Genomic DNA, 57,671 nt, shown 5'->3' on the forward strand with positions numbered 1-57,671 from the left:
TTTAGCAATATCAGTGAATTTTACTTTTTCGTTTAAAAAAGCATCAACAACAACCTCATTAGCGGCATTTAATACCGTTGTTGAAGCTTGTCCCCGTTGCGAGGCTTCGATGGCAAGTGCTAAACAAGGATAGCGCTGATAGTCTGGACGGATAAATTCTAGGGCTTGTATCTCAAAAAAATCTAATGCTTTCGCGCCCGATTGGGTGCGATGAGGATATGCCATGGAATAAGCGATAGGCGTTCTCATATCTGGCTCACCAATTTGTGCGATAATGCTACCATCACGATAGCGAACCATTGAATGGATCACCGATTGGGGATGAATAATGACTTCCATCTCTGCTTCCGAGGCATTAAAGAAATAACGAGCTTCGATATATTCCAAGCCTTTATTCATCATAGTGGCTGAATCAACCGAAATTTTACGCCCCATTGACCAGTTTGGATGTGCGCAAGCTTGGTCTGGAGTCATTGCATCTAGCTCATCTAAAGGCGTATAGCGAAACGGTCCACCGGAGCCTGTGAGTAAAATACTGGTGATGCCATGGGCTTCTAAAGATGCATGGCCTAAATTGTCTTGAATACCTGTAGGTAAACTTTGGTAGATAGCATTATGTTCACTATCAATAGGTAAAACCTTCGCACCATATTTAGCCACCGCATCAAAGAATAAACGACCACTCGTGATCAGGGATTCTTTATTGGCTAATAAAATTCTTTTCCCTTTTTCTATCGCAGCCAGTGTAGGCTTAAGCCCCGCCACCCCTGTAATAGCAGACATCACTTGATCGGCTTCATCCAATGCAGCAATTTCATTAACAGCATCAGAGCCTGATAATATTTCCGTTTTACACGATGTATTGGCTAATAATTGTTTCAGCTCACCGGCACTTTTTTCATCTGACATCACCGCATATTTAGGCTGAAAAGCGCGACATTGCTGCGCCATTTTAGTTGCATTTTTTCCAGCCACTAAAGCAAGCACCTGAAACTCATCAGGGTTATTTTCAATGACGGATAACGTACTTGTTCCGATAGACCCTGTTGAGCCTAATATAGTTATTTGTTTCATTATTAATCAATCAGTATATCAATAACATTTTCATTAAAAGGAATTATATCAGCATGACGAGATAAATGAGGGGAAAGATGATAACTTTAATAAATAATGTGATAAAAAGAAGATATTAGGCATTTATTTTCCAGTAAATGCTCAAAAATAATGCCACATTTCAGTGGCATTATCAGAAAAAGAATAAAAATTAGAATTCCATTAACTCAGCTTCTTTCAGCGTTAATGCTTCATCAATTTTTTTAATGAACATATCAGTTAATTTCTGAATTTCATCTTGTGAACGGCGTTCATCATCTTCACTAATTTCTTTATCTTTCAGTAATGCTTTGATTTTATCATTAGCATCACGACGGATATTACGAATAGAGACACGACCTTGTTCTGCATCTCCACGCACAACTTTGATTAAGTCTTTACGACGTTCTTCAGTTAACGGAGGCAGTGGAACACGGATGATCGCGCCTGCTGATGAAGGATTTAAGCCTAAATCTGATGCCATAATCGCTTTTTCAACAGCAGGTGCTAAAGTACGATCGAACACCGTAATTGCCAATGTGCGACCATCTTCTGCCACAACGTTAGCAACTTGATTTAATGGAGTTGGTGCGCCGTAGTATTCTACAACAATACCATCTAATAGGTTTGGAGACGCACGGCCAGTACGAACTTTATTAATTTGGCTTTTTAGTGCTTCAACGCTTTTGTCCATGCGTTCTTGAGCATCTTTTTTGATTTCATTAATCACGTTATAAACCCTTGGGAACTGGTTATCTTCCAGACGATATCAAATTATGATATCGACATAAATGAATTGGCGTACTTTAAGATGTTAACGCCAAATTATACCATTGTCTCTGTGTATTAAGCGTGAGAAATCAAAGTTCCTTCACTTTCACCCATTACAACCCGACGTAATGCACCCGGTTTATTCATATTGAATACGCGGATAGGTAAATTATGATCTCGGGCTAATGTGAATGCAGCAAGATCCATGACTTTCAATTCACGTTCTAATACATCCTGATAAGTCAGCTTTTCATATAATACCGCATCAGGATCTTTGGTTGGATCGGCTGAAAATACACCGTCAACTTTTGTCGCTTTCAATACAACGTCAGCTTCAATTTCAATACCACGTAAACACGCAGCTGAGTCAGTCGTAAAGAATGGGTTGCCTGTACCTGCCGAGAAGATAACAACTCGGCCATGGCGTAATAAGCTAATAGCCTCAGCCCAACTGTAGTTATCACAAACACCATTAAGTGGAAATGCTGACATTAATCGTGCATTGACATAAGCACGATGCAATGCATCACGCATTGCTAAGCCATTCATCACTGTGGCGAGCATTCCCATGTGGTCACCCACAACACGGTTCATACCTGCAGCTGCTAGACCAGCGCCACGGAACAAGTTACCACCGCCAATTACGACACCGACTTGTATGCCCAATTCAACGAGTTCTTTAATTTCCTGAGCCATGCGATCAAGTACGCTCGCATCGATACCAAAACCTTCTGCGCCTTGCAGGGCTTCGCCACTCAGCTTTAATAAGATTCGCTGATATACGGGTTTTGCATTGGTTGCCATGGTGTTCTGTCCTAAGCAGATTAGTTAATTGGAGGTTTTAGATAGCCTTACTCTTTTCAAAGAAAAGCAAACTGTCAGTGGAGATTGTAACAAAACAGAACCGCCTTAAGGCGGTTCTATTAACGCAAAGCGTTATTATTTGCTCATTGCCGCAACTTCTGCTGCGAAATCAGCTTCAACTTTCTCAATACCTTCACCAACTTCGAAACGAACGAAGTTAATGATTTCAGCATTGTTTTCTTTCAGCAGATCGCCAACAGTTTTGCTTGGATCCATAACGAAATGCTGACCAGTCAGAGAGATCTCACCGGTGAATTTGTTCATACGACCAGTAACCATTTTTTCTGCGATTTCGCGTGGTTTACCTGATTGCATTGCGATGTCCATCTGGATTTGGTGCTCATGCTCAACAACATCAGCAGGCACATCTTCAGGGCGAACATATTCTGGTTTGCTTGCAGCAACGTGCATAGCAATGTGTTTGATCAGTTCTTCGTTAGCGCCTTTAGCTGCAACTAAAACACCGATGCGAGCACCGTGCAGGTAAGTACCTAACTCTTCACCTTCTAAGATAGCAACGCGGCGAATGTTGATGTTTTCACCAATTTTTGCAACTAATGCAGTACGAGCGTCTTCGAATTTCGCTTTCAGTGCTTCGATATCGTCAGTTTTGTCTGCTAATACTGCAGCCATAACATCTTTACCAAATGCGATGAAGCCAGCATCTTTAGCAACGAAGTCTGTTTCACAGTTCAGTTCAACCAGCGCACCGAATTTACCATCAGCAGCAACTTCTGCAAGGATGATACCTTCAGCAGCAACGCGACCTGCTTTTTTAGCCGCTTTTGCTTGACCTGATTTACGCATGTTGTCGATAGCTAATTCGATATCACCGTTAGCTTCAACCAGCGCTTTTTTACATTCCATCATGCCTGCGCCAGTACGTTCACGCAGTTCTTTTACCAATGCAGCGGTAATTCCAGACATTTGTTTCTTCCTCGACTTTTCTATGGGCGAGCCATAGATGTTCTCATAGCAGATGTGTAAAGGGGGCCTATTGAGGCCCCCTAACCAATATATAGCAATACCTGGTTAAATAAGGGCTCTTACGAGCATGCCTTATTATTCAGCTTCGACTAAGCCTTCTTCAGCCTGAACAGCCAGATCTTGAGAACGACCTTCACGAACAGCTGTTGCTGCAGCGGTCAGATATAATTTAACCGCACGGATTGCATCATCATTACCAGGGATAATGTAGTCGATACCATCTGGATCAGAGTTAGTATCAACGATAGCAAATACTGGGATACCCAGGTTGTTTGCTTCTTTGATAGCAATGTGTTCGTGCTCAGCATCGATAACAAACAGAGCGTCAGGTAAACCGCCCATGTCTTTGATACCACCCAGGCTGTTTTCTAACTTACCAAGTTCACGAGAACGCATTAACGCTTCTTTCTTGGTCAGTTTGTCAAAAGTACCGTCCTGAGATTGAGATTCTAAATCTTTCAGACGTTTGATTGACTGACGAACAGTTTTCCAGTTAGTCAGCATACCGCCTAACCAGCGGTGGTTTACATAAAACTGGTCACAGCTTTCTGCTGCTTCTTTAACAGCTTCAACGGCAGAGCGCTTAGTACCAACAAACAGGATTTTGCCTTTACGAGAAGCAATTTTGTTCAGTTCAACCAGAGCTTCATTGAACATTGGAACAGTTTTTTCCAAGTTAATGATATGAACTTTGTTACGCGCACCAAAGATGAATGGTTTCATTTTTGGATTCCAGTAACGAGTTTGGTGACCGAAGTGAACACCGGCTTGCAGCATATCGCGCATTGAAACAGTTGCCATTTTAGACCTCTATAAGTTTAAATTTGGGGTTATTTCCTCCACAAATCCCATACGACCGACTCATCAGCTGTAAAGATTAAACCTTTACATAAGAGCACCCCGGCGTATGTGTCGATTTGTGTGTGTCATTAACACAATTGAATGTTTTCAGATTTACTGCTATTTCTTAAACCTCACGCGGTGAAGTCATAGCCAATAACAGAACTCCGGCGCGCTTTATACCATAAATAACCTCAAGAAACCACTATTAGTTACGGTTTCACTGCCAATATATCGGTTAACAACAGCAAATAAAAAAGCGCAATATGTAAAGACAACAAACAATATAAGGCGTAATGTGCCTGATTATTGGCGATATCAAACAGATTACTCCTATCCTCTTTGATTGGCACACCCACTTTCTGCTGATATCATAAATGGTAATTAGAATTATTTCTCACCATCATAATTCATAGACCTGCAATACCATGCAATAATGATTGTATTGTGGCTTTTAAATCTATTAATGAAGAACTCAAATGGCTATTGTAATCAAGACTGAAGAAGATATTCAAAAAATGCGCGTCGCGGGTCGTCTTGCGGCTGAAGTCCTTGAAGTTGTCGCACCCTATGTAAAACCCGGCGTAAGTACAGCGGAATTAGATCGTATTTGTCATCAACATATTGTTGATGTTCAGCAAGCTATCCCTGCTTGCTTAAACTATCATGGCTTCCCTAAATCAGTGTGTATTTCTGTTAATGATGTTATTTGCCATGGTATTCCTAGTGAAGACAAAATCTTAAAAGACGGCGATATTGTTAATATTGATGTTACTGTCATTAAAGAGGGTTTTCATGGCGATACGTCAAAAATGTTTATCGTCGGTAAACCGACTATTCAAGGTGAGCGTCTGTGTCGGATCACCCAAGAAAGTCTCTACCTTGCAATAAAAATGGTAAAACCAGGTATTCGCTTACGTGAATTAGGTAAGGCCATTCAAAAATTCGTTGAAGGGCATGATTTTTCTGTGGTACGCGAATATTGTGGACATGGTATTGGCGAAGGTTTCCACGAAGAGCCTCAAGTTTTACACTATGATGCTGATGACGGTGGTGTTGTGTTACAAAAAGGCATGGCATTTACTATCGAGCCGATGGTCAATACTGGAGATTACCGTATTCGTACCATGAAAGATGGTTGGACAGTAAAAACCAAAGATCGCGGTTGGTCTGCTCAATATGAGCATACTTTAGTGGTTACCGACAATGGTTGTGAAATCATGACACTGCGTAAAGAAGAAGAGCCATTTATTTCTGCCGTATTAGTCAACGAATAAATCGCACTCTTCTAAAATGTAAAAACGACATATTTTTTCGAGGTATGTCGTTTTTTTTATTTTCAACTTTGGTAAGAAAATAGAAATGCTAGTCAGGTTACCGTTTTAACATTACTCTTAATATAATCAGCATATATGAGTGAGATGATTAACTATGATAACCTCCAATACCTTTCAAACAGCACCACCGTCCCCTTCGTTGCTGACTGAAAATACGCTAGATAGTACTTTACTAAAACACTCTATTGAACAATTTCAGTCATGGTTAGCAGATGCTTTTCATCATGATGCTGATGTTGCTTTGTTACTACAAGCTCGTAGTCACTTTATCGACCAACTACTCACACAATTATGGCGTTATACTGAATTAGCGGATCACCCTGATCTCTGTATCATTGCCGTGGGGGGGTATGGTCGCCAAGAATTACACCCTCTTTCTGACATTGACTTGCTATTTTTAAGTCAACAGCCTCTTCCTCCCCAACTTGCCGAAAAAGTGAGTCAATTAATTACCTTGCTTTGGGATATCCGCTTAGAGATAGGTGTCAGTGTGAGAACGATGGAAGAGTGCCTTTTAGAAGGACTGTCTGATTTAACTATTGCCACCAATTTACTAGAAGCGCGTCTTGTTTGTGGTAATAACGCACTCTATCAACAATTAATTAAACATATTTTTAGCCAAGGCTTTTGGCCATCGCCTGATTTCTTTGCAGCTAAAATTGATGAGCAAGAACAACGTCACCAACGCTTTCATAGCACCAGTTATAATCTAGAGCCTGATATTAAAAGTAGTCCTGGGGGACTTCGTGATATTCACACCCTTATATGGGTCGCTCACCGTCATTTTGGCGCAACATCAATATCTGAAATGGTCAACTTTGGCTTTTTAACCCCTGCCGAAGGACAAGAATTACTCGAGTGCCAATATACCTTATGGAAGATCCGTTTTGCGCTACATTTAGTCCTCAATCGTTATGACAATAGGTTACTGTTTGATCGCCAATTAAGCGTTGCCCAACTTTTAAATTATCAAGGTGAAGGCAACCAACCTGTCGAAAAAATGATGAAGGATTACTATCGCGTTACTCGCCGTGTGAGTGAGCTAAACGATATGCTACTGCAACTCTTTGATGAAGCAATCCTCGCATTACAACCCAATGTTAAACCTCGCCCTCTTGACAAAGAATTTCAATTAAGAGGTACATTAATTGATGTTATAGACGATGAATGTTTTCTTAATGATCCTATTGCCATTATGCGGTTATTTTTACGTATGGCAGAGCATGCAGAGATAACCGGAATTTATTCGACCACACTACGCCATTTGCGTTATGCCCGTCGTCATTTAGTACAACCTTTATGTGAGTACCAACTAGCTAGACAAGTATTTATGCAAATCTTACGTCACCCTAGGGCGGTTTCGGGGGCATTTGTCCCAATGCATAAACATAGTGTATTAAGTGCTTATTTCCCACAATGGAACAATATTGTCGGTCAAATGCAGTTTGATCTATTCCATGCTTATACAGTTGATGAGCATACTATCCGTGTATTACAAAAACTTGAAAGTTTCGCTGATGATGCAAATCGAAACCGACATCCTCTTTGTGTCGATATCTACCCGAAACTACCTCAAATTGAGTTATTAAGACTTGCTGCTCTATTTCACGATATTGCTAAAGGGCGACATGGTGATCACTCTTTATTAGGTGCACAGGATGTTATTAGCTTTGCTCAACAACATGGACTAAATCAACGAGAAATCGCTTTAGTTGAATGGCTTGTAAGTCATCACTTACTTATGTCTGTAACGGCACAAAGACGTGATATTCAAGATCCCGATGTTATCTTCCAATTTGCCTCTGAAGTCAAAAATGAGAGCCGTTTACGCTATTTACTCTGTCTCACTGTTGCTGATATTTGTGCAACAAACAGTAGCTTATGGAATAGTTGGAAACAAAGCTTACTGCGTGAACTATTTCTCGCTACGGCCAATCAATTACGCCAAGGGATGCACTCTATTCCAGATTTACGGGAACGTATCCGTGATCACCGTCAGCAAGCACTAACTATTTTACAACAGCAACAGGTCGATGAAGAAAAACTGCAAGCGATTTGGGCTCGTTGTCATGCGGACTATTTTTTACGTCATACTCCAGAGCAAATTGCTTGGCATGCTCAGGCACTTATTGAGCACAATAGTGCTGAGCCTATGGTATTGATTAGCCAACAAACCGAGCATGGTGGTACAGAGATATTTATTTGGTGTGCTGACCGGCCTTCTCTATTTGCTTCTGTTGCAGGTGAGTTAGATAGACGTAATTTAAATATTCACAACGCACAAATTTTTACTAATCGCGACAATATGGCAATGGATACCTTTATCGTTTTAGAGCCTAATGGTAAACCACTGGCGATTGATCGCTATCATGCTATACGCCAAGCGCTTATTCGCGTTGTATCAGCCCCTTATAACGCCAATGCCAAAACCCGTGCTTTACCGGCTAAATTACGCCATTTTGAGGTACCCACTAAAATTAACTTTATCGCCTCTAACCATAATAAACGTACTTATATGGAGTTATTTGCACGTGATCGCCCAGGCTTATTAGCTATTATAGGTAAGGTTTTTGCCGATCTTTCTCTTTCGTTACATGGCGCAAGGATCACCACTATTGGCGAGCGTGTTGAGGATTTTTTTGTATTAACAGATAACGAAAATAATGCGTTAAACCAAAAAATGAAGGATGAAGTCGTAGAAAGGTTGACAAAAGCCCTCGTTTCAAAGGATAAAATATAGAAACCCACGACAATACATATAGGAAATACTATAGATGCAAGCATTACAATCTATTATTGATAACGCCTTTGAACAACGCGCTGAAATCACACCAGATAATGTTGAACCACAGGTACGCGATGCGATTAATAACGTTATCGCTCAACTAGACAGTGGAAAATTGCGAGTTGCTGAGAAAATTAATGGTCAGTGGGTTACTCATCAATGGCTAAAAAAAGCGGTTCTACTCTCTTTTCGTATCAGTCACAATCAAGTGATCGACGGTAGCGAAAGCCGTTATTTTGATAAAGTGCCAATGAAATTTGCAAATTACGATCAAGCTCGTTTTGAAAAAGAGGGATTTCGTGTTGTGCCACCTGCTGCCGTCAGACAAGGGGCCTATATTGCTCGTAATACGGTTCTAATGCCTTCTTATGTCAATATTGGTGCTTATGTTGATGAAGGAAGTATGGTGGATACATGGGCAACCGTTGGTTCATGTGCGCAAATTGGTAAAAATGTCCATTTATCCGGTGGCGTTGGGATCGGTGGCGTATTAGAACCTTTACAAGCTAACCCAACCATTATTGAAGATAACTGCTTTATTGGAGCACGTTCTGAAATTGTTGAAGGTGTGATTGTTGAAGAAGGCTCTGTCATTTCAATGGGTGTTTATATTGGACAAAGTACCAAAATTTATGACAGAGAAACTGGCGAGATCCATTACGGCCGTGTTCCTGCTGGTTCAGTGGTGGTTTCTGGTAATCTACCTTCAAAAGATGGTCGTTACAGTTTGTACTGTGCTGTGATTGTAAAAAAAGTCGATGCTAAAACACGTGGAAAAGTGGGTATTAATGAATTGTTAAGAACTATCGACTAATATAATAACAGCGGATAGAATGAATTCTGTTCGCTGTATCTCATTCATCTTTCTATCTGGTGCCAATATATGTACGATAATTTAAAAAATTTAGGGATCCAACATCCTGAAGATATTGATCGCTATACCCTACGTCAAGAAGCTAACAACGATATTTTAAAAATTTATTTTCGCAAAGATAAAGGTGAATTCTTTGCAAAAAGTGTAAAATTTAAATATCCACGCCAACGTAAAACAATTTCTGATACTCAATCAGGACAAGGTTTTAAAGAAGTCAATGAAATCAACACTAACTTACGTTATGTGATTGAAGAATTAGATCAAATTTGCCAGCAAGATCAAGTGGAAGTGGATTTGAAACATAAAATCCTCGATGATTTACGTCACCTTGAGCACGTTGTTGCCAATAAAATTGCTGAAATTGAAGCCGATTTAGAAAAATTGACTCGTCGTTAATTAATTGTCTCAATTTTATAATAAACACCGCTTATAACTATTCACAACTTAATAGTAAGCGGTGCTCTTTAATAAGATAGCCATGATCCATCAAATTATTGCTCAAGTAACCGATTAATTTAATTCAATAATGTAGCCCAGTTTTCCAGCCAATTTATAGCAAATACTTCTGGCTCGGCAATATCCATACTGTCTATTTTTAATATTTCACCAATACGCTTTGCTTGATGCTCTTGTAATAACGCTTCAAATTGCATACCTGCACCACAAAAATTATCGTAACTGCTATCACCTAACGCAATTAGGCCATAATGTAAATTAGGTTGATAACCAACATTATCTCGTAGCTCATAAAATAAAGGTGCTATTGTATCGGGTAAATCGCCTTGGCCGGTTGTAGAGCTTATCACCAGTACTGTTGAATATTTTTGCCAATCGGCAAGTGTACCTTCTTCATAGATATTAGCTTGATGTTTATGCTCAAGCAAAATGCGCTGCGCTTCTTCAGCAACCGCCAATGCATTGCCATAAACAGTACCAACAAAAATGCCGATTTTAGCCATAATGTCCCCTATTTCATTTATCTATAATCATAGTAAATCGCATACTATATTATTGATATACAATTTATGCTCTATATTTCTTCTCTCTTTCTCTCTACAATAAATGATCTATCTACAATAAATGATTTATAAATTTTATTCCATTCTGTGCGCTCTTTAGAGAATCGCCAAAAAATATCATTTCTAGGCATTGATTCATTTATTATTTTTGCTACTAATTTGCAAGTCCAGTCAGGTACATAATTATTTTTAAAATCTAGAGATTCAAGCAAAAGGAATAAATCCCTATCCAATATTTCTAATTTTTTAACAGCATTATCATTTATCTCTTTTTTTCTTAGGTATTTGTTTTTAAATAATAATTTATATAGTTTAAGGAAAAAACCTTTATTTTCCTTTAATGATTTATTATAAGAAGATAATTGAGAAAACATATCTTTTATATTATTAAAAAAAACCTTTTTAAAATTAAAATTAATCTCGTTAACTGTAGTAAAATTAGATTTATCTGCTTCCTTATAAAAAAAATATAACTGATTAGATTTAAAACCATCCATCTTTTTTATAATTTCATTAAGTTCTTCAATTGTTATTTTTATGTCACTTAACTCTATCTCAATATCTTTTTTAGATAAAAACTGACTATCTTTGTTAAAGACATTACATTTTTTTACCAAAGTTTCAATAGACATTTTGAATTGGTCAATGAGGTCGGAATTACAAGTACCATTATCAGTTTTAGAACTAATTAAATTAGATAGATTATCTATATACTCTACAGTTTTTAATAACCCTTGGCTAGAAGTAGCTAACAACTCATTCATTTTCTGTTTATCTTTATCAAGTTGTTCCATCAGGGCTGCTTTTTTTGATTTTTTGGTTTTTTTTGAGAGGTCTGTTTTTTCTGTTTTTTCAAAATTATTTTTATTATGAGAATCATCTTTTGTTATATCAGTATTCTCTGGTTCCTTAAAAATTTTATTCGAAATAGTAATTATATTTTGATATTTATTTACATTATTATATAATGTAAATTTAGGTTTACGCATAATTTTATTTGCAATATTTTCTATGTCATCAGAAATCTTTTTTTCTTTTTTAGAGATAAAACTATTAATTATAGTATTTTTATTACTAAATATTTTATTAAAAAGTGTACTAGAATCATCTTTATTCTTTAACAAAGAGGAAAATAATACATTTATATCATTAGCATCTTTTATTCCTGATACAATTACCTTATTATCAAGTATTTTTATTTTATCAGTTAATCTTTCTTTTTCAATAATATCTTTTAATTTCTTCAGCCTATCTTTTTTTTTATTTTTTTCAAGTATGTATTTTTCCAGAGCACATTTCAACTCTAATGTAAATTTAAGAAATAAAACTTCTTTATCTTTATTAACAATCATAAAGTCTCTATTACTATTGCTTATAAGTAAAGATAAATCTTTTATTCCTAAAGAAATATCATCTTTTCCCAAAGAGATGTTTTTTTTATTCCCTATAGAGAGCACAAAAGTTTTATATTCATCATCTTTTCCAAATAATTTCATTGTCATTTAATCTCTTAAACTCTGTTTATGTTCTAAAATAATTACATAATTAACACCTATATTATTTCAATAAAAAAACACTCTTAGCTGATGCATAAGAGTGTTTTCTAATTTAGTCAAAAATAATTTATTTTTCAGTTGTACCTATAGACCGAATATATTCATCCATTTCAGTTTTTAAATTATCAGACTTAGGGCCAAAAATGGCTTGAATACCGGATCCAACCACCACAACACCAGCCGCTCCCAGTCTTTTCAGCTCATCACGATCGACCTTATCAATCTCTTTTACACCAATACGCAAGCGTGTAATACAAGCATCTAAGCTACTGATATTATCTTTACCACCGAAAGCAGCGACTAAAGATTGTCCCATCGCACTTTTATCCGCTTGTTTCGCGTTTTTATCTTCTACTTCTCGCCCTGGGGTTTTCAGGTTTAGTTTCACGATTAAGAAACGGAAAATAGAGTAATAAGTTATCGCATAAAGTATGCCAATAATTGGGAATAGATACAGTTTACTGCTATTGCCACTCAATACGATAAAGTCGATTAAACCATGAGAAAAACTTGTACCGTCACGCATACCTAACAAGATACAAATAACAAATGCTAAACCGGCAAGAATGGCATGAATAACATAAAGAATAGGTGCTACGAACATAAATGAGAATTCAATTGGCTCTGTGATCCCTGTTAAAAAGGCAGTCAATGCCGCAGAAATCATGATCCCGCCAACTTTTACACGGTTTTCAGGACGTGCTGTATGCCAAATAGCAATGGCCGCCGCAGGTAGACCGAACATTTTAAATAGGAAGCCACCTGATAACATCCCCGCAGTTGGATCACCTGCCATATAACGTGGAATATCACCGTGGAACACTTGTCCTGCGCTATTTACATACTCACCCACTTGCATTTGGAATGGTACATTCCAGATATGATGCAGACCAAATGGCACTAACGCACGCTCAACAACACCATAAATACCAAATGCAACGGCTGGATTTTGATACGCAGCCCACTCAGAAAAACGTTGAATAGCAGTACCAATAGGAGGCCAAATAAAGGATAAAAGAATACCGACAAAAATCGCAATCAGACCAGAAATAATAGGTACAAAACGTTTACCTGCAAAGAAGCCTAAATATTCAGGAAGTTTAATACGATAAAAGCGGTTAAACATTGATGCGGCAATAATACCGGCAATGATCCCACCGAGTACCCCCGTATCAGTTAAACGTTGTATTTCAACACTATCAGGAGATAATCCTAAGACCCAAGGTGCCACCACCAGCATGGTTTTTGACATAATGCCATAGGCAACGACGGACGCAAGAGCTGAGACACCATCATTATTGGTAAAACCTAACGCCACACCAATAGCAAAAATCAGTGGCATATTAGAGAAAACCGATCCCCCCGCTTCTGCCATCACTTGAGAAACAGAGACAGGGATCCATGATAGTCCCGCAGACCCAACCCCTAGTAAGATACCGGCAATAGGTAGCACAGATACCGGTAACATTAAGGATTTTCCAATTTTTTGTAAAACAACAAATAGGTTTTTAAACATCAAGCAGACTCCCGAATATGGGTTGTATGTGTTATAAGTTTTTTATTTGTTTAAAGCTAAGGTAGGTTTATTCAATTAACTTATCTAATAATAAGCTCTATTTATTTTACATCATAAAATAAATCTATTATTGAATATATGATAGCTGTCACGTTTCAGTTCATATCTTTTATCAATAAAAGTAACTTTTTATATTACAACCAGTTATTGAGCAATAAATATTGCGCAAACTATCAAAACTTAAGTAAATAAGTCTTGATAGTCACGACAGGTAAGCAATATTCAAATATCAGAAAGTACAAAATGGTGAGCTAAATCCTCACCGAATTGCTCTAATTCGGGCTTTAGACCACGCCAGCCAAACTGATTAATCAGATGTTGCCATGGCAGATCCCACTTCGCTGTTAAGTTAAGTGGTTGTTGAGTGATCGGATGAATTAAGTTTAGCTGACTTGCGTGTAACATCAAACGATGTGATTGAAAATGATTTACGACCCCACGATTTTGTCGTAAATCGCCATGGGCTGTATCCCCAATAATAGGGTGACGAATATGAGACATATGACGGCGCAATTGATGCTTACGCCCCGTTTCAGGACGTAATTCCAATAAGCTAAAACGCGATGTTGGATAGCGCCCTATCGCCACTTCTTTTTCCACTTTTGCAAGTGGCACACAATGCGTAATACAGTGTTGAATTTTAGGAGGTTGAGAGGCAAATTTGTCAGCGATTTTGTCATGCTCTTCAACAAGTGGACTATCAATTATCATTGGCTCTTCAACATAGCCACGCACAACTGCATGATACACTTTCTCCATTTGATGTTGTTCAAAACAGACTGAAAGTGTTCTTGCAACCTCGGAAGAGAGCGCCATTAATAGCACTCCGGATGTGGGTCTATCTAAACGATGAACAGGAAAAACATGCTGACCAATTTGATCTCTTAATGTTTGCATCACAAACACGGTTTCATGCCTATCAAGCCAACTGCGGTGAACAAGCCAGCCCGCCGGTTTATTCACCGCCACAAGATATTCATCTTGATAAATAATATCTAGCATCATTGACCTTATTGCTTAAATAACGCATCAAGTTCACGAAGGTGATTGAGTAAATCCACATAATCACGCGTCTCATCGTCCTTAAATGCTTCTTCATAATAAGGTGCGATAGCAAAAGCCGTCGGCAATGCCATACCACTGTCAATAAGAGAAGATAAACGAGGGATCAGAACCCATTGCAACCATTCATGCGCCTCCATTGTATCAATACAAAAAGGCTCTGAGCTTGCAAAAGCCTCATCATTAGGCGCATCCAATTGCCATAACCCTATGTTTTTCATCTCTTCTTCAATTAATAACAGTCTTGCTAAAATGTGTTGTTCTGAGGTCATTGTTTATTCCTTACATAAAAACAGAATAAGCATAACATTGGGGCTGAAAGAGTGAAAAACAAATAGAAAATAAAGGGGCCGTAGCCCCTTTAGACAAGAAGATATGATTATCTAATATAATACCTGCATCCTAGCAGAACCGTTTTATTGTCATCTGTCATCCATGATGATGAAAGTCTATATCTTGTATTAATGGAAATATCCTATTTCCTACATCCTTGATTACTTTCTTTATCACGGTTACCAAATAATCCCTTAGTTGGCGGAGGTAGAATGCCAATAATTGGTTAGTGAAACAACCCACAAAACAAAGGTAATCAATAAAGAAAAACCATCACGAAAAACAATGTATGATTAATCCATTGAAATTATTTAACAAACAAAAAAATCATTACGCAACATTTGCATTTAGTAAGCTAAAGACACTCTTTTTGTAAGATATATCTCACAGAAAAAATAGCTAAATGATTACCTTACTTATCAAAAACAGGGGTTAATTTTGTTAAAAATAGTGATAAATTATCTGCAAGCACTTCCCTTTTCTTTTGACCAAAAGTTTCTAGTATTACTTCACCTGAAAGATTACATACAGAAATAATATCGTTTTCAGACGCTGTTGTACCGATAAACAAAGTCGGGGTGAGCTTCAATCGTTTTTGTGTCACAAGATGTCCGATCATGTTCTCTTGTAGACGAATAAAATCCTCTTCACTCCAAATTTGAAGCAGAGTAAAGTTGAGCGAATCAAAACGGACTTGCATATCACCAGCATATTGCGTAGTAAAATAGTCATGTAATTCAGAGCGAATAATAATCCCCATCGCTTTTTCAACTTTTTCTAATTTATCTCGACCCGTAAAAGGCTGTGGTAACCAATAAACCACATTATCTCCGGTACGAGAAATACAAGGAGAAGGAACACCATAAAGCTCATGGCTGGCAGGAGGAAACCCTGACTCTTGTTGCCATAAATCAACATAATTTTGCGTAAGCTGTTTTAATTCAGTGGAAATATCATTCATCGTTATCATCGTCTGTAGGCATAAAAAAGAGAAATATATCCCTTATGTTACCTGATAATACCGGTAATTTTGAGCGCCAATAATAAAGCGTTCATATACTCTTGATATTTCGCTAGTATAATCACGGCTCTTTCCATTTTTTGATGACATTAGGATATCGATTATGTCTTTATATCAGGGAGATAAGGCTCTCGAAGCACTATCATTAGGCAAAGAAACACAATACCACACACACTATGATGCGAGTCTATTACAAGGTGTACCTCGTCGCTTAAATCGAGATTCACTCTCTTTAACTGCTGACAATCTACCTTTTCATGGTGGTGATATCTGGACAATGTATGAGCTATCTTGGCTCAACAGCCAAGGCTTACCTCAAGTGGCTATTGGCCATGTAGAATTAGATGCAACGACAGAAAATCTCATCGAATCAAAAAGCTTTAAGCTCTATCTCAATAGCTTTAATCAAACTCGTTTTGAAAATTGGCACATTGTTGAAGAAACATTACTCAAAGATTTAACTGCTTGTGCTAAAGGCAGGGTGCATCTAACGCTTTACCCACTTTCCCATTTTACCTCACAGCCTATTGTCGATTTTGTAGGAGAGTGCATTGATAACCAACCTATTGAAATTGATAATTACCAATTCGATAGCCAATGGTTAAACGGATCAACAACAGATACACTGGTTGAGGAGACGCTTGTTAGTCATCTGCTAAAATCAAATTGCCTGATCACGCACCAACCTGATTGGGGATCTGTGATGATCCAATATAAAGGCAAAAAAATCGACCGTGAAAAACTACTACGCTATCTTGTATCCTTTAGACAGCATAATGAATTTCACGAGCAGTGTGTTGAGCGAATATTCCACGATATTATGACATTTTGTTCACCAGACACATTAACTGTTTATGCAAGATACACTCGCCGTGGAGGATTAGATATTAATCCTTGGCGTAGTAATTGTGAGTTTGTTCCAGAAACTGGTCGCTTAGCCAGACAATAACGTGAATAATGCCTGTATGTTAATATGATCTATGTTATACAGAGATCAGTTGCACTTCAGTTTGTTATTTCGGGAGAAAAAGGAGTCCTACGTGATAACTCATGTCAGCCCATTAGGTTCCATGGATCTGCTTTCACAGCTAGAAGTTGATATGCTTAAAAGAACAGCCAGCAGTGATCTTTATCAACTGTTTCGTAACTGTTCACTTGCAGTTCTCAACTCTGGTAGCCTTACTGATAGTAGTAAAGAACTGTTATCTAAATACCAAGATTTTGATATTAACGTACTGCGTCGCGAACGTGGTGTAAAATTAGAGCTAGTTAATCCCCCAGAAGATGCCTTTGTTGATGGAAAAATTATTCGCTCTCTACAAGCAAACCTATTTGCTGTACTGCGCGATATTTTGTTTGTGCATGGGCAAATAACCACGGCAAAACGCGACCTACATTTAAACCTTGAAAACAGCACCCATATAACAAACACCATTTTCTCTATCTTACGTAATGCAAGAGCGCTGCATATCGATGAAGATCCAAATATGATCGTTTGCTGGGGCGGACACTCCATCAATGAAACAGAGTATCTTTACGGTAGAAAAGTCGGTAATGAATTAGGGTTACGCGAACTGAATATCTGTACTGGGTGTGGACCTGGGGCTATGGAAGCTCCCATGAAAGGCGCTGCAGTGGGGCACGCTCAACAACGTTATAGAAATAGCCGTTTTATTGGTGTTACAGAGCCATCAATCATCGCCGCAGAGCCACCAAATCCTCTGGTTAATGAACTTATCATTATGCCAGATATTGAAAAACGTCTGGAAGCTTTTGTTCGTATTGCCCACGGCATTATTATTTTCCCAGGGGGCGTAGGAACCGCAGAAGAGCTACTCTATCTACTTGGTATTCTGATGTCACCAGAAAACCAAGAACAAGTACTCCCACTGATTTTAACGGGTCCTAAAGAGAGTGCAGACTATTTCCGAGTACTCGATGATTTTATTGTTAATACCTTAGGTGAAGATGCACGACGTCATTATCAAATCATCGTCGATGATGCGGCTGAAGTGGCTCGTATTATGAAGAAATACATGCCATTGGTAAAAGATAACCGTCGTAGCACAGGGGATGCTTACAGCTTTAATTGGTCAATAAAAATTAATGCGGACTTACAACATCCTTTCGAGCCAACTCATGAAAATATGGCATCACTTAATTTAAGCACGCATCAATCTCCTGAAAAACTGGCGGCTGATTTACGCCGCGCATTTTCCGGTATTGTCGCAGGTAACGTAAAAGAAGTGGGAATGAAGGCGATAGAAGCTCATGGCCCTTATAAAATTCACGGTGAAAGCGATATTATGCGCCGTATGGATATTTTATTGGCGGGGTTTGTCGAACAACATCGTATGAAGCTACCTGGTGGTAGTGCCTATCAACCTTGTTACGAGATCATCAGCTAATTAATTATGGTACATTTGCTGATCATTGATGCATTAAACCTGATCCGCCGTATTCATGCGGCATCAGGTTCTTCATGCCTGACAGTGTGTGAACATAGCGTGAATCAATTGCTTAATCACACACGGCCTACTCACGCGGTTGCTGTTTTTGATGAAGATGATAGGGAAAATAGCTGGCGCCATCAGTTATTGCCGGAATATAAAGCAGGCCGCTCGCCGATGCCGGCTGATCTGCACCAACAGCTTCCAGAAATTAAAGCAATGCTACTTAACTTAGGTATAAAAAGCTGGCATTCAGGAGGCGATGAAGCGGATGATGTGGCCGCAACTTTGGCAACAAAAGTCGCTCAAGCCGGACATAATGTGACCATTATTTCAACAGATAAAGGTTATTGCCAATTACTTTCCCCTGCCATACGTATTCGTGACTATTTCCAAAAACGCTGGCTCGATCTTGAATTTATTAATCAAGAGTTTGGTGTTAAACCGACACAATTAACTGATTATTGGGGATTAACAGGCGTTAGCAGCAGTAAAGTTTCCGGTGTCCCCGGTATTGGCCCTAAAAGTGCAACAGAACTTTTGCAACTTTATCCTAATTTAGAGTCACTGTACCAACACATTGATGAAGTGCCCAAAAAATGGCAAACCAAATTGAGTGATAATAAAGAAGTTGCTTTTATTAGCCGCCAAATCACCACACTTCGTACTGATATTCAGTTAAACGGTAATTTACAACAGTTACGTTTAAAATAGTTTAATCAATAAAAAGGCTAACGCTCTGTAATAGAGAATTAGCCTGTTAATGATTTACTCATCAAAAGATGAACTTAACTCTATGAAGTTAAAACTCGCGATCAGGACGATAAGCAGCCCAGATATTTTGGATATGTACCGTGATCTCTTCTCTGTCATGATACAAATGCTTAGCCTGAATTTTAGCATTAATGCCTTTCTCAGCTAATTCAGCTCTAATTTTATCAAGGATATGCGCAACTTCTTCATAACGCTTTTTCATCGGTAATTTTAAGTTGAAGATTGCTTCACGACACCATTCATTAACTATCCACGTTGTCATTAATGCAGCCACTTTGGCAGGCTTCTCAACCATATCACACACCAGCCAAGTAATATTCTTTGACGTCGGCTCAAACTTAAAGCCATCAGCTTGATGGTGGCGCACTTGCCCTGTTTCCATTAAAGAAGGAGCCATAGGACCATTATCAACGGCATGCACCATCATGCTACGTTTAACTAATTGGTAAGTCCATCCTCCGGGACACGCCCCAAGATCAACCGCACTCATCCCACTGGCTAAGCGCTCTTCCCACTCTTCATAAGGAATAAAAACATGGAACGCTTCTTCAAGTTTTAAAGTTGAACGACTTGGTGCATCGGCTGGGAATTTTAAGCGAGGGATCCCCATATAGAATGGCGAGTTATTAAAGCTATAGGAATAGCCCACGTAACAACATCCCGGAGCAATAAAAAAGACATGGATCACCGGACGGCTATAATTTTCAACTTTTAATAAGATCTTTTCTTTACGTAATTGATTACGCAAAGGAACAGTGAATTTGCGGCAAAATTTTAATAACTCTTTGCTTTCATTGGTATCAGCGACTTCAACACGTAACTCACCTGCTTTTTCTGTACTACCTTTTAGCTGGTCAATAATGGGAGTAATACGATCTTCTGGTGGTAAGTTCTTTAATAATTCACCACAAACAAATAATTGGCGTGCAAAAATAAGTCCTCTAAAATCCACATCACGAGCAATTTTATCTGCATCACCTTCTTGATAGCATTCAAAAATGACGTAACCACTTCCCTCTTTCACTCGAGAAAAGCCATAAACACCTATTTGTCCTGCCTTATCCGTTATCTCCGCCGCGCACTCTTTTTCAAAACCAGGGCGACAATATAATGCTACTTTATTCATGGCGAGATGCCGGTGTCCTTAGACGCAAAGCGCCAATAAAAATTAAAATCCAACCAATAAGAAAACTAAATCCACCAATTGGCGTAAAATAAGATAATAACCTAACCTGTGTTAGCGCCATACAATAAAGGCTACCACTGAAAAGTAAAATGCCTAAACCAAAGAAAATACCTGCCCAATAAAGCCATAAAATGGTTTTGCGCATTAATATCGCCGCTAACCCTACAAGTAGTAAAGTATGTACGATTTGATAACGCATAGCTAACTGAATATATTCCCAATGCTGTGGCGATAAATGAGGGGCTAATTTATGGGTAGCGAATGCCCCAAAAGCCACATAAAAAAAACCACTGATTGCGGAAAACATAAGCAATGTACGACTATTCACTGTTTATTCCTTCCTGTTAGGAGCTAATTTACCTAAACAAATATTAAGAAGTTGCCAGTAATCCTAATTTTTCCTGTTCATTTGCCGCTTGAGATAAAATCCATTGACGGAAAGCAGCAATTTTTCCTAATTCAGCCTGACTATCTTGGCAAACTAAATAAAAGGCATTTTTACTGACAAGCACATCTTGAAAAGGCCTAACTAATCGACCTGATTCAATTTCACTGCGAGCCATAACATTATTAACTAATGCAACACCTTGTCCATGTACTGCAGCCTGTATCACCATAGAGCTATGGCTAAAGATAGGCCCTTGTTGCACATTAATCTGGTTTTGGATCTCCAATTGACGAACATAAGCTTGCCAATCACGACGCGATGTATCATGTAACAGTGTATGATAAATCAGATCGGACGGGGTTTTTAGTGGTTTTTCACCTGTCAGCAAAGAAGGAGCACAAACCGGAATTAAATATTCAGCGTAAAGACGATCTGTACGCAATCCAGTCCAGTTCCCGCGGCCATAAAAAATAGCCACATCCACATCATCAGCAAGCTTATCTTCTTCGCGATCAACCGCCTGAATACGAACATCAATCCCCGGATAAGCCTGATTAAACCCTGATAACCTCGGTACTAACCACTGAATAGCAAAACTCGGCGACAAGCTCACTGTTAAAGCCCCTTTTGCGCTTCGCGCAAGTAATTTTCTTGTCGCTTCATTAATTGAAGAGAAAATTTCTTTGATATCAAGATAATAACTTTGACCTTCTTCGGTCAGTAACAAAGAACGATTGCGTCTTCTAAATAATTTTAGTCCAAGAAATTCTTCTAATGTTTTAATTTGATGGCTAACCGCTGCTTGAGTCACGAATAATTCTTCAGCCGCTTTAGTAAAACTTAAATGACGTGCTGCCGAATCAAAAACTCTAAGGGCATTTAGTGGAGGTAAACGTTTAGACATATTCTGTTGTGAAACCCCTATTTTGGCTGTTGGTAAACCCTAACGTTAGTTATTAGTTTTTTTTATGCGAAGCATTATAATTTGTCCCTTGATGATTAGCCAGTAAATACCTATAGTACTCGCACTTCCTAAGCCGGAACGAAAAGTTGTGTAGTAGCAATACTGCAAAACTTTTGGCTTTGTGGTTGTGATGTTGTGTTTGCAAGTTGTCTGGAAATTCCAGACTTTGTAGCTGATGCTACTGTTTTTTTTCACTTCCTGTACATTTACCCTGTCTGTCCATAGTGATTTTATAATGCACCGCCAAGGCGGTGCTTTTTTTATATATAATTTTACTCTAACTTCGTAACGCTGACGGACTGCACATCCTATTTTTATGCTAAATGCGCACCTACTTAGCTATTATTATGCTAAAAAAGTGTAACATCTTTTCCCCATAGGCAATAACAGCGCTGAGTAGATAAACATCTATTCCATTTTCGATGCTATAAACAAGCTCACCTTTATCGTGTTACCATAAAAATCTATCGCAATTCACAGTAAACAAATTAGCAATTTCATTATAAATAAATATTATTAACCGTATAATCTCGCGGTTAGATTTTTACTTACTATAACGGCGTTTTCTAGACTGACTAACACAAGCTCATTATGAAACCATTTTCCCCTACTGTTTTTCGCCAACAATTTCCTGCTATTGAGGAAAATATTGTTTATCTTGATAGTGCGGCTACCGCATTAAAACCTGTAGCTATGATTGAAGCTTCAGATGAATTTTATCGCCATAGCTCAGCGACGGTTCACCGTAGCCAATATCAACAAGCTAAAAAGATGACACAACACTTTGAGCAAGCACGTCAGCAAGTCGCTCAATTACTTAACGTCGCAGATAGCGATACTATTATTTGGACGCAAGGCACCACAGGCTCACTTAATCTTATTGCTCAAGGCTATTTCCGCCCACGATTACAAGCCGGTGATGAAATTATTGTTAGCGAACAAGAGCATCACGCCAATCTTATTCCTTGGTTAATGTTAGCAGAGCAGACTGGGGCCAAAATTATTCGCTGGCCGATTGAAGATAACTTTTTACCTTCAATCGCCACACTGACGACATTACTTACGGCAAGAACAAGAGTAGTGGCAATAAGCCAAATGTCGAATATCACCGGTGCACAAATCGCCTTAGATAAAGTTTCTCAATGTGTACATCAATATGATGACTGTTTACTCGTGGTTGATGGTGCACAAGGCATAGCTCATCATGCAACGGATATCAGCGCCCTTGATATCGATTTTTATGCTTTCTCTGCCCATAAATTATATGGTCCCAATGGCCTTGGCGTATGTTATGGAAAGCGCGAACTTTTAGAAGTGATGTCTGCGTGGCAAGGGGGCGGAAAAATGTTAACCACGGCAAGCTTTAACGGTTTTGTACCCGCGGCTATTCCTCATCGCTTTGAAGCAGGCACCCCTAACATAGCTGCTGTAATTGCTTTTTCAGCAACATTAGATTGGTTACAAACGCAAGATATGGCGCAAGCCAATCAATACGCCTTAACTCTGGCAGATAAAGCACAGGCGCGTCTTGAGCAACTGGAGGGTTTTATCAGCTACCGCGCGCCTCATTCACCGGTACTCGCTTTTAATTTTGAGGGTATTCATCACAGTGATTTAGCGGCATTAATCGCGGAACAAGGTATTGCTTTACGCACAGGGCAACACTGCGCACAACCCTTAATCGATGCTTTAACCATCTCTGGCTGTTTACGCGCTTCTTTTATGCCATATAATCAACTTTCTGATATTGATAGGTTAGTTGATGCGGTTAAATTCGCACTGTCCTTATTAAAAGATGAAGATTAAATATGAATAATAATACACAACACCCTTTTGGTCATGACATTACCTTAGATGGATTATTTCAAGACTTCCAGAAATCTAAATCATGGGAAGATAAATATCGTCAATTGATCCAACTTTCAAGAAAATTACCCGCATTACCTGATGAATTAAAAACAACAGAAAACGAAATCAAAGGGTGCGAAAATAGAGTATGGCTAGGTGTTGAGTTAAACAATGACGGCAAATACCATATTTATGGTGATAGTGATGGGCGAATTGTAAAAGGCTTACTGGCGGTTATTTTAACAACAGTTGAGAATAAGACGGCACAAGAAATAGCCAATATCGATATATTAGCTATTTTTGAACAATTAGGATTGACTAATCAAATTAGCCAATCACGCACTGATGGTGTCAATGCCATTATTGCGCGATTAACGTCGCTGACACAGACATCTCAACCCTAACAAGTCAATGTGTATAGCTTGTTGTATGGTGGATCAATACGCTTAAATGCTCCAAAGTGCAACTAGGTGACTAGTGCGATTGAGCACCATCAACAACGCGACAACTTGAAGTATGACGAGTACGTTGCGCCTTAGCTAACATCTTCTTTAATACATGAGAAACGGCAATAAAACCAAAGGAAGCGGTAACCATTGTCACCGCGCCAAAACCCGCTGAGCAGTCCATACGCTTGACACCATCGGCAGTACTTTTGGCCGCACACACCGTACCATCTCCTTGAGGGTAGACTAATTGCTCGGTTGAAAAAACACAATCTATGCCTAATTTACCTTTGCTATTTTTCACAACATTAAAATCAGATTTTAAACGCTCACGTAATTTAGCGGCTAATGGATCTTGAATGGTTTTCGCTAAATCGACGACTTGGATTTGAGTTGGATCAATCTGTCCGCCTGCGCCACCAGTGGTGATAACAGGAATTTTATAGCGACGACAGTAAGCTAATAATGCGGCCTTTGGTCTAACACTATCAATAGCATCAATCACATAATCAAATGAGTTTTGCATCATTTCTGCCACATTATCAACCGTAACAAAATCATCAACACAAGTAACTTTGCATTCAGGATTAATTTGCAAAATTCGCTGCTTCATCACTTCACATTTAGGCTGGCCGACATGCTCTTTTAGCGCATGAATTTGTCGATTGGTATTGGTGACACACACATCATCCATATCAATTAACGTAATAGCGCCGATCCCACTGCGAGCTAAGGCTTCTGCAGCCCAGCTACCAACGCCACCAATGCCGACAACACAAATATGTGCCTGAGAAAAATAATACAGCGCTTGTTGTCCATAAAGACGGCCAATACCAGAAAAGCGTTGCAGATAGGAGTCTGATAATGAATTTTGCATAATGCGATAACAACCTAGATAGCAGAAATAATCATGGCTATTGTTAATCAATAGCCATGGCGTTTGCTCATTTTACCGTTAATATGACAATATAAATAGTCAATCGTTTTACTGTATGGGGTTCAGTAAGGTGGGTTGCGATTTTTTTAATACCCATACACGTCCATAATGATTATAAAAACCCGCCATTTGTCCGGCTTCTTTACCAATACCATGATAAATATCGAAATGATGTCCTTTAATGGCTCCCCCCACATCCAAAGCAACCATTAAACGCATTTGGTATTGTCCAGTAAACTTACCGGTATTATCTAAAATAGGGATTTCCGCTAATAATACGGTTCCTGCGGGGATAATACTTCTATCAGAAGCCACTGACGCTTTAGCAATCAGCGGAATAGCACTTGCCCCTCTTACTGGCGTAAAAGGTTCAGGTTTAAAGAAAACGAAAGAGGGGTTCTGTTCTAATAATTTTCTGACTTCTTGTTCACTATGCTTATCAGCCCACTCTCTAATTGCCAACATTGACATCGCTTCTTTTTCAACTTCACCATTATCAATCAGCACTTTACCAATACTGCGGTAGGGATGACCATTTTTCCCAGCATAACCAAAGAAGGTTAAAGGTTTACCATCACCATAATCGACATAGCCACTGCCTTGCACTTCCATCATAAAGTTATCCATGATGGAGTTACTATAAGCGGCAATTAAAGTGGGACTTAAAGCACCGTTATAGATAGCCGCTCGTGAAGGCAATTTACCACGCACTTTGGCTGGCATGCGGTAGAGCGGATATTTAAAGTCACCTTGTGGCGTTAAACGTGCTTCTAAAACAGGGGTATAATATCCGGTAAATTTTACATTCCCATAATTATCTTCCCCTTCCATTTGAAAGGCTGCGATATTAAATTGACGTAATTGACGCGTATCTGCCCCTGAGCGTAACCAATTTTCCACTGCTTGATAAGTATCTTGATTACTATTGTATAGACGTGAAGATGTTTGATTTATTTGGTTAATTTGTTCAAGGTAATCTGAACCATTAATGGGCTTGCCTTGCGTATTTGGCGAGTTAACTTCAATAAGATCTTGCTTAAGCTTACCATCTTTATACTGTTGTCCCTGATCTGTTGGACGATGGCAGCCTGTTAAGGCAAGCGCTAATATCCCCAAAAGAAACGATTTTCGCCAAGTAACCATTTTTTACTTATATTCCTACTTTAAAAAGAGTTGATGACAAGAAAGATACCAAAGCCAAATCAAGAAAGATATCGATACAGAAGTGGTTGCAGTTTTTTTAATTATCGGCTTCACCATTTAGTGTGTTATCTAAAGTATAACTGTCTAAAATTACACCTCTGTGTATTATTTCTGACCGTTTTTAAAAGAAAATGGCAAAAATTACATAAAAAACTTGCAAGTTATCAGATCCTGAGTATAGTGCCCCTCTGTGGAGACGCGGGGTGGAGCAGCTTGGTAGCTCGTCGGGCTCATAACCCGAAGGTCGTTGGTTCAAATCCGGCCCCCGCAACCAATTCACAACATATGCAGTAAGTTAAAATTTATAGATTCAGTCGCGGGATGGAGCAGTCTGGTAGCTCGTCGGGCTCATAACCCGAAGGTCGTTGGTTCAAATCCGGCTCCCGCAACCAATTTCTATAAATGTTTTCGGACGCGGGGTGGAGCAGCATGGTAGCTCGTCGGGCTCATAACCCGAAGGTCGTTGGTTCAAATCCGGCCCCCGCAACCAATCCTTTCCTAATTTTATTTTCTACAAATTCCCATTAAATACTCTCTTAATCCCTACTCTATTTACAATAACCAATATACTCCCTGTTACTGAGTTATGATTTAACTTATTGGGTAAAAAATAATAAGTTGTTACCTCTAGTAGAAAATAACTATTTATTTCCCACTAGAAGTCTCAAAAATAAGTTGTAGTTGTATAGCGAGATCAGCCTCGATCAGCTAATGTCAGTTCACCACCATTAGCAAAATAGGCTTTAATACCTTTGAAAATAGATTCAGCAACTTGTTGCTGGAATTTAGCCGTTTTGAGCTTTCGCTCTTCTTCAATATTACTAATAAAAGCCGTCTCTACTAAAATAGAAGGGATCTCAGGGGCTTTTAAAACCGCAAATCCGGCTTGATCGACCTTATTTTTATGTAGCTTATTCACGCCACCTAATAATTTTAATACCTCACTACCAAATTTTAGGCTGTCATTAATTGTCGCGGTCTGTACTAAATCAAGCATTGCGTGATCAACATAGCGATCACCACTTCGACTCACCCCACCAATTAAATCCGCTTCATTTTGGGTTTGAGCTAGGTAACGTGCGGTATTACTTGTTGCGCCTGTTTTGGATAGCGCGAAAACAGAAGAGCCTCTAGCCGAGCGATTGGTAAATGCATCTGCATGAATAGAGACAAAGAGATCAGCCTGCATTTTACGCGCTTTCGCTACTCGCACTTTTAAGGGGATAAACACATCCTCATTACGCGTCATATAAGCTTTCATTTTGGCATCTTTATCAATCAAAGCTCTTAAGCGACGGGCAATTTGTAGTACAACATCTTTCTCACGAGTTTTATATTTCCCCATCGCTCCCGGATCTTCACCACCATGGCCGGGGTCAATCATGATAATAATCGGCCTATCTCGTCCTGCTCTTCCGGGCTTACGCGTATCCGTTTGTTCAGGCACTGCTTGTTGTAAATCCCCTTCGTTATATTCACGCAATAGCGCTAATAGCGGATCATCTTCACTCGTCGCCGCATGGCTTGGATAGAAATCGAGCACTAAGCGATTTTTAAATTCAGCAACGGGTTTTAAAGTAAACATTTGTGGCTGAACGGGGGTTTTAATTTCAAACACTAAACGAACCGTAGTTGGGGTATTTTGACCGACACGAATAAGTTTTAAGTAAGGATCGTTTGTTTGCACTTGACTAGCCATACCTTTCAGAACGCTATTCAGTTGGATACCTTCAAGATCAACCACAATTCTATCTGGTGCTGATAACGCAAACTGGCGATATTTCAAGGGTCTACTTGATTCGATAGTCACACGTGTATAAGTCGATGCAGGCCATACCCTGACGGCAACCACTGATGATGTTGCCGCTAAGCCAACAGGACTAACACTTAATAACAATAACGCGCCAATTCCTTTAATAAGACGACGACGTGTTTGATTATGTTCTGAATGACTCATGAAAATATTCCAAAAAAAACGATTAACATCAAAAAGTGCTAAAACAGACGGTCAAAAAATATCTGAACGAAAAACTTTACCGAATCCACACTTCACTGTCACTTAAAAACAGCACAATTACACACTTTTATACAAATATTCTGCCTTCTGTTAAAACAGTAAGATCGGATTTTACTTGCCATTTCCGCTCAAAAAGAATAAAAATACATTAAATGCGAATAAAAATTCACCTGAGAGGGGCTTTATGAAAGAGCGTAGCACCGAATTGGTCGATGGTTTTCGACACTCGGTTCCGTATATTAATGCACATAGAGGTAAAACATTTGTCATTATGCTAGGGGGAGAAGCAATAGCCCATGAGAACTTTCCCTCTATCATTAACGATATTGGTTTATTGCATAGTTTAGGAATACGGTTAGTGGTGGTTTATGGCGCTAGACCACAAATCGATGTGGCTCTTGAAGAGCAAAAAATTTCTCCGCTCTATCATAAACACACACGAATTACTGATAGTAAAACCCTTGAAGTAGTTAAACAATCTGCCGGTACTTTACAACTCGATATTACTGCTCGTTTATCAATGAGTTTAAGTAATACGCCCTTACAAGGAGCGCATATTAATGTGGTTAGCGGTAATTTTGTCATTGCCCAACCTTTAGGTGTCGATGATGGGGTTGATTATTGCCATAGCGGTAAAATTCGCCGTATTGATGAAGAAGCCATTCATCGTCAGTTAGATAACCATGCCATTGTGTTAATTGGCCCTGTTGCCGTCTCTGTTACAGGGGAAAGTTTTAATTTAACCTCTGAAGAGGTCGCAACCCAGCTAGCTATCAAACTTAAAGCACAAAAGCTTATTGGCTTTTGCTCTTCGCAAGGGGTTGTAGATGCAAGTGGCCAGATTGTGTCTGAACTCTTACCTAATCAAGCAGAAGAACGAATTCAAGCATTACAAACTACAGGCGATTATCACTCAGGTACTGTACGTTTTTTACGAGGTGCGGTAACAGCCTGCCGTCGTGGTGTTGAGCGTAGCCATTTATTAAGCTATCAAGCGGATGGTGCCATTGTTCAAGAGTTATTTTCTCGTGACGGTATTGGTACGCAGATTGTGATGGAAAGTGCCGAGAAAGTCCGTCGCGCCAATATTAATGATATTGGTGGCATATTAGAGCTTATTCGTCCATTAGAGCAACAAGGCATTTTAGTGCGTCGCTCAAGAGAGCAACTTGAGATGGAAATTGATCAATTCACTATTATTGAGCGCGATAATCTCACCATTGCTTGTGCTGCCCTCTATCCTTATCAGTCTGAAAAAATAGGTGAAATGGCCTGTGTCGCCGTTCATCCTGATTATCGTAGCTCTTGTCGAGGTGAAGTGTTGTTACAACGCATATCAACCCAAGCTAAACAGATGGGGTTAGATAAATTATTTGTGCTCACGACTCGTAGTATTCATTGGTTCCAAGAAAAAGGCTTTACGCCTGCTGAAATCGATAAATTACCTATTGAAAAACAGGCTCTGTATAATTATCAGCGTCGCTCTAAGATCTTAATTTTAGATCTACATAAAGAGTAGTTTTATTAATAAAGTAAAAAAGACAGGCTCCCCCTCTCAAAGCCTGTCTTTTGCTATTTACTATAATAATATTAATTCGTATTAACTTAAAAAATCACTCAGTAACGCAGTTTTTCAACTAATCCACTGCGGCGTTGAATACGTGTCTGGATCGCCATTTTCACCATATATTCAGAAGAATAAAGTGATAGCTTCTGCTTGGCTCGCGTTATCGCCGTATAGAGTAATTCTCGGCTAACAATAGGAGAAAATTGTGTTGGCAACACCAGTGCCGTATGGGTAAATTCCGAACCTTGTGATTTATGTACTGTCATCACATAAGCAGTCTCATGTTGCGGTAAACGACTAGGTTGGATAGCTTTCAATGTGCCATCAGGCAACTGAAAGAAAGCTTTCATTTCTCCTTCATCGTTATTAAGCATAATGCCGATATCACCATTAAATAGCCCCAATGTGCTGTCATTACGCTGGATCATAATTGGTCGTCCAATATACTCCCGCTGATAACTATTTATAGGTCGTCGTATCAAGCGTTGGCGATGTAACAGCATCTCAATACGTTCATTTAGTCCTGTGACACCAAAAGGCCCTTCTCGCAAAGCGCACAATAAACGATATTGATTAAAGCTATGAAGAATAGTCTCTGGTGCTGCTTTTTGCGCGACTAACGATAGATAGTGATGATAAGCCTTAGCAACATCTTGAAGCATCTTCATATAGCTCTCATCGGTGTCTAATGAGATAAATTCGATGTCCTGCGGATCGGTATGTTTTTCTCGCTCAGTGCTCTCTTGTGTTACTGTCGCTTTTTTCAGTAACGTCATAGCACTCTTCACTTGTCCTTGATTAACCGCAAAAGCTAATTGACCAATACCTGAATGTGAGCCAAAACGATAACTTTTACGCAGTAAACATAGTGAATCACTGACCACCGAAACTGGCGTAGTAGAAGTCGTCATAGAAGCGGGATCTTTCTGTAATTCACCTTGTGTTAAGCGATCAATCTGCTCAAAACGGCGTTGGCTAAACCCCTGATCCGCAAAACGACAAATATCCCCTAAAACGGCTCCTGCCTCTACCGAAGCGAGCTGATCTTTATCTCCCAGAAAAATAACATGGCAATGTTCCGGTAAGGCCTCAATTAAACGCGCCATCATCGGTAAATCCACCATAGAAGCTTCATCTATAACCAAGATATCAAGTTGTAGCGGATTATCGCGATGATAACGAACTTGCTGACTTTCCGGTTGGGCACCTAATAAGCGATGAATGGTTTGCGCTTGATCGGGCATCCATTTTAACTCTTCTTCACTTAGTGCCAATTGCGCTAATGCTTTACCTAATGATTCGGTCAATCTAGCTGCCGCTTTTCCCGTGGGTGCGGCTAGTTGAATAATGGGTTTTTCATTCGCCGTTAGCATGACAAAAGCAGCTAAAATCTTTGCTACTGTCGTGGTTTTCCCTGTTCCTGGGCCACCCGAAATAATCGAAATAGAGCTTGTAATAGCAACCGCTGCGGCGACTTTTTGCCAGTTAGTTTCAGCATGTGTTTTAACGCTTGGGAAAAGTTGATTTAATACGTTTGTTAATTGATTTTCATCGATATCAACCACCCGTTGCTCTTGGCGAAAAAATTGCGCAATTTGCTCTTCATAACGCCACATTCTTTGTAGATAAAGTAATCCGTTATCGAGAATAATAGGTGAAGGTAAGTCACTATGGCCTTGATTAACACACTCGCTCTGATTAAGCTCTGCCAGTATTTCTTTCGCTGATGGTTGCGCCATTTCCTGCCAAATGGCTTGTGAAAGCTCGGTGTGTCGCCCATCAAACAATTTATCTTGTTGTATGATATTTAACGGTAAGCAAACATGGCCCGCCCCTGTTTGAGCACTGAGATAGGCAAAAATAAACAGTAGGATAGGATTTTCATCTGCCACCAGCATTTGAGCAAAACGTAAATCTAACGGGCGCAATAGGTTTTGTGCAATTGCTTGTTCTAATAATTTAATCATTTGAATTGTTCTCACCCAGCACGTTCACTTTACTGCCGTTAACCTCAAGCGCTTCCCCTTTAAATAGCGCATCTAATGCTTCTACAAACTTTTCTTCAGGTAGATAGGTATAGACGCCATTGCCCGGGTAGTCAGTATCAATGCCACGTAAGAAGAGATAGCAGATCCCACCAAAATGACGTTGGTAATCATAATCAGGTAAGCGTTGTTGTAAAAATCGATGTAGCGCTAAAGTATAGAGTTGATACTGTAAATCATAACGATGATCGCGCATTGCATTGCTCATCGCCTCTTGCGTGTAATCCTCACTCGATTCACCAAGCCAGTTAGATTTATAGTCAACCACATAATACTTGCCCTCCCAACAAAATACTAAGTCAATAAAACCTTTTAGCATGCCTTGCACTTGCTGAAAATTGAGGGCTGGACATTGCGCAGATAAAGGATCGTATTGACGGGTTAATTCTGTTAACTGTGCCGCCGACATCTCCTTTTCAATAGGCAGATAGAATTGTAGCTCATCGAGTTGATGCTCCTTAGGAATATCAGCTAAACATAAGCCTTGCGCATTTAATGGGGTGTGAAAAAGGGTTTCCATCCAAGCCACCAACAATGGCGTCCATTTTTCCTCAAAACCTTGGGCAATAAGTTGCTCTTGCATCCAACTTTCATCAATAGGCTGTGAAAAATCAAGCTCTTCAAGCAAACTATGTAAAAATGTCCCCGCGACTGCACCACGAGGGAAGTGATGAATAGAGAGTTCATCGCTGTGTTGCGCTGTTTTCTCACCTTTAGCATCGGTATCTAAGCCCGGTGCGATAGATTGTACCAAGGCATCCAAATCAGCACTATCAAATAGATATCCACGAGCAGAGTGTTGTGCCGTTAATCCCGAATAACTGGTGATACGCCAATTATCATTAATTTTTCGCTTAAATATGGCGGCATCTAAAGCAATATCCGTTGTATGTGGAGATTGATATCGATGCGTTGAGGTATCACCTAACGTGATCACTTTTATATTGTCATCAAGCAATTGATTAATGGATTGATGTAATAGCTCACTATTACCCTCTTCCCCATGCTGCAACAGATATCCCAGCGCATTTTTATGCAAATCAGTTAATCCTGACTTACGTTTATTTCCTTTAACCAAAGGCGCAACACCAACATAACAACAAAATTTCGCCCGAGTTAATGCCACATACAACAAGCGTAAATCCTCTGCCAGTCGCTCTTCATCAGCAAGACGCACGCTATCAGGTTGATTAAAAATATCTAATTTTGCGTAAAATTCATCTCTATCATGATAAAGCGCGCCCTTTTGTTCTTGATAATTACAGGCAAAAGGTAGGCAAACAATGGGATATTCCAATCCTTTAGATTTGTGAATGGTACAAATTTGCACCAGATTTTTATCACTTTCCAAACGCATTTGCTGACTTTCCGCTTGTGCATCTGGTCGAGAAATTTGCTGGGCTAACCAACGAATAAGGGCGTGCTCGCTATCAAGCTGTAATGATGTTTCTTGTAGCAACTCGCCAATATGCATGATATCGGTTAAACGTCGTTCTCCTGCTTGGCTTGCGAGTAAGTTCTCAGCGATTTGGTTTTCTATCATGACTTTACGTAGCATAGGTAACACACCACGTTTTTGCCACAAGACAAAATAATCAGAGAATTGCTCCACATAGCGGTTCCAACGCTGTTCATCTTGATTAAGTTCGTCAATTTGTTGTGCGTTAAATCCAAACAGTGCACTGGCAAGAGACGCTCTTAACACCCGTTCTTTTTCAGGGGTTACCACTGCTTGTAGTAACCAAAGTAGATCTTTGGCTTCATTGGTTTCAAACACACTTTCTCTATTGGATAAAAATACTGATTGGATAGATAACAGATCTAATGCATCTCTGATCAATAATGCTTCTCGGCGACTACGCACTAGCACCACAATATCGGCAGATGTGACAGCTCTTTTATTATCTTGTTCGATTAACCAAGCTTGTTGATTGTCACCAGCTGATAACCAGTCACGAATTTGCATCGCACATTGCGAGGCCATTAATTGTTCATAATTACCAGTTGAAAGGCTTTCACCTTCAGCTAACCAAAAATTTAATGGGGCAACCGTTTTTTGCTGGTAAATAAACTTCATATGCTGATTTTTTTCAGCCGAATTGACCTCAATAAAAGGAATATGATCAAACAAAAAAGGGGTTTTAGAACGTAAAAACAGTTTATTAACTGCACTTACCATACCCGGAGCCGAGCGCCAGTTAGTATTCAATGTATAGTGGTGATCGGTTTGTTGCCGTGCCCGAATATAGGTAAAGATATCTGCACCACGAAATGCGTAAATGGCTTGTTTGGGATCACCAATAAATAGCAAACCACTCTCTGTATGCTCACCATAGATAGTATCAAAAATACGATACTGCTGAGGATCGGTATCCTGAAATTCGTCAATCATCGCAACAGGATAACGTTGGCGAATAGCATCTGCTAATGCTTCGCCACCTTCTCGTTGCAATGCCTTATCGAGACGCGTTAACAGATCATCAAATCCCAACTCACCACGACGCATTTTTTCATTTTCTATCCCTTGGCGTATTTCAGGAATGGCATTAGCAATGATCACATCACGTAACGTTAAACTTTGTTGGCAAAGTAGTTCGATTTCCGCAAATAAAGCGTGCTCAGGCGCAGCACCCTTTGTAGTTTTTTCATGTAGGGTTGCTTGCGAAAAACGACTTAAACAGTCAGGTAACTGATAACTTTTAGTTTCGAGTGGAGTGGCCCATGCGGTGATTTCATCGATCCATTTAGGTAAGAAACGACTACTGTAACTGCGTTTATCAACACCAGATGAAGTTATCCAATCTGCAATTTCATTGCAATGATGACGCCATAGTGTTTTAACTTTATCAATAGCCTCAATGACTGCTTGATGACGCTGTTCAACAGTCTCTTTTTTAGCGTCGAAATCAATACCTTGAATTTCGGGGCATTCACCTTGTAAATAGGGTTGAATTTCATACAGCAGTTGCTCAGGGCCAGACCAAATTTCGCTTACCGCATAGGCAACATCATAAGAAAGGGGATAACAGTGCCTGCGCCAAAAATCAGCGCAAACACGTTTTTTTAACTCATACTCATCTTGGATCAACACCTGTTCAAACAATACACCAGATTCAAAGGCGTTAGTGGCTAACATGCGCTGACAAAAACCATGAATAGTATAAATGGCGGCTTCATCCATTTGACGCTCAGCTTCTAATAGCCATTGCGCCGCCACCATTTTATTCGGGATTTGATCTAATAATATTTGGTAAGCGTTATTGTCATTTTCTACTTGATGACGGATACAGGCTAGCCTTAACTGATGAATATTTTGACGAATACGGGCGCGTAATTCATCCGTTGCCGCTTCGGTAAAAGTAACGACTAAGATCTCTTCAACACTTAAGGGGCGATGAAATGCTGACTCGCCCCCTAATCCAAGCAGTAATCGTAAATACAATAACCCTATAGTGTACGTTTTCCCTGTTCCCGCAGACGCCTCAATGAGGCGTCTTTGATACAAAGGAAGTGTATAGGGATCTAATACCTGTGCCTGTATCACTTCACTCACTCTTTAATTTCCTCAACAGGTAATGTTTTTTGTAATTCACTCACGGTTGAATAGATTTTCCACTGTTTATTTTGCGCATAATCAGCGTTGTTACCCTCTTTCCCGATTATTTGTGAAACAAACACGAGTCCTGTCGGTTTAATTATCGCTTTTTCATAAAATTCGATTGCTTGTTTTAGCGTTACCTTATTCAGTTGGGCTAAAAACTTCTCACGACCATCATATTTTAAGTTATTACGATAGAAATCATTACGATAAAGAGAAACCTCTTCATAAAATGTTTGCGGTGGTTGTTTTACTTCATCAATAATGGCTTTTTTATATTGATTAAATTCAGCTTCACTTAGCTTTTTCAAGCGATCATAAGCTTGTTGATAAAATGCATGATAGCGCTCATTGAGATAAACAGGTGGTTTAGCATTACTTTGCAGTAAAAAGCCTAAACCGGACTGCTCACCCATTGAAGCTTGGAAAGCAAAGACCGCATAACCTAATTGCTCTTCTGTTCTGAGTTGTTCAAAGAACCAAGGATGCACGATAGAGGATAATACTGATGTAATTGCTTTTCCTTGTAGACGCTCATAGCCAACAGGGATAAACAATTCACCTAGCGCATTATCGGTGCTTTTAGATTTATTTTGGAATGTAACTTGATTTAATTTATCAAAAACTAATGTGTCGCCAATCCAATATTCTGTTCCTTTATTACCTAATAATGCCTGTGCCGATTTAACTATCTCACGGCTCTGCTCTGGCGTTAAATTACCGATAATTAATGCTTGAAGCGCTGCATTTTCAATGACATCACGACGATTATCTTTAATATCTTGTAACGTTATCGACTCTAACGCCTTAAGTTTATCGGCTTCTTCATAATAAGGGATCGTATTTAAGCGACGGGCAGGTAACATTGCAGCATCATACGCTTTAAGGTTATGCGTCACTTCCAGTTGTTCACGATACCAAGATTTAGCTTGATCAAGCTCTTGCTGAGTAGCTTCAAACGTTATATAGCTTTTTAGTGTGGCATTCACTAGCTCTGGTAAATGTTGAGTATAACCATTGACTGAGAAATCGACTCCACGCCCAGAAGAAGAGGAGATATTCATGCCGGCAACAGAAGCTTGATAAGCCAGTTCACTAGAGGTTAGATCAGCAAGGTAATTGGTCAATGTTTGTATAACTTGCTGTTTAACTGTGCGATCTGCATTTTTATTCACTAAACTTAACGTCACACTGGCTTTCGGCTCATCAGAAAAATAGTGCGATGGCATATAGAATAACCGAGCATGACTGTCTTGCCATAATAGTTGAGGCTTAGTGATGTTACTATCAGCATCAATAAGTGACAGATTATCAGGAATATAAGGGTTTAGTGTCGGTAATGACAATGAGATGTCGCTGGCTAATTCCTGCCATGAAGCTAATTGCTTCGCAGTAATTTTATCCACTTGATAAGGTGCATGAACAAAATAAGCTTGCTTATTTGAAGGCTCATTAGGGCTAATCACCCAAATACGCGCATTTTCTGGTGTAAGCGATCCTAGACGAGAAAGGATCGCAGAAGGTTGATAGTCATCGGCAATAAAATCTGCATTAAGAATATTTTTAATCGGATAACGCAGCATCATATCGGAGATATCTTCAATATAGTTCATATCTCTAACAATAGAGCCATAGCGGAATGAGAGGTCAAGCACATTGGCTATTTCTTTAAAATAGCGCTCACTGACCCCTTTATTTTGGATCAGTTGAATATAAGAAAATATCGCTGAAATAACTTTATCTTTCTCAGCAAGGCCTTTGTCTGTTAAAGAAACATAAATGGTAAATGAACCTTGATTGCGATCGATATAGGATTCAGATGAAGCACTAATATTCTCTGCTAATCCTTGCTCTTGTAACCAAGTTGCTAGTGTTCCCGTGCTACGATTGCTAATAAGGTAGCCAATATATTCATCTGATTTACTGCGAAAATCGGCAAGATTATTATCAATACCAAATTCGATTTGTAAGGTTTTTTGTGGCTGAGCTGGGACTAAGTGGATCATTATCCCTTTTTCTTTTTCTGTCATCGCAGGCACCGTCGTTACTGGTGCTTGGGTGTTTTTATTAGGAATACGGGAAAAAGTATCAGCCGCTAATTTAGCGAGTTCGTCCAGTGATTTATTACTATAAATCACCCCATTCATTAAGTTACCAGAATAGTATGTTTGATAGAATTTCACTAATTCATCTTGTAATTTACTCTCTGGCTTATCACTTAATGTTTCTAAGTTTCCTCCCATAAAACGAGAGCTTGGATGAGCCGGATTCAAGGTTTCAGCTCTCACTTGCCAAAAACGCATTCCATCGCGGGAGCGAGCCATGGTTAATTCCGCATTAACCGCATTACGTTCACGATCAGCATATTTAGGATCAAGTAATGGCTCCGCTAATGCATCTGCCAAGCGATCAACTGCTTCATTAATGGCACTATTTTCAACTTCTAAATAAAATGCGGTGCGGTAAGTGGTTGTGCTGGCGTTATGAGAGCCACCATTTTTATTTAAAAACTCTGTCAGATCCCCTGATTTTGGGTATTTGGTCGAGCCCATTAACACCATATGTTCTAAATAGTGGGCAAGACCTTGTTGGCTATCTGGATCTTCTAATGCACCGACAGGCAGAGCAACGGCGGTTAATGATTTGACCGCTTTTTTATCTGAAACCAGTAATACGGTCATATCATTAGCTAATTTAATAGCCTGATAATCACGTGGATCACTTTCACTTTTTTCAATGCTATCCGGCAATACTTGCCAAAGTGGATCTGTTGCGAAGCTGTTGATACTGACTAGCATCAATAGCAACATAATCCAAAGTTGCGATAAGTATTTTCTCATCTGATATGAGCTCCCTTATTTTTTTATAAATGGAATGATTGGCTTAAATATGGCTAACGTGGTCTGTTTTACTGCCTCAAGAAAAGGTGCATCAAGCTGATGAAATACACGTTGAATATAGATATCATTCATTTCACCTTCTCGGTTATAGCTATCGGTTAAATATTGCGTTAATACCAATTCTGCCTTGTTTTGTATCTCTTCATCATCAAATAAAAACGTCTGTGTTTTTTTATCGAAGCAAGCTTGTAACCAAGCCCAACCACTGTTGGCGAATAAGGCTAAAGGTGTATTCATACCTGTTTGATAATCTTGGATCAATCTTTCAAGGGTTGAATACGCTATATCCGCAGACACCGGTGATAGACACCATTGCGACTCTTTTCTACCATAAAAACGGCTTTCGCCAGTTCCACCACTTAAGCAGTACACGAGATGTTCTATCCATAATTGCAGTAGATCATTAGCTGTTAATGTGGCGGGTCGCCAACGGAGTAACCCATCGGCTTGTACTTCATTTAAACGACCAATTAATGGGATCGTATTAAATTGGTATTCTATTGTGACAGAATGGGTTGCTAAACGTTCACTTCTGACTTTTTCGGCTAAAGGTTGCAACGTTTCTATTTGTTGCTCCCAATAAATTTGACCAAACGCACTAGCTGGTAATTTTCCAGCAGCTTTAATGCGTTCATAAAGTGCTTCTGTTGATGTCCCTTCGATTAAGGCTTTTAATAACCATTGGTTTAATAGATAACGTTGTAATGCATTAATGACAAAAGGCTCTTCTTCCGGTAGCTCGGTCTCTTCAATAACAAAATTCGTTTTTAGACTTTGCTGGAAAAAAGCACGTACGGGATGGCGATAAAAGCGTGATAGTTCATCTAAAGAGACTTTCTCAATTTTTTTATTTAATGGCGTTGAAAATGCTTGGTGAGCAGTTCCTTTCCCACTTGCTGCCGGTAACCATTCAGCGGCATAAGAGCGATATAGGGCATCCGTTTTAAAGTTTTCTGGCGCAAAAGGCACTCGACTATGTTGGGTTAATAAGTGGCTGATGATACGCTGCGCACTGTCATCAACATTTAATGATGCATCTTCCCTTAAACGGAAATTTTGCCCAATATAATCTTGTAACTCTTTAATCAATACCGAAGGATTACATTCACGATCGTCACGAATAGATTTACCAATATAACTGATATAAAGGTATTTTTCTGCTGAGCTTAATGCTTCTAAAAACAGGTAGCGATCATCATCACGACGTTTTCTATCACCTCGACGACGTTTTTCTGCCATTAAATCAAATCCTAATGGCTGAATATTACGTGGGTAGATCCCATCATTCATTCCCAATAAACAGACTGCTTTAAATGGAATTGAACGCATTGGCATTAAGGTGCAAAAATTAAGGCTTCCGGCTAAAAAGCGTTGGCTAATTTTCTCATCATCAAAACGCACTGTAAGTTCATCGCGGATCAGCACTAATGGAATTTCATGTTGATAGTGCGCCTCTAGACCATTTTTTATCACCTTTTGCCACTGTTGTGTGATAAGCGCCAATACCAGCTCTGTCTCTTCATCAGTGTCAAAAAAAGCATCAACAAGCTGTTGACCGATATCAAGCCACTCTTCTAAGTTGCGAGTTTCGCTTAATCGTGTGCGCCATTCACTTAAGGTATATAGAAAATCTGCTAGATGCCCTGCTAACTCAGCGACTAGGCCACTTGATTCATCGTAAGGCAATACCCCTTGCCACGGCCCTGCCTCACTGTCCATCGCATAACCAAGAAGCATCCTTAATAACCCAAACTCCCACGTATTTTTTCCTGTCACAGGTAATAAAAAGGAGGCCACATTTTCATCATCTAATCCCCAACGTATACCTGACTCTTCAACCCAGCGCCGTAGTAGCTTCAACTCATTTTCAAAAATGGCAAAATGTGCAGCTAAGGCGGGTACTTCAAGTAATGCAAGCACTTGCTCTGCGGTAAAACGGCTTTGAGGTAATTCTAATAAAGTGATAAAAGCTTGTAAGACAGGATGTACTTGGCGAGCTTTTCGGTCTGAAATGGCAAAAGGAATATAACGCTCTGCGGGCGCATTACCAAATACGGCTTGAATATAGGGCGTATAGCTATCAATATCCGCCACCATAACAATAATATCTCGCGGTAATAAATCAGCATCTTGCTCGAGGAGATGCAGTAATTGGTCTTGTAATACCTCGACTTCCCGTTGTGGGCTATGGCTAGCATGAAAGGTCAAAGAGCGATCATCATTGGCGATGATCCGTTTTTTTTCACTACTTTGGTAATCCTCAAGCGTCTGACCTATTTGTGAAAAATCCTCTAAATCGAGTATATCGGCCTGAAGTTGATGTAATAAATTATCTCTTGGTATATCAACAAAAGCATCTAACACATCGCTATATTCAAGCTCAGAAAGAAAATAGAGATTATCTTTACCTAACTTTCCCCAAGACGCTAATAGTGGATTGCCGACATTTTGCTCCCCTTCTTCATTAAATAGTGTCGATGCATTTTGTTCATCTTTAAACCAAGGTAGTTCATGAAGTTGCTGATAATGTCGAGGCTTTCTACTATTTAGACGAGCGAGGAATTTTGGATCTTGAATATCTCCCCAGTAATAGCGGCAAGGATTAGTAAACAATAAATAGATTTCGGTATGTCTGCCGATTGCTTGCAGTGCTTGCAAATAGACTTGTGGCAATGCTGAAATACCACAAATAAAAATACGCGATGGAAAACAGTGCGCAAGCGCCCCTACTGGCGCATCATTCAAAGTAGAAATAAATTGTTGATAAAGATTAGCACGATGCCATTTAGGTTGCGCAAGATCTTCTGTATAGCGTTGCAGTGCCAACCACAGTGTTTTTTGCCAATATTGATTGTCACTCAAGCCATCAATTAGTTGATCATTTTCCCATGCCGACAACCAATCAGGACGATAAACCAGATATTGGTCAAAGAGATCCGCCACACGCCCCGCTAGTTGATGTAATTTACGTTTGTCTTCATCATCTTTAAGATAATGTCGCAAGGGTTTAAATGCCGGATCATCAAGGTAATTAGGCAATAATGCCATTAGTTTCCATGTCATGGCATCTTTAGAAAACGCACTTTCTTTAGGTATACCTGATAATACCCGAGTAAACATTTCCCAAATAAAAGTAGCGGGTAATGGATAACGGATATTAGCAGCAATACCCAAACTTTCTGCTAATTGGATTTGTAACCACTGCGACATTCCGGGACTTTGCACTAAAATCACTTCTTGCTCAAAAGGCGATGATAGTGGCCGATTTTGCATAAAATGTACCATCAGTGATTTAAGTAGTGATAATTGATTTGAATGGTAAATATGGAACATCAGATCCTCATTTTATTAATCACATGACCAATGGTATAAGCGTGTCACATAACCTGAATGGTGGGTTATCGATCCCTCTATTTTTTGACAGCCTTCCGCTTCAATAAGTGATTGTGTCATTATTTTAAGGTTATCAACAGAGTTGAATGACATTTGCCCATAAAAAGCAAAAAGAGACGCTCCGGCTTGTTGGATAGCCACTAAGCGCTGAAAATCAACTTTTAAGGCTTGGCTATACCCTATAATAGCGACAAAGCTAATATTAAAGAATAGCAATACTGACACCATATTAATTAGCATACTATCTTCTTTTCTTTCATGATTAATTAAGTATTTATTATCAAATACAGCCTTCTTTAACTAGTGGACAGTAGTCTAGCCAACCATTATGTTGGGCTTCAATATGCAGTTTTTCCTTACCAACCAGATTAATCCATTGATAATGAGATATCTTATCTCCGCTATGACTTTTAGCCTCTCCGAGTAGTAAAGCGCTTGTCTTTCCTCTCAAAGAGAAACAGCTTTTCATATTAGACTCAGCAGTAAAAGTACGACATTGCCATTGGTAAAGACGAGAAGGCGATAAATCCCATGTTAAGGTCATTCCCCATGACAACGCAGATCCAGCGAATAAAAAGGTCTGCTTTGCTTGTAACTCTTGCATCACCATTAATTGACATTGACGATAATGATAAGCAAAACTTGTCAGTAACGATAAACTTATCACCATAAAACCTACTGCAGCCATCAGACCGATGACACCCTGTTGCTCCTTTATTGTTCCCTGTGTCGTTATCACGAAATATTCCTTAATAGTATTGATGTTTGATAGTGTACTTTTAGGTTAATATTTTGTTTTGCTTGGAATTTTAATGATAATGATAGATAGTTAAATGCACGTTTTTTTATTGGAGAATAGTGTGTATAGGGAGTTAAGATAAATTCTGTCACCTCAATTTCTTCTTTTTCGAAGATCTGTTGCCAACCTGTTGAATCACAATTTTGCACACCACGACGTTGTTCAAGCTGACCGTTTTTTAATCTAAAACCAAAGTAATCACTCTCTTGTTCTTCTGGACTCTCCCAATGGCCGTTATTGTTCATATCGTAAACAAACAAAACACAAGAGCCATGAGGGTGATAAGGATAATGACCTATTTTAAGTGGTACAGGTAAAGAAGCCTTTTTAACAGTGCAATCACCATTGCAGTACCCTGCTCGCCTTAATTGCGTCTCCAGTAACTGCAAACGCTGTTTTAGATAAATCTCTAAACGATATTGTTGATAAGAAGAAGTTAACTCATTGATAATATAAGGATAAGCACGTCCAATACAAACTAATAAAATACTACTTATCGTCATCACAAAGAGGCACTCCATCAACATAAAACCCGCAAAATCATGATGTTGAATAGACAAAGGACGCTTTAGCATACTGAAAATGCCTTTATTGTCTGACTGCACGCTCGAATACGCCCTAATGAAGAGATAATAATTTTGACCTCTTCATCACCATTTGACAGCACAAAATGCATCGGTCGTAATGTTTGGCGTAAGCCACAAAATGTAAAGCGTGTTGCTGTAGAGCGAATAAGCTGATTGTTTAACCCTAATTGAATACTTTCTTTGGTTGTGGGTGTTGTTAACGATTTTGCCTCTAATTTATTAATAGGTGATAGCCACAATACAATTTGCACTTTGCAATTAAAGAGCAGTGAGCGTTGTTGTTGATAAGCTAAAAACGCCATCACTTCTCTTACACTTTGAACTAACTGGCGTTGGCGTAACAACTGATGATATGAGCTCAAGGATAAAGCGCTCAATATTGCTACTATAGCCATAACAATAAGCACCTCGAATAAGCTACTCCCTAAATGTTTAGAGTGGGAATAATGATTGCCTGTCATCCATGCCTCCTACTTGTTTTCCTTGTCATTGTTACTGTTTTATCTCAATAACAATGCAGGCAAAAACCAGATAGGTAAATAAAAGCTCATCAAATTTAAGAGAGGTTACGCAATACGATATTTTTTTAAGTTAATAACAATAAAATGACGATTTTTTGATATCAAAAACCCCCAATAATTAAATTCAACTATTGGGGGTCACTTCAAAGGTTCGGGCTTAGCTGGAGTGCTACATTTCAAATTTTTTTACTGGCTTCGGATCTTTACTTCCATAAATATCTGTTTGGATAGTGACTAGCAGTTCATGAAGAGTAATTTGTAAAAATTCAAGAAAATCTGGGTGAAGGAGAGTTCTATCTACGACAGACACAGGTAAGAATCGCTTCATCTCTCCCTTAAACTTTTCACTCGCAACCAATGCAGGCAAAGACTCAATTCTTGCTTGCAACCATTCCTCAAAATGCTCATTGAGCTTATAATCGGCAACCTTTTTCATTACCAGTTCAGCGTCTGGTTTAACCCCTTTCTGGTGCAACCACACCAAATCCCACATATCTCTATACCGAATACGTGAGGTTGTTGCTGGGAATGAAACCAATTTATCAGCCATGACCTCCGTGAGCTCTTCCACTCTAATAATCAGGTCAGAATAGCCACTAGGAAGCTGCTCATAGTTTTTAACAAGCGTTCGAAGGGTGTTGGTGTATGCAGGAATGTTGGCTATTTCCACTTTGATCTTCTGCTTTGGTAGGTCTTTTTTTCCTGGATTGGTAGTCACTGATATTTGCCACTTATCGACTTTTACATCTGCATAATCAGGTTCTTTTCTTAGCTCTTTTGGCTCTTTAACCACAACCTCCAAGCCATATCGTTCACCAACATATTTCTCAATACACGCTTTAATCTCAAGCAGTTGCGCTGAACAGAAGTCACGACCACCAGCAAAGTCCAGATCTTCACTAAATCTGTTTGATCCATAGCAAAGCCTAAGCGATGTACCGCCCTGAAATGTGATGTGCTTTAAAAGCCCTGTGGCGGAAAGAGCATAAAGAATGTCATAATGTAGCAATTCTTTTTCCACGACAGGCCTGTTCGCGCCGTAATCCTTTTCGATGACAATGCTGTCAACTAGCTCATTAAAATTGACAAAATCAGACATAGTTTAATTCCTCACGTTGGATGAGGTGTGTATTTCTGCCAACCTTCATTAGATCCTTAATGGCAGTCTCCTTTGTTGCAATTCTTAATGGCCCCCTTCCTTCCACCGTAGTATTGAGTATTTCAAGAGGCTTCTTGGCAGTATGGGTAACCTCAATAACGCCCCAAGGCGTTACAAACTCTCCAGACCGGCCTGTGGACATAATCGTAAGTCTGTCGATGGGGATCTGTGAAATTACACCGTACTGAGATAGAGCGGATTCCAAACTAATGTAGTTGTAGTGGCCTCGTCGAATATTTTCGGCCAGACGTTCTAAAGGGTAAGGCCCCAATGAACCTTGAGTATAGATATATACACCTTTTGATGCTCGGCGTAGCACATCATGCGCGATCAGCCGGTCAACTGATTTTTGTAATGTTTTCGGAGACTCATCAGGAAAAAGCATTTTTAAATCTTTGGTGAGGAAGATATTTCTACCTTGCTTACTGAATTTGTTAAAAACATTAATTGCTCTTATTAACTCCATATCAACCTCTACTAAATCACCCCCAACGAGGGGTTATTTTGTATATTTGAGTATAGTACATTACCTTGATATACAAATAAACCCCAATAAAGGGGGTGTTTTGTATATCAAAACCCCCAATAATTAAATTCAACTATTGGGGGTTATTAAGTGTTAAACCAAATCAGTGAGTTAAACTACACCGTAAACGGGTATTTTATCGCCTCGTGACACTGATAACCTTCAACACTAAAGTCATCTGTCGTGACCCAAGTTTCTATATCATCTAATGTCTTAATGTTTGGATTAATATGTAGCTTAGGTAATGGCAATGGCTCTCTTTTTAGTTGAACATCACGCATCAGAGGTAATTGGTTCTCATAAATGTGAGCATTAACTATCTTATGGAATGCTTTACCTGGTTTATGCCCTGTGATTTGAGCCACCAGCGCTAATAATACAAAGCATTGAATTTGATTAAAATTCAACCCTAATGGGACATCACAGCTACGTTGATATGAGGTTAAATAAAGCCTGTCACCGAGCAATGAAAAAGTATGTGTATGCATGCATGGACGTAAACACCCTAACGCTGTTTCTCCGGGATTATAAAAAGTGACTATCTCACCACGATCGTCAATACCGTTAGTTAAGTTATCTACCACTTTACGTAATTGATCAAAGTGCGAGCCATCAGGGCGTTGCCATTGGCGTCCTTGAACACCATAGACTCGGCCCATATCATCTTCACCCTTACGATGCGGATTATTTAACCATGCGCTATTTTCATTAGCATTCGCGTTCCACGTATTACAGCCAATAGCACGAAATTGTGCTGCATTATCATAACCACGTAAGTACCCTAATAGTTCCGCAATCGCGGCTTTGTAAAAACTTTTACGCGTTGTTATGAGTGGAAATTGGTTATTGGCAACATCATATTCCAGATCGGCATTTATCACCGTTAAACAACGGGTTCCTGTCCGTTTATTATCAATCCATTCACCTTCATCGATAATGCGTTGACACAATGCCAGATACTGCTTCATGTAGTCTCTCTTTTTTGTTAGCTAATAATAGTTAGTGTGTTGTTGGCGTCTGTGGAGTGGCTTTATCGCGACGATACGCCCACACCATAAAGATAATGCCTAATATTATCATTGGAATGGAAAGAATTTGCCCCATGCTGATACCGCTAAATAAACCTAATTGCGCATCAGGTTGGCGGAAGAATTCAACAATAATACGGAAAGCACCATAACCAATTAAGAATAACCCCGATACACTGCCCATAGGACGATTTTTGCGCACAAAGATATTCAGAATAATAAATAATACCACGCCTTCTAGGAACATTTCATAGAGTTGCGATGGGTGGCGAGGCAATACGCCGTATTGCTGAATGATAGGTAATAGTGTAGTGGGATCTTGCGCGACAAGCTGTAGATCTTCTGCACGGGAGCCTGGGAATAAAATCGCCCACGGGGTATCTAAGGTGACTCTCCCCCAAAGCTCTCCATTAATAAAGTTACCAATACGTCCTAAACCTAAACCAAATGGAATTAATGGAGCAACAAAGTCTGCGACTTGAAAAAAGTGACGTTTAGTGCGACGAGCAAACCAAATCATGGCGCAGATCACCCCAATTAAGCCACCGTGGAAGGACATTCCGCCATCCCAGACTTTAAATAGGTAAAGTGGATTATCTAAAAATACCGGTAAGTTATAGAATAAAACATATCCTAGACGCCCACCAATAAACACGCCCACAAACCCTACATAAAGTAATGTTTCGACTTCACTTTTTTGCCAACCACTGTTAGGTTTTGCCGCTCTGCGGTTTGCTAGCCATAATGCAAACACAAATCCAATCAAATACATCATGCCGTACCAGTGCAAAGATACTGGCCCGATAGAAAACATAACTGGATCGATTTCTGGAAATTTAAGGTAGTTTATACTCATTCTTCCCTACTTCACTTTATTAATGATTTTCTATCTATGGGTCGATGTGGATAACCCCTTAGACAAAAAGTTTATACGAAGGCCTATCAGATACCTCCGCGAATTAATCCACCTAATCCTTGTCTTTCCATAAAATCAGCAGACAATTTTTTTATCTCTATTGCCGTTTCAGCTTTCAACACCTGTTGCATAAAAGGCTGTAAGATAGCAGGATCTAGATGGCGCAATAAGTATTTTACCCTAGGTAAACTACGGCCACTCATGCTTAACTGACGAAAACCTAGCCCTATTAGTAGCAATGCCCCCATCGGCGTACCCGCCATTTCACCACAAACACTGACTGGTAACTGATAACGTTGGCATTCTAAAGCAATAATATTAAGCGAACGCAGTAATGCAGGATGCAAATTATCATAGAGCAGTGCTACATGGGTATTATTACGATCGACTGCAAGTAAATATTGCGTTAAATCATTGGTACCAATCGAGATAAAATCTACTCGATGTGCTAATTGCGGTAACATAAAGACCAATGAGGGGACTTCAAGCATGATCCCCACAGGTGGTAGAATGCATTCGCATTTCATTTCTCGGCTAACTTCAGCACATGCTCTTAGTAACAATGCTTTCGCTTCTTCAATTTCATCAATACTTGTCACCATCGGCAACAATATTTTCAAATTTTTAAATTCAAGATTAGCTTTTAACATCGCTCGTAGTTGGATCAGAAATATTTCTGGCTGATCGAGTAATATTCTGATCCCCCGCCACCCTAAACAAGGGTTCTCCTCATTTATCGGCATATAAGGAAGCTGTTTATCTGCACCTATATCTAAAGCACGTAGTACGACGGGTTTATTGGGAAAAAATGATAAGATTTCACGATAACGGTTTTTTTGTTCATCTTCGGAAGGAAAACCGCTTTGTAACATAAAAGGGATTTCTGTGCGATAAAGACCGACACCATCTATGCCAACGCTAATACGTTGTTCATATTTAATGCTTAGCCCTGCATTTAATTGCACACTGATGGATTCACCATTTTTTAATACCGCTTGCTGTTCAAGCTGCTCTTCAGCAAGTTGACTCAATACTCTTTCTTCATCAATAATTTGCCGATATTCCTGCATGATAAAGGGTTCTGGTTCAATAAAAATCTCACCACGATAACCATCAAGAATCAGCATTCGGTTGTGAAGTAGCTCCGGTTGAATATCTGCCCCCATAATGGCAGGGATCCCCATTGCTCGAACTAAAATCGCTGAGTGTGAATGAGTCGCACCATCACGAACTATCACCCCCGCCAGTTGTTGTTCTGGCAACTCAGCCAATAGATTGGCACTAAGCTCATCCGCCACAAGAATAAAGCGATCTGGCCATGTATTTGTCGTGCTGAGATCATCATCTAAATGAAATAGTAAGCGCTGACCTAATGCTTTTAAATCTGAAGCTCGTTCTCGCATATAACTATCTTTAAGACTTGAGAACTGTGCAGAAAACTTCTCTATCACCACTTTTACTGCCCACTCAGCAACATAGCCTTGTTGTATAACCCCAGTCATTTTTTGTCTTAATTGGGGATCGTTAAGTAAATGCGAATAGAGATCGAAAATAGCCGCACTCTCTTTTTGTGAATTTGCCATAAAGCGCTTACTAAAACGGCGACACTCCGATGTCGCATCTTCTAAGGCGACCGTTAATCGGTTTAATTCACTTTTTATATCCAGTGCGCTGGCTTTAAAAACATGATCTAAGGTTGGCTGAGACATCTCTTGCCAACCATATGCCATCACTACCCCCGTAGAAACGGATAGGGCTTTAATACGGCTTTGACGATATTGTCCAAATAATCCTTTCGTTTGCACTTGCGACAATATCGCCCCTAATTGGGTGGCCAGTGTCACCATAAAAGATTCTTCGCTTTCATTAAATAAGCGTCGCTCTTTTTGCTGAACCACCAGCACCCCAAGTAACTGACGACGATAGACAATGGGCACGCCGAGAAAAGCGCGCAGATCATCCTCTTTTACTTGTGGCAGATAGGTAAAATTAGGATGTTCACGAATATCAGCCAGATTAATCAGCTCAGAAAGACGTCCTACTTCACCCACCACCCCCTCATCAAATGAGAGGCTGACGGCACGCCCTTTCGGCTTTTTCAATCCTTTTGTGGCCATTAAATAGAAACAGCGATGAGGAATATCGGCAAGATAAATAGAACACACATCCGTGTGCATAGCTTGACACGTTTCTTTCACTAATAGTTCAAGTGCTTCTGGCAGACTCGCTGCCATAGCCACTTTTTCTACAATTTCCCGCAAACGTGTCAGCATAGTGTTATCTAATACCTTTTACGGCGATATCCATAGGAAGGACGAGACATAGACACTTGTTCTTGTAATGGCATAACTACTGGTGCGAACTCTTTCATCACGCGACGATATACATCTCGCTTAAAAGAGACGACTTGACGAACAGGATACCAATAGCTAACCCAACGCCAACCATCAAACTCTGGCGTTTTGCTCTGCTGAACATTAATGTCCTTGTCGTTACTTGTTAACTGCAAAAGGAACCAACGCTGTTTTTGTCCAATACAAACAGGTTTTGTGTCCCAACGCACCAAACGCTTAGGTAACTTGTAACGTAACCAGTTACGCGTGGAGGCAAGGATTTTAACATCCTTACGACTTAATCCAACTTCTTCGAACAACTCACGATACATGGCTTGTTCTGGTGATTCTCCAGGATTAATTCCCCCTTGAGGAAATTGCCATGAATGTTGTCCATAGCGACGGGCCCAAAGCACTTGCCCTTGCCGATTACAAATTACAATCCCCACATTCGGGCGGTAGCCATCATCATCGATCACCAGACTACCTCAATAACCAAACTTGAAAGATAACTCATTGTTTCATACTACCCACAAACGGTAAACCACTATCAACAGACTTTGCACAACGTGAGTATTTATCTACAATGGGAATGTCTCAACGGGGTGCTTTTTTTAAGCTGAGAAAAACTCGTGGAACCTGATCCAGCTAATACTGGCGTAGGGATTTGAGTCAGGATGGCGCAATAATAACTCATTTGCCTCCTCACTCCTCAGATCCTACTTGACTTTTTACTGAGGAAAATAGCGTGTTAATAAATTCTCTTCGTTCAACTCTCTTATTCAGTGCACTAGGTTTGTTCAGTGCTTTTGCCACAAATGCACAACAAACCAAACCCACACTTACCGTCTATACCTATGACTCTTTTACCGCGGATTGGGGGCCTGGTCCGGCAATTAAAAAAGCATTTGAACAACAATGTGATTGTGAGCTAAAACTGGTTGCCCTTTCGGATGGGGTTTCTCTCCTTAATCGTTTACGTATGGAAGGGAGTAAAAGTAAGGCAGATATTATTTTAGGGCTAGATAACAATCTTATTCATGCGGCAAAACAGACCGGACTTTTTGCACCAAGCAATATTGATACATCAAAACTAGCATTACCTGAAAAATGGACTGATGACACTTTTGTGCCTTATGACTACGGTTATTTCGCTTTTATTTACGATAAAAATCGTATTACTCATCCCCCTAAAAGCATGGATGAGCTGTTAAATAGCCAACAGCCGTGGAAAATCCTTTATCAAGATCCACGTACCAGTACCCCCGGCTTAGGCTTAATGTTATGGATGCAATCACTGTATCCAAACAATACCGCTGAGCAGTGGCAAAAATTGGCGAATAAAACACTGACAGTAACCAAAGGCTGGAGTGAGTCCTATGGCTTATTCTTGAAAGGAGAAGGGGATTTTGTGCTTAGTTACACCTCATCTCCGGGCTACCATATTTTGGCTGATAAAAAAGACAATTATGCGGCAGCTATTTTTGATGAAGGACACTATTTACAGGTAGAAGTTGCAGCCAAGCTAAAATCCAGCAAACAGCCAGAATTAGCTCAGCAATTTATGCAATTTATGCTAACCCCCGCTTTCCAAGAAACCATCCCAACCACTAATTGGATGTATCCTGTTATTGATATGCCACTACCTGAGGTCTACTCCGTTATGCCTAAACCGCAAAAGTCATTACAATTTGATGCTGATGTGGTAGCCAAAGAGCGCCAAACATGGACACGTAATTGGCAATCTGCGGTTAGCCGCTAATGGGTAAATGGCTTATCCCGGGGCTATGCGCCTCGGGATTATTACTTACCGTCGCCCTTCTCTCCTTCGGTGCTTTATGGTTTAACGCGCCAAGTGGTGATTTATCGACTATTTTTGCTGATAGTTACCTATGGCATGTGGTGCGCTTTACTTTTTGGCAAGCATTTTTATCCGCGCTATTTTCCATTTTACCGGCAATTTGGTTAGCAAAAGCGCTCTATCGACGCCAGTTTGTTGGCAGAACGCTCTTTTTACGCTTATGTGCAATGAGTTTAGTTCTACCGGTGTTAGTGGCGCTATTTGGCATTTTAACTGTGTATGGTCGCATGGGGTGGCTGGCTCAAATATGCCAATGGTTAGGGATTGATTACCATTTTACGCCTTATGGTTTACAAGGCATTTTACTCGCACATATTTTTTTCAATATGCCACTGGCTACCAGAATGTTGTTACAAGCCTTGGAAAGTATTTCTACCGAGCAACGCCAATTAGCATCACAATTGGGAATGAATGGCTGGCAACGTTTTCGTTTTCTCGAGTGGCCCTATTTATGGCGACAAATCCTGCCTACTGCATCACTGATTTTTATGCTCTGCTTTGCAAGTTTCGCGACTGTATTAGCGCTGGGAGGTGGGCCTGCGGCAACAACTGTTGAATTGGCAATTTATCAAGCATTAAGTTATGACTACGATTTACATCGTGCAGCGCTATTAGCATTAATTCAGCTATTTTGCTGCTTAGGATTAGTACTTGTTAGCCAAAAATTAAAGGGAACACTCTTTGTCGGTAGTCATCAAAAACTAAGCTGGCGTGATCCTAGCGACTCATTAATCAATAAAATAACGGATAGTTTAATTATCGTACTTGCTATGCTCTTTTTACTTCCTCCGTTATTAGCGGTGATAAGTGATGGCTTAAACAGTCAATTATTAGGTGTTCTACAACAGCCGGTACTTTGGCAAGCCTTTACAACATCATTAATTATTGCACTTGGCGCTGGGGGACTTTGTGTTATTTTAACGATGATGTTGCTCTGGAGTAGTCGAGAATTACGCTTACGCCATTTTAAAAAGGCCGGACAAGCGCTGGAAATGAGTGGACTCATTATTCTGGCTATGCCGGGCATTGTATTAGCGACGGGCTTTTTTCTATTATTAAACAGCACAACCGGATTACCTGAATCTCCCTATCTTTTAGTGATCCTCACTAATGCGCTTATGGCTATTCCATATGCTTTAAAAGTACTTGAAAACCCAATGAATGATATTGCAGCCCGCTATAATCTATTATGTGCTTCCCTTAATTTGCGAGGTATTAATCGTCTACGTTGGATAGAGCTACGCGCTTTGAAAAAGCCACTATCACAAGCACTGGCTTTTGCTTGTGTCATTTCCATTGGTGATTTTGGTATTGTTGCCTTATTTGGAAATGAAACTTTTAGAACATTACCTTTTTACCTCTATCAGCAAATCGGTGCTTATCACACACAAGATGGCGCTGTCACCGCGATGCTCCTTTTGCTGTTATGTTTCACGCTTTTTAGCCTTATCGAACGCGTTTCAGGAAAATCCTATGATTAAGTTAGAGCAGCTTTCTTATACCTATGAGCACCAACATCTGACCTTTAATTTAACGGTAAAAGCGGGGGAGCGTATTGCTATTTTAGGTCCCAGTGGTGCAGGTAAAAGCTCATTACTCAGCTTAATAGCGGGTTTTCTGCCCTCAGAGTCAGGCTCGTTATTTTTAAAAGGGAAAGATCATACCAAAACAGCCCCTGCCCAACGCCCTATCTCGATGTTATTTCAAGATAACAATCTTTTTCCTCATCTCACGGTAAGACAAAATATTGGTTTAGGGCTAGATCCAGGGCTAAAGCTCACTGTGGCACAGAAAGCACTATTAGAAAGTCGAGCCAAACAGGTTTCTTTAAGTGATTATCTAGAGCGTTTACCTTCACAGCTATCAGGAGGTCAACGTCAACGAGTGGCAATTGCCCGTTGTCTGGTACGTGAACAGCCTATTTTATTGTTAGACGAACCTTTTTCCGCCCTTGATCCCGCATTACGTATCGAAATGCTGACATTATTAGAACAAATTTGTGATGAAAAAAATCTCACTTTACTCATGGTGTCTCACAGCTTAGAAGATGCTCATAAAATCGCACCAAGAGCGCTTGTTATTGATAATGGCACCATTGTCTATGATGGAAATACAGCGTCATTAATCAAAGGCGAAGTGGATCAATCACTGCTGTTAGGGATACCTTTTAATTAATCTATTGAAATATAGCGATATCGAAAGAAGCTTATTCCCCCCTACAAGCCTCTTTCGAATATTTCGAATACTTGACTATTTTTCGAATATTTCAGATAATCTAGTTATTAAAAAGGGGGAAATACTAATGAATACGATAAGTGAGAGACTTAGTGCTGAAGATATTGCATTAGCAAAATTAAGTAGCCAAGAGCTATCCGCTGTTATGGATATTAATGGCAAAACGCAGAAGCTATCCATTATAGATAAGACGGGTAATAATCATATTGTACAAATACCAAATAGTGCATTACGCCTAATGATTGAAATTCTTACTCAACTAGGGCAAGGGAATACTGTTAGTATCACACCAATCCATGCTGAGCTAACGACACAGGAAGCGGCTGATATACTCAATATGTCCCGTCCTACATTTGTAAAATTATTAGATACACGAGCGATACCCTACTCTAGAAAAGGAAATCGTAGGAAAGTTGCTTATGCTGATATTGTTGCTTATAAAAATGAATTGGAGCAAAAACGACTTGATGCCCTTGCTGAATTATCGCAATTAGATCAAGAAATGGATATGGGGTATTAATGACAAACTATACTGTTTTGCTTGATGCCTGTGTCATGTATCCAGCCCCTCTTAGAAGTTATTTAATGTATCTTGCTAATACTGGTTTATTTAGAGCACGTTGGAGTAATCAGATCCATGATGAATGGATCACTAATTTATTAGTCAACAATCCAACATTAACAGCTGAGCGACTAATACGAACCAGAGATTTAATGAATGCACATGTTCCTGATTGTTTAGTAGAAGGCTACGAACCGCTTATTTGTGGTTTAAAGCTACCTGATCCTAATGATCGTCATGTGCTAGCAGCAGCAATAAAAGGGCAGGCTCAAGCTATAATTACATTTAACTTAAAAGATTTTCCGCAAAAATACCTTAATTCTTTTGATATTTCAGCTATCCATCCTGATGAATTTTTGAGTGACATGTTTGAATTAAATCCTAGTAGCTGTATTAAAGCGGCGCAACAACATAGACAAAGCCTAAAGAATCCACCAATGACCGTAGAGACCTTTTTAGGCTGTTTACAAAAGCAGAAATTACCCCAGTTTATTTCCCATTTACGGGCATTCCAGATATTATTATAAGTACATCAACCCGTGTAATATCCCATTTCCTATCATAACAAGGCTATGATTAATATTATAATTAATAGTTAACGATCTCTTTTTCAAGCTTCAATATCTCGCTTATTAGGAAATTATGACAATTCACACAGAGCAAGGCTTTATTCTTACCCGCCATTGGAGTGATACCCCACAAGGTATCGCTGTCTCCTATTGGTTGGCGACAGAAAATGGACCGCGTAAAGTCACGGTTGCAAAGCAGTATGCTATTGGTTTTGTTGCCCAACAAAATGAAAGTATATTACGCTCAGTGGTTGGTCATAATCGCGATATTGATATTCGTCCTCTGGCGTTAAAAGACTTTGAAAGACAACCTGTTTTGGGGGTTTATTGTAAACAATACCGCCAACTTACCCAGCTTGAACAGCAATTAAAACAGTATAATATTCGCCTGTATGAAGCCGATATCCGCCCACATGAACGCTATATGATGGAGCGTTTTATCACCGCGCCTGTATGGTTTCGTTATCAAAATAGTCATACTGTCACGCTAAAACCTGCCAGTGATTATCGTCCTACATTACGTACCGTCTCTTTAGATATTGAAACCAGTGAGTTTGGTGAGCTTTATTCTATTGGATTAGCCGGTTGCGGTGATAACGTTGTTTTTATGCTTAGTGACACCCTCCCAGAAGTTCAAGAAAGCCAACAACCTGAAGGCTATCGTCTGTGCTATGTAAGTAGTCGATTACAACTCCTTGAAAAACTAAATGCTTGGATACAAGAGTACGATCCTGATGCGATTATTGGTTGGAATCTTATTCAATTTGATTTGCGTATCTTGCATACCCATGCTCAGCGTTACGGGATCAATTTATTATTAGGACGACAAAATACCCCATTAGAGTGGCGTGAACATGGCTTTAAAGCGGGGCACTTTTTTGCCTCAGCACAAGGGCGTTTAATTATTGATGGTATTGATGCTTTAAAAATGGCGACATGGAATTTTCCCTCTTTTAGCCTAGAGTCAGTTGCTCAAACACTGTTAGGGGAAGGGAAAGCGATTGATACACCTTATGCCAGAATGGACGAAATCAATCGCCGTTTTAAAGAAGATAAGCCCGCCTTAGCGTATTATAACTGGCAAGATTGTGTCTTGGTTAATCGTATCTTTGATACCACACACTTAATGGAATTCTTATTAGAAAGAGCCAGTGTAACAGGACTGGCAGCAGATAGAAGTGGTGGCTCTGTCGCAGCATTTACTCACCTCTATTTACCCTCAATGCATCGTCTTGGTTATGTTGCCCCCAATCAGGGTGAAAAACCCGAAGAGCATAGCCCTGGTGGTTTTGTCATGGACTCAACACCGGGTCTCTATGACTCAGTGGTGGTACTGGACTATAAAAGCCTATATCCCTCTATTATTCGCACCTTTTTAATCGATCCGGTGGGAATGATTGAAGGTATGCATCACCCTGATAGCACACATGCCGTTCCCGGTTTTCGTCAAGCGTGGTTTTCACGAGAAAAACACTGTTTACCCACCATTGTTTCACAAATCTGGCATGAACGAGATAATGCTAAACGTCATAACAACGCCCCGCTCTCTCAAGCATTGAAAATTATTATGAATGCTTTTTATGGTGTATTAGGCTCGGTAGGCTGTCGTTTTTTTGATCCTCGATTGGCTTCATCAATTACTTTACGTGGTCATGAAATTATGAAAAAGACCCGTGAATTAATTGAGTCAAAAGGCTATCAAGTGATTTATGGTGATACTGATTCTACTTTTGTTTGGCTTAAAGCCGCTCATAACGAAGTACAAGCAGAGCAGATCGGTCGTCAATTAGCGCAAGATGTTAATCAATGGTGGAAAAGCTATCTGACTGAAACTTACCAGCTTGATAGCCAATTAGAGCTTGAGTACGAAACCCATTATCGCCGATTCTTGATGCCCACTATTCGAGGTATGGAAACCGGAAGTAAAAAACGTTATGCAGGACTAAGTCATAATAAAATGGTGTTTAAAGGATTGGAAACAGTCAGAACAGACTGGACACCACTGGCGCAAGCGTTTCAAAAAGAGCTTTATACACGCATCTTTAATCAGCAACCTTATCAACAGTTTATTCGTGATTATGTTGCTGATACGCTATTAGGAAAATATGATGATAGACTGGTTTATCGAAAAAGATTGCGACGAAAATTATCAGACTACCAGCACCATATCCCCCCTCACGTCAAAGCAGCTCGATTAGCGGATGACTATAATCAGTTACAAAATAGGCCGCAACAATATCAGCAAGGCGGTTGGATTAGTTATATAATTACTCACTTGGGGCCAGAGCCGTTAGAGCATATCACTTCGACACCTGACTATGAACACTACATTAATAAGCAATTAATGCCGATAGCAGATGCTATTTTGCCATTTCTACAAGATGATTTTTCTACCTTGTTAAATGGGCAAATGACGCTCTCTTTTTAAGATGTGTTATTTTGCAGGTGACGGCTTGCTTTGCATCTATTAACATAACGCCCCTTTGGTGATAATCACCTTTTTTCTCATCTTGAGAAAGATACTATTTTTTATCCCGTAGATTGGATGACAACACCGCAATACTGCATTCATTAATAATGATTTTATAAATTATATATTTGAGAGCTGAGTTTATATATATGCCTTTTACTCTTGGTCAACGTTGGATTAGCGATACAGAAAGCGAACTTGGACTAGGTACTGTTGTGGCAATTGATGCCCGTATGGTGACCTTACTTTTTCCTGCATGTGGCGAAAATCGT

48 protein-coding genes, 3 tRNA genes and 1 riboswitch (2 of these 52 cut by a window edge) are annotated in these 57,671 nt (G+C 39.6%); of the genes, 20 read left to right on the forward strand and 31 right to left on the reverse strand.

Annotation, left to right across the window (positions count from 1 at the left end):
- The 5 genes from ispC to rpsB all read right to left on the reverse strand — a co-directional run.
- On the reverse strand, window positions 1–1,074 hold the 5' portion of the coding sequence (gene ispC / locus PMI_RS11265) for a 1-deoxy-D-xylulose-5-phosphate reductoisomerase (RefSeq protein WP_012368304.1). Its footprint begins 120 nt before the window's first position; 1,074 of the gene's 1,194 nt are visible here — the first part of the coding sequence; the start codon lies at window positions 1,072–1,074; its stop codon lies beyond the left edge, outside the window.
- Window positions 1,075–1,264: 190 nt separating this feature from the next.
- Window positions 1,265–1,822: a ribosome recycling factor gene (gene frr, locus PMI_RS11270; protein ID WP_004245470.1), complete on the reverse strand. Its 558-nt coding sequence runs from the start codon at window positions 1,820–1,822 to the stop codon at window positions 1,265–1,267.
- Between the two features lie 116 nt (window positions 1,823–1,938).
- Complete coding sequence (pyrH, locus tag PMI_RS11275; protein ID WP_004245471.1) at window positions 1,939–2,667, reverse strand: UMP kinase; 729 nt, start codon at window positions 2,665–2,667, stop codon at window positions 1,939–1,941.
- 135 nt (window positions 2,668–2,802) lie between these two features.
- Window positions 2,803–3,654 (reverse strand): translation elongation factor Ts, encoded by an 852-nt coding sequence (gene tsf, locus PMI_RS11280; RefSeq protein WP_004248719.1) that lies wholly within the window; start codon window positions 3,652–3,654, stop codon window positions 2,803–2,805.
- A gap of 135 nt (window positions 3,655–3,789) precedes the next feature.
- Window positions 3,790–4,515, reverse strand: coding sequence for a 30S ribosomal protein S2 (gene rpsB / locus PMI_RS11285; protein ID WP_004245475.1), 726 nt, complete (start codon window positions 4,513–4,515; stop codon window positions 3,790–3,792).
- A 518-nt stretch (window positions 4,516–5,033) separates the two neighbouring features.
- Between rpsB and map the strand changes: the two genes are divergently transcribed.
- From map to PMI_RS11305, 4 genes are all read left to right on the forward strand, one after another.
- Window positions 5,034–5,831 carry a type I methionyl aminopeptidase gene (map, locus tag PMI_RS11290; RefSeq protein WP_004245478.1) on the forward strand — a complete coding sequence of 266 codons (798 nt, stop codon included), beginning with the start codon at window positions 5,034–5,036 and terminating at the stop codon, window positions 5,829–5,831.
- 154 nt (window positions 5,832–5,985) lie between these two features.
- Window positions 5,986–8,631: a bifunctional uridylyltransferase/uridylyl-removing protein GlnD gene (gene glnD, locus PMI_RS11295; RefSeq protein WP_012368305.1), complete on the forward strand. Its 2,646-nt coding sequence runs from the start codon at window positions 5,986–5,988 to the stop codon at window positions 8,629–8,631.
- Between the two features lie 34 nt (window positions 8,632–8,665).
- Window positions 8,666–9,490 (forward strand): 2,3,4,5-tetrahydropyridine-2,6-dicarboxylate N-succinyltransferase, encoded by an 825-nt coding sequence (dapD, locus tag PMI_RS11300; RefSeq protein WP_004245480.1) that lies wholly within the window; start codon window positions 8,666–8,668, stop codon window positions 9,488–9,490.
- A gap of 69 nt (window positions 9,491–9,559) precedes the next feature.
- Window positions 9,560–9,946 (forward strand): DUF3461 family protein, encoded by a 387-nt coding sequence (locus tag PMI_RS11305; protein WP_004245482.1) that lies wholly within the window; start codon window positions 9,560–9,562, stop codon window positions 9,944–9,946.
- Window positions 9,947–10,065: 119 nt separating this feature from the next.
- Here the strand turns inward: PMI_RS11305 and PMI_RS11310 are convergent, their stop codons facing one another.
- The 6 genes from PMI_RS11310 to syd form a co-directional block, all read right to left on the reverse strand.
- Window positions 10,066–10,509: a flavodoxin gene (locus tag PMI_RS11310; protein WP_004245484.1), complete on the reverse strand. Its 444-nt coding sequence runs from the start codon at window positions 10,507–10,509 to the stop codon at window positions 10,066–10,068.
- A 71-nt stretch (window positions 10,510–10,580) separates the two neighbouring features.
- Entirely contained in the window at window positions 10,581–12,071 is a 1,491-nt protein-coding gene (locus tag PMI_RS11315) for a hypothetical protein (RefSeq protein ID WP_012368306.1), read from the reverse strand.
- 121 nt (window positions 12,072–12,192) lie between these two features.
- The gene (gene ptsG / locus PMI_RS11320; RefSeq protein WP_004249509.1) at window positions 12,193–13,641 is read right to left on the reverse strand and encodes a PTS glucose transporter subunit IIBC; all 1,449 of its coding nucleotides are present in this window, start codon (window positions 13,639–13,641) and stop codon (window positions 12,193–12,195) included.
- Between the two features lie 282 nt (window positions 13,642–13,923).
- Window positions 13,924–14,703: a tRNA pseudouridine(65) synthase TruC gene (gene truC / locus PMI_RS11325; RefSeq protein ID WP_004250244.1), complete on the reverse strand. Its 780-nt coding sequence runs from the start codon at window positions 14,701–14,703 to the stop codon at window positions 13,924–13,926.
- A gap of 8 nt (window positions 14,704–14,711) precedes the next feature.
- Window positions 14,712–15,035 carry a YqcC family protein gene (locus PMI_RS11330; protein WP_004245488.1) on the reverse strand — a complete coding sequence of 108 codons (324 nt, stop codon included), beginning with the start codon at window positions 15,033–15,035 and terminating at the stop codon, window positions 14,712–14,714.
- Between the two features lie 473 nt (window positions 15,036–15,508).
- The gene (gene syd / locus PMI_RS11335) at window positions 15,509–16,057 is read right to left on the reverse strand and encodes a SecY-interacting protein (RefSeq protein WP_012368307.1); all 549 of its coding nucleotides are present in this window, start codon (window positions 16,055–16,057) and stop codon (window positions 15,509–15,511) included.
- Window positions 16,058–16,220: 163 nt separating this feature from the next.
- On the opposite strand from syd, the gene queF reads away from it, so the two are divergent.
- From queF to xni, 3 genes are all read left to right on the forward strand, one after another.
- Complete coding sequence (queF, locus tag PMI_RS11340) at window positions 16,221–17,066, forward strand: NADPH-dependent 7-cyano-7-deazaguanine reductase QueF (protein WP_004245492.1); 846 nt, start codon at window positions 16,221–16,223, stop codon at window positions 17,064–17,066.
- 91 nt (window positions 17,067–17,157) lie between these two features.
- The gene (gene ppnN / locus PMI_RS11345) at window positions 17,158–18,525 is read left to right on the forward strand and encodes a nucleotide 5'-monophosphate nucleosidase PpnN (protein WP_012368308.1); all 1,368 of its coding nucleotides are present in this window, start codon (window positions 17,158–17,160) and stop codon (window positions 18,523–18,525) included.
- 6 nt (window positions 18,526–18,531) lie between these two features.
- Window positions 18,532–19,281 (forward strand): flap endonuclease Xni, encoded by a 750-nt coding sequence (gene xni / locus PMI_RS11350; protein ID WP_004245494.1) that lies wholly within the window; start codon window positions 18,532–18,534, stop codon window positions 19,279–19,281.
- An 88-nt stretch (window positions 19,282–19,369) separates the two neighbouring features.
- On the opposite strand, the gene rlmM is transcribed toward xni, so the two are convergent.
- The 3 genes from rlmM to PMI_RS11365 are packed head-to-tail and all read right to left on the reverse strand — an operon-like array spanning window position 19,370 to window position 21,819.
- A complete protein-coding gene (gene rlmM, locus PMI_RS11355) occupies window positions 19,370–20,467 on the reverse strand; it encodes a 23S rRNA (cytidine(2498)-2'-O)-methyltransferase RlmM (protein WP_004245495.1) in 1,098 nt (365 codons plus the stop codon).
- Window positions 20,460–20,855 carry a DUF423 domain-containing protein gene (locus tag PMI_RS11360; protein ID WP_004245496.1) on the reverse strand — a complete coding sequence of 132 codons (396 nt, stop codon included), beginning with the start codon at window positions 20,853–20,855 and terminating at the stop codon, window positions 20,460–20,462. Before PMI_RS11360 ends, rlmM begins: the two co-directional genes overlap by 8 nt.
- 43 nt (window positions 20,856–20,898) lie before the next feature.
- Window positions 20,899–21,819, reverse strand: coding sequence for a transcriptional regulator GcvA (locus PMI_RS11365; protein ID WP_004245498.1), 921 nt, complete (start codon window positions 21,817–21,819; stop codon window positions 20,899–20,901).
- Between the two features lie 651 nt (window positions 21,820–22,470).
- On the opposite strand from PMI_RS11365, the gene csdA reads away from it, so the two are divergent.
- Window positions 22,471–23,685 carry a cysteine desulfurase CsdA gene (gene csdA / locus PMI_RS11370; protein WP_012368309.1) on the forward strand — a complete coding sequence of 405 codons (1,215 nt, stop codon included), beginning with the start codon at window positions 22,471–22,473 and terminating at the stop codon, window positions 23,683–23,685.
- Between the two features lie 2 nt (window positions 23,686–23,687).
- Window positions 23,688–24,131, forward strand: a complete 444-nt coding sequence (gene csdE, locus PMI_RS11375) for a cysteine desulfurase sulfur acceptor subunit CsdE (protein ID WP_012368310.1) — start codon at window positions 23,688–23,690, stop codon at window positions 24,129–24,131.
- Between the two features lie 70 nt (window positions 24,132–24,201).
- Here csdE and tcdA read toward each other — a convergent pair whose 3' ends face one another.
- Both tcdA and mltA read right to left on the reverse strand, forming a co-directional pair.
- Window positions 24,202–25,050 (reverse strand): tRNA cyclic N6-threonylcarbamoyladenosine(37) synthase TcdA, encoded by an 849-nt coding sequence (gene tcdA / locus PMI_RS11380; RefSeq protein ID WP_012368311.1) that lies wholly within the window; start codon window positions 25,048–25,050, stop codon window positions 24,202–24,204.
- A gap of 108 nt (window positions 25,051–25,158) precedes the next feature.
- Window positions 25,159–26,253: a murein transglycosylase A gene (mltA, locus tag PMI_RS11385; protein WP_012368312.1), complete on the reverse strand. Its 1,095-nt coding sequence runs from the start codon at window positions 26,251–26,253 to the stop codon at window positions 25,159–25,161.
- A 257-nt stretch (window positions 26,254–26,510) separates the two neighbouring features.
- On the opposite strand from mltA, the gene PMI_RS11390 reads away from it, so the two are divergent.
- The 3 genes from PMI_RS11390 to PMI_RS11400 all read left to right on the forward strand — a co-directional run bounded on the left by PMI_RS11390 (window position 26,511) and on the right by PMI_RS11400 (window position 26,803).
- Window positions 26,511–26,587 (forward strand) — tRNA-Met (locus PMI_RS11390).
- Between the two features lie 41 nt (window positions 26,588–26,628).
- Window positions 26,629–26,705, forward strand: a tRNA-Met gene (locus PMI_RS11395).
- A 21-nt stretch (window positions 26,706–26,726) separates the two neighbouring features.
- Window positions 26,727–26,803, forward strand: a tRNA-Met gene (locus PMI_RS11400).
- 204 nt (window positions 26,804–27,007) lie between these two features.
- On the opposite strand, the gene amiC is transcribed toward PMI_RS11400, so the two are convergent.
- Window positions 27,008–28,270 (reverse strand): N-acetylmuramoyl-L-alanine amidase AmiC, encoded by a 1,263-nt coding sequence (gene amiC / locus PMI_RS11405; RefSeq protein ID WP_004245505.1) that lies wholly within the window; start codon window positions 28,268–28,270, stop codon window positions 27,008–27,010.
- A 244-nt stretch (window positions 28,271–28,514) separates the two neighbouring features.
- Between amiC and argA the strand changes: the two genes are divergently transcribed.
- Window positions 28,515–29,849, forward strand: coding sequence for an amino-acid N-acetyltransferase (gene argA, locus PMI_RS11410; RefSeq protein WP_004249500.1), 1,335 nt, complete (start codon window positions 28,515–28,517; stop codon window positions 29,847–29,849).
- A gap of 98 nt (window positions 29,850–29,947) precedes the next feature.
- Here argA and recD read toward each other — a convergent pair whose 3' ends face one another.
- The 14 genes from recD to rppH form a co-directional block, all read right to left on the reverse strand.
- Window positions 29,948–31,864 (reverse strand): exodeoxyribonuclease V subunit alpha, encoded by a 1,917-nt coding sequence (gene recD, locus PMI_RS11415; RefSeq protein WP_012368313.1) that lies wholly within the window; start codon window positions 31,862–31,864, stop codon window positions 29,948–29,950.
- Window positions 31,857–35,495, reverse strand: coding sequence for an exodeoxyribonuclease V subunit beta (recB, locus tag PMI_RS11420; RefSeq protein ID WP_012368314.1), 3,639 nt, complete (start codon window positions 35,493–35,495; stop codon window positions 31,857–31,859). Before recB ends, recD begins: the two co-directional genes overlap by 8 nt.
- The gene (gene ptrA / locus PMI_RS11425) at window positions 35,492–38,380 is read right to left on the reverse strand and encodes a pitrilysin (protein ID WP_012368315.1); all 2,889 of its coding nucleotides are present in this window, start codon (window positions 38,378–38,380) and stop codon (window positions 35,492–35,494) included. The genes recB and ptrA overlap by 4 nt, the downstream gene beginning before the upstream one ends.
- 15 nt (window positions 38,381–38,395) lie before the next feature.
- Entirely contained in the window at window positions 38,396–41,773 is a 3,378-nt protein-coding gene (gene recC / locus PMI_RS11430; protein WP_012368316.1) for an exodeoxyribonuclease V subunit gamma, read from the reverse strand.
- A 15-nt stretch (window positions 41,774–41,788) separates the two neighbouring features.
- A complete protein-coding gene (locus PMI_RS11435) occupies window positions 41,789–42,073 on the reverse strand; it encodes a hypothetical protein (protein ID WP_004245514.1) in 285 nt (94 codons plus the stop codon).
- A 40-nt stretch (window positions 42,074–42,113) separates the two neighbouring features.
- On the reverse strand, window positions 42,114–42,572 hold the full coding sequence (locus PMI_RS11440; protein WP_012368317.1) for a DUF2509 family protein: 459 nt from the start codon (window positions 42,570–42,572) through the stop codon (window positions 42,114–42,116).
- Complete coding sequence (locus tag PMI_RS11445; RefSeq protein ID WP_004249492.1) at window positions 42,569–43,207, reverse strand: prepilin peptidase-dependent protein; 639 nt, start codon at window positions 43,205–43,207, stop codon at window positions 42,569–42,571. The genes PMI_RS11440 and PMI_RS11445 overlap by 4 nt, the downstream gene beginning before the upstream one ends.
- The gene (locus PMI_RS11450) at window positions 43,201–43,680 is read right to left on the reverse strand and encodes a prepilin-type N-terminal cleavage/methylation domain-containing protein (protein WP_012368318.1); all 480 of its coding nucleotides are present in this window, start codon (window positions 43,678–43,680) and stop codon (window positions 43,201–43,203) included. Before PMI_RS11450 ends, PMI_RS11445 begins: the two co-directional genes overlap by 7 nt.
- A 229-nt stretch (window positions 43,681–43,909) precedes the next feature.
- Window positions 43,910–44,839: a nucleotidyl transferase AbiEii/AbiGii toxin family protein gene (locus PMI_RS11455; protein ID WP_004245519.1), complete on the reverse strand. Its 930-nt coding sequence runs from the start codon at window positions 44,837–44,839 to the stop codon at window positions 43,910–43,912.
- Window positions 44,832–45,365 carry a type IV toxin-antitoxin system AbiEi family antitoxin gene (abiEi, locus tag PMI_RS11460; protein WP_004245520.1) on the reverse strand — a complete coding sequence of 178 codons (534 nt, stop codon included), beginning with the start codon at window positions 45,363–45,365 and terminating at the stop codon, window positions 44,832–44,834. The genes PMI_RS11455 and abiEi overlap by 8 nt, the downstream gene beginning before the upstream one ends.
- Window positions 45,366–45,541: 176 nt before the next feature.
- Window positions 45,542–46,393 (reverse strand): thymidylate synthase, encoded by an 852-nt coding sequence (locus PMI_RS11465; RefSeq protein ID WP_004245521.1) that lies wholly within the window; start codon window positions 46,391–46,393, stop codon window positions 45,542–45,544.
- Between the two features lie 31 nt (window positions 46,394–46,424).
- Window positions 46,425–47,309, reverse strand: coding sequence for a prolipoprotein diacylglyceryl transferase (gene lgt / locus PMI_RS11470; RefSeq protein WP_004245522.1), 885 nt, complete (start codon window positions 47,307–47,309; stop codon window positions 46,425–46,427).
- A gap of 86 nt (window positions 47,310–47,395) precedes the next feature.
- Entirely contained in the window at window positions 47,396–49,642 is a 2,247-nt protein-coding gene (ptsP, locus tag PMI_RS11475) for a phosphoenolpyruvate--protein phosphotransferase (protein WP_004249490.1), read from the reverse strand.
- Window positions 49,643–49,650: 8 nt separating this feature from the next.
- Window positions 49,651–50,181, reverse strand: coding sequence for an RNA pyrophosphohydrolase (gene rppH, locus PMI_RS11480; protein WP_004245524.1), 531 nt, complete (start codon window positions 50,179–50,181; stop codon window positions 49,651–49,653).
- A 112-nt stretch (window positions 50,182–50,293) separates the two neighbouring features.
- Window positions 50,294–50,386, forward strand: a riboswitch (TPP riboswitch).
- Between the two features lie 64 nt (window positions 50,387–50,450).
- On the opposite strand from rppH, the gene thiB reads away from it, so the two are divergent.
- The 7 genes from thiB to rapA all read left to right on the forward strand — a co-directional run.
- Window positions 50,451–51,464: a thiamine ABC transporter substrate binding subunit gene (thiB, locus tag PMI_RS11485; protein ID WP_004245525.1), complete on the forward strand. Its 1,014-nt coding sequence runs from the start codon at window positions 50,451–50,453 to the stop codon at window positions 51,462–51,464.
- Window positions 51,464–53,044 carry a thiamine/thiamine pyrophosphate ABC transporter permease ThiP gene (gene thiP, locus PMI_RS11490; RefSeq protein WP_004245526.1) on the forward strand — a complete coding sequence of 527 codons (1,581 nt, stop codon included), beginning with the start codon at window positions 51,464–51,466 and terminating at the stop codon, window positions 53,042–53,044. Before thiB ends, thiP begins: the two co-directional genes overlap by 1 nt.
- Window positions 53,037–53,738, forward strand: coding sequence for a thiamine ABC transporter ATP-binding protein ThiQ (gene thiQ / locus PMI_RS11495; protein ID WP_004245527.1), 702 nt, complete (start codon window positions 53,037–53,039; stop codon window positions 53,736–53,738). Before thiP ends, thiQ begins: the two co-directional genes overlap by 8 nt.
- A 127-nt stretch (window positions 53,739–53,865) precedes the next feature.
- Entirely contained in the window at window positions 53,866–54,318 is a 453-nt protein-coding gene (locus tag PMI_RS11500; RefSeq protein ID WP_004245528.1) for a helix-turn-helix domain-containing protein, read from the forward strand.
- Window positions 54,318–54,887: a PIN domain-containing protein gene (locus tag PMI_RS11505; protein ID WP_004249488.1), complete on the forward strand. Its 570-nt coding sequence runs from the start codon at window positions 54,318–54,320 to the stop codon at window positions 54,885–54,887. The genes PMI_RS11500 and PMI_RS11505 overlap by 1 nt, the downstream gene beginning before the upstream one ends.
- Window positions 54,888–55,002: 115 nt before the next feature.
- Window positions 55,003–57,357 carry a DNA polymerase II gene (locus PMI_RS11510; protein ID WP_012368319.1) on the forward strand — a complete coding sequence of 785 codons (2,355 nt, stop codon included), beginning with the start codon at window positions 55,003–55,005 and terminating at the stop codon, window positions 57,355–57,357.
- Window positions 57,358–57,548: 191 nt separating this feature from the next.
- On the forward strand, window positions 57,549–57,671 hold the start of the coding sequence (gene rapA / locus PMI_RS11515) for an RNA polymerase-associated protein RapA (RefSeq protein WP_004249485.1). Its footprint extends 2,781 nt past the window's final position; only the first 123 of its 2,904 coding nucleotides appear in the window; its start codon is at window positions 57,549–57,551; its stop codon lies beyond the right edge, outside the window.

Origin of the sequence: Proteus mirabilis HI4320, from assembly GCF_000069965.1 — a bacterium.
Taxonomy (GTDB): Bacteria; Pseudomonadota; Gammaproteobacteria; order Enterobacterales; family Enterobacteriaceae; genus Proteus; species Proteus mirabilis.

What these genes read in the sequence shown, in the direction of transcription:
- ptsP (WP_004249490.1), bottom strand. Translation starts at nt 49,642, where the DNA reads ATGCTGACACGTTTGCGGGAAATTGTAGAAAAAGTGGCTATGGCAGCG.
- mltA (WP_012368312.1), bottom strand. Translation starts at nt 26,253, where the DNA reads ATGGTTACTTGGCGAAAATCGTTTCTTTTGGGGATATTAGCGCTTGCC.
- PMI_RS11455 (WP_004245519.1), bottom strand. Translation starts at nt 44,839, where the DNA reads ATGTCTGATTTTGTCAATTTTAATGAGCTAGTTGACAGCATTGTCATC.
- PMI_RS11465 (WP_004245521.1), bottom strand. Translation starts at nt 46,393, where the DNA reads ATGAAGCAGTATCTGGCATTGTGTCAACGCATTATCGATGAAGGTGAA.
- abiEi (WP_004245520.1), bottom strand. Translation starts at nt 45,365, where the DNA reads ATGGAGTTAATAAGAGCAATTAATGTTTTTAACAAATTCAGTAAGCAA.
- PMI_RS11330 (WP_004245488.1), bottom strand. Translation starts at nt 15,035, where the DNA reads ATGACCTCAGAACAACACATTTTAGCAAGACTGTTATTAATTGAAGAA.
- ptsG (WP_004249509.1), bottom strand. Translation starts at nt 13,641, where the DNA reads ATGTTTAAAAACCTATTTGTTGTTTTACAAAAAATTGGAAAATCCTTA.
- PMI_RS11315 (WP_012368306.1), bottom strand. Translation starts at nt 12,071, where the DNA reads ATGACAATGAAATTATTTGGAAAAGATGATGAATATAAAACTTTTGTG.
- PMI_RS11365 (WP_004245498.1), bottom strand. Translation starts at nt 21,819, where the DNA reads ATGTCTAAACGTTTACCTCCACTAAATGCCCTTAGAGTTTTTGATTCG.
- PMI_RS11500 (WP_004245528.1), top strand. Translation starts at nt 53,866, where the DNA reads ATGAATACGATAAGTGAGAGACTTAGTGCTGAAGATATTGCATTAGCA.
- map (WP_004245478.1), top strand. Translation starts at nt 5,034, where the DNA reads ATGGCTATTGTAATCAAGACTGAAGAAGATATTCAAAAAATGCGCGTC.
- xni (WP_004245494.1), top strand. Translation starts at nt 18,532, where the DNA reads ATGGTACATTTGCTGATCATTGATGCATTAAACCTGATCCGCCGTATT.
- PMI_RS11505 (WP_004249488.1), top strand. Translation starts at nt 54,318, where the DNA reads ATGACAAACTATACTGTTTTGCTTGATGCCTGTGTCATGTATCCAGCC.
- recD (WP_012368313.1), bottom strand. Translation starts at nt 31,864, where the DNA reads ATGATTAAATTATTAGAACAAGCAATTGCACAAAACCTATTGCGCCCG.
- PMI_RS11310 (WP_004245484.1), bottom strand. Translation starts at nt 10,509, where the DNA reads ATGGCTAAAATCGGCATTTTTGTTGGTACTGTTTATGGCAATGCATTG.
- tsf (WP_004248719.1), bottom strand. Translation starts at nt 3,654, where the DNA reads ATGTCTGGAATTACCGCTGCATTGGTAAAAGAACTGCGTGAACGTACT.
- syd (WP_012368307.1), bottom strand. Translation starts at nt 16,057, where the DNA reads ATGAATGATATTTCCACTGAATTAAAACAGCTTACGCAAAATTATGTT.
- lgt (WP_004245522.1), bottom strand. Translation starts at nt 47,309, where the DNA reads ATGAGTATAAACTACCTTAAATTTCCAGAAATCGATCCAGTTATGTTT.
- csdE (WP_012368310.1), top strand. Translation starts at nt 23,688, where the DNA reads ATGAATAATAATACACAACACCCTTTTGGTCATGACATTACCTTAGAT.
- rlmM (WP_004245495.1), bottom strand. Translation starts at nt 20,467, where the DNA reads ATGAATAAAGTAGCATTATATTGTCGCCCTGGTTTTGAAAAAGAGTGC.
- thiP (WP_004245526.1), top strand. Translation starts at nt 51,464, where the DNA reads ATGGGTAAATGGCTTATCCCGGGGCTATGCGCCTCGGGATTATTACTT.
- PMI_RS11445 (WP_004249492.1), bottom strand. Translation starts at nt 43,207, where the DNA reads ATGCTAAAGCGTCCTTTGTCTATTCAACATCATGATTTTGCGGGTTTT.
- tcdA (WP_012368311.1), bottom strand. Translation starts at nt 25,050, where the DNA reads ATGCAAAATTCATTATCAGACTCCTATCTGCAACGCTTTTCTGGTATT.
- PMI_RS11510 (WP_012368319.1), top strand. Translation starts at nt 55,003, where the DNA reads ATGACAATTCACACAGAGCAAGGCTTTATTCTTACCCGCCATTGGAGT.
- PMI_RS11450 (WP_012368318.1), bottom strand. Translation starts at nt 43,680, where the DNA reads ATGACAGGCAATCATTATTCCCACTCTAAACATTTAGGGAGTAGCTTA.
- csdA (WP_012368309.1), top strand. Translation starts at nt 22,471, where the DNA reads ATGAAACCATTTTCCCCTACTGTTTTTCGCCAACAATTTCCTGCTATT.
- pyrH (WP_004245471.1), bottom strand. Translation starts at nt 2,667, where the DNA reads ATGGCAACCAATGCAAAACCCGTATATCAGCGAATCTTATTAAAGCTG.
- recC (WP_012368316.1), bottom strand. Translation starts at nt 41,773, where the DNA reads ATGTTCCATATTTACCATTCAAATCAATTATCACTACTTAAATCACTG.
- dapD (WP_004245480.1), top strand. Translation starts at nt 8,666, where the DNA reads ATGCAAGCATTACAATCTATTATTGATAACGCCTTTGAACAACGCGCT.
- ptrA (WP_012368315.1), bottom strand. Translation starts at nt 38,380, where the DNA reads ATGAGAAAATACTTATCGCAACTTTGGATTATGTTGCTATTGATGCTA.
- glnD (WP_012368305.1), top strand. Translation starts at nt 5,986, where the DNA reads ATGATAACCTCCAATACCTTTCAAACAGCACCACCGTCCCCTTCGTTG.
- amiC (WP_004245505.1), bottom strand. Translation starts at nt 28,270, where the DNA reads ATGAGTCATTCAGAACATAATCAAACACGTCGTCGTCTTATTAAAGGA.
- truC (WP_004250244.1), bottom strand. Translation starts at nt 14,703, where the DNA reads ATGCTAGATATTATTTATCAAGATGAATATCTTGTGGCGGTGAATAAA.
- rpsB (WP_004245475.1), bottom strand. Translation starts at nt 4,515, where the DNA reads ATGGCAACTGTTTCAATGCGCGATATGCTGCAAGCCGGTGTTCACTTC.
- argA (WP_004249500.1), top strand. Translation starts at nt 28,515, where the DNA reads ATGAAAGAGCGTAGCACCGAATTGGTCGATGGTTTTCGACACTCGGTT.
- queF (WP_004245492.1), top strand. Translation starts at nt 16,221, where the DNA reads ATGTCTTTATATCAGGGAGATAAGGCTCTCGAAGCACTATCATTAGGC.
- PMI_RS11305 (WP_004245482.1), top strand. Translation starts at nt 9,560, where the DNA reads ATGTACGATAATTTAAAAAATTTAGGGATCCAACATCCTGAAGATATT.
- PMI_RS11435 (WP_004245514.1), bottom strand. Translation starts at nt 42,073, where the DNA reads ATGCTAATTAATATGGTGTCAGTATTGCTATTCTTTAATATTAGCTTT.
- thiQ (WP_004245527.1), top strand. Translation starts at nt 53,037, where the DNA reads ATGATTAAGTTAGAGCAGCTTTCTTATACCTATGAGCACCAACATCTG.